We start from the raw sequence: 56,400 nt of genomic DNA, 5'->3' as shown, positions 1-56,400 counted from the left end.
AATCTGGCGTATCTGCGTGCGTCGCTGGAAGCGCCGCGGCACAGCGGCAAGGAGATCGAGCAATTGCGCCGCGCGGCCGGCCTCACCAGCAACAACGCGGAGGAAGCGATCGGCCGCGTGCGCCTCGAAAAGCTCGAAGACTCGATGGCCGATACGGTGACGATGACGGTGCTGAGTCTGCTGCGGCGCATGGCCGGCACCGCGACGCAGTTGCGCCTCACCGCCAACCGCCGCGACATGCATAGCGAACTCGACGAATGGGTCGCGGCGATGAGCGCGGCCATCGAGGCCGCGTTGAACCGGACCTTACGGCCGGTGCGGCTCGAGTTGCCCGCGCGCGAGCAGTTGACGTCGTTGGAGGCGGATGCGGTGGGCGAGCTGGCGCGCGTGCATCGGCTGCTGACCGAGAGGATGCGCGAGGCGAGGGGATAGCGCGGCTCAGCCCGGGTTATTCCCGTCCTCCGCCTCGGCATTCGCCACGACTTCCGGCAACACCGACTGCAGGGAAAGCATCCCCGCCGCCAGTGCGCGCTTGTGCGCGGGCGTGAGCCGCTTGACCCAATACTCGGCGCGCGACGCGCTCGACCGGTCCGCCAGCTCGAACGACGCCAGCACCCGCACCGGCTTGCGCGAGCGCGTATAGCGCGCGCCTGTGCCGCTCGCGTGTTTGTCGAAGCGGGCGGCGACATCGGTGGCGATGCCGGTATAGACGCTGCCGTCCGAACATTCGAGCAGATAGAGAAACCACGCCATAACCGCGCCGCTAGCCTTTGAACGGATTGTGATCGCGCAGCTCGTCCACGTACGCGTGGATGCTGTTCTTTTCGTTCTCGAGGAAATGGCCGACCGCATCGGCGAACGCCGGATGCGCAAGCCAATGCGTCGAGCGCGTGACCGTCGGCAGAAAGCCGCGCGCCATCTTGTGCTCGCCCTGCGCGCCGCCTTCGAATGCAGCGAGCTTTTCTTCGATGCAGAATTCGAGCGGCTGATAGTAAGCGGTCTCGAAGTGCAAACACGGCACGTGTTCGAGCGCACCCCAGTAGCGGCCGTACAGCGTGCCGCCGGTTTTCGCGTCGCGCTGATAGACCACGAGCGAACTCGCGATCGGTTTGCCCTCGTATTCGGCGATCACGAGCAGCAGATTCTCCGGCATCGACGCGCCGATCATGCGGAAAAAATCGAGGTTCAGATACGGACTCGAAAAATGCTCGCGATAAGTTTGCCGATAGCACTTGCTGAAGAAGCGCCAATCGGCATCCTTGATGTCTTCGCCTCGAATCCTGCGCATCGTGATGCCCGCCTCGCGTACCTTGCGACGTTCGGCGCGGATGTTCTTGCGCTTCTTCTGTTCGAGCGTCGAGAGGAAATCTTCGAAGTCGCGATAGCCGTCGTTGAGCCAGTGAAACTGCACGCCTTCGCGTTGCATCATGCCGATGTCGGTGAGCGCGTGGGCTTCACTTTGCGTCGGGAACAGCACATGCAGCGACGACACCTCGGCCTGCTCGGCGAACGCCATCAGCGTCGCCGCGAGATGGCGCAGCGCGTGGTCGCTTGCCGACAGCAGGCGGGTGCCCTGCACCGGCGTGAACGGCACCGCGCACAGCAGCTTCGGGTAGTAGGGCAGGCCATTGCGCTTGTACGCGTCGGCCCAGGCCCAGTCGAACACGTATTCGCCATACGAGTGCCCCTTCAGATACACGGGCGCCGCCGCCGCGAGCTTGCCCGTGCGCGCGTCGGTCAGCGTGACGAATTGCGGCGCCCAACCCGTGTCGGGGACCGCGCATTGCGTCGCGTTGAGCGCGCTCAGAAACTCGTGCCGCAAAAACGGCGTGGGCTGCGGCTGCGCCGCGAGAAGGGCGTTCCACTCGGCGGCGTCCACCTCGGAGGGCGATGCCAGAATGCCCGTGCGATAATCGATACGTTGCTGGTTCAATCTGCGTGACTGTTTGCAATGACCGGCGCGGCGCTGTGAAGACGAAGCGGCCGCGTCGTTGGTTAAGTTCGTTGATCCGGTGTATCCCATTCCGCCGAGCCATCGTGCCGCGGTACCCGCGAGCCGCGAAGGCTTGCCTGTCGATCCTGCCATGAAGACCCGAATCGCTCTTGCTCAAATCAATGTCACTGTCGGCGATTTCGCCGGCAACGTCGCGAAGATCGTCGCTGCCGCGCGTGCCGCGCATAGCGACGGTGCGAAGCTGCTGGTCGCGCCTGAACTCGCGCTGTCGGGTTACCCGCCCGAAGACCTGCTGCTGCGCCCCGCGTTTTATGCCGCGAGCGCGGCCGCGTTGGCCGATCTCGCTGCGCAATTGAAGCCGTTCACGGGATTGCATGTGATCGTCGGTCATCCGCTGCGCGACGTGACACACAACCTGGCGCACGGCCATGGTAATGCAAACGCGCCGATCGAGCGCGGCGCGCCGCCGGTCGATACGTTCAACGCGGCGTCGCTGATCGTCGACGGCGAAGTGCAGGGCACCTATCGCAAGCAGGATCTGCCGAACACCGAGGTGTTCGACGAGAAGCGCTACTTTGCATCTGACCCGCAGCCGTTCGTCTTCGAGCTTGACGGTGTGCGGTATGGCGTCGTGATCTGCGAGGACGTATGGCACGCCTCGGCCGCGCAGATGGCGAAGGCCGCGGGAGCCCAGGTGCTGCTGATTCCGAATGGCTCGCCGTATCACCTGAACAAGGAAGCGGTGCGCTTCGACATTCTGCGCGCGCGGATTCGCGAGACCGGCATCCCGATGGTGTACGTGAACATGGTCGGCGGCCAGGACGAACTCGTATTCGACGGCGGCTCGTTCGTGCTCGACGCTCAGGGCGAACTCGTCGCGAAGCTCGCTCAGTTCGAGGAGGCCACCGCTATCGTCGAGTTCGACAGCGGCACGCCGCTGCCGGCCGCGATCGCGCCGGAACAGTCGATCGAAGCGCAGGTGTACGCGGCGCTCGTCATGGGCGTGCGCGACTACATCGGCAAGAACGGTTTTCCTGGCGCTCTGATCGGTCTGTCGGGCGGCGTCGACTCGGCGCTCGTGCTGGCCGTTGCATGCGACGCGCTCGGCGCTGACAAGGTGCGCGCGGTGATGATGCCGTCGCGCTACACGGCCGACATCTCCACGACCGACGCCGCCGACATGGCGCGCCGTGTCGGCGTGCGCTACGACGAGATCGCGATCGCGCCGATGTTCGACGCGTTTCGCGGCTCGCTCGCCGAGGAGTTCGCGGGTTGCGCCGAAGATGCGACCGAAGAGAACATCCAGGCGCGTATTCGCGGCACGCTGCTGATGGCGCTGTCGAACAAGTTCGGCTCGATCGTGCTGACTACCGGCAACAAGAGCGAGATGGCGGTCGGCTACTGCACGCTGTACGGTGACATGGCCGGCGGCTTCGCGGTCATCAAGGACATCGCAAAGACGCTCGTATACCGCCTGTGCCGCTATCGCAACACGGCCACCACATTTGCGACCCGCGACGTGATTCCCGAGCGCATTCTGACGCGCGCGCCGTCGGCGGAGCTGCGCGAGAACCAGACCGACCAGGACAGCCTGCCCGAATACGAAGTTCTCGACGCGATCATGCGGATGTACATGGAAGAGGATCGTTCCCTCGCGGAGATCATCGCGGCGGGCTACGCGGTCGACGACGTAAAACGCGTCACGCGCCTGATCAAGATCAACGAGTACAAGCGTCGTCAGGCGCCGATCGGCATTCGCGTCACGCATCGCGCGTTCGGCCGCGACTGGCGTTATCCGATCACCTCGCGCTACACCGAACCGGTGGAGTGAAAAACGATACACGCGTGCGGATGCCGCAATGCGTCCGGCGCGGCGTAGAATAAAAATCATCCTTCTCTTTTCCACACTCCCCATCAAGAGACGAGGTTCGCCATGAAGCGCATCACTGCAGTCATCAAACCGTTCAAACTCGACGAAGTGCGCGAGGCGCTCGCGGAAGTCGGCCTCACCGGCCTGACCGTGACGGAGGTCAAGGGCTTCGGCCGCCAGAAAGGGCATACCGAGCTCTATCGTGGTGCAGAGTATGTGGTCGACTTTCTGCCGAAAGTGAAGATCGAAGTCGTGGTCGCGGACAGCCAGTGCGATCAGGTGATCGACGCGATCATCGGCGCGGCGCGGACCGGCAAGATCGGCGACGGCAAGATCTTCGTCGCCGACGTCGAACGCGTGATCCGTATCCGCACCGGCGAAGAGAACGAAGCAGCGGTGTAGATCGGCGCTTCCTCGCACCGGCCCGGTGCGTGCAATGACTCAAAATTGCGCGCCCAATAAAAAAAGGTGCAATACCCTTGCGGATATTGCACCGATACGCGCCTCTCGCAGCAGCGTGAAAAACGATTCTCTTTGAGAAACTTGCGTTACACCCCGAGGGCACGACCCTCGGGGCGCATCGTTCGATCAGAACGAGTGCTGGATACCTGCGTACACGCCGGTTTGACCCTTGCCTTGCAGCGGGTTGTCCGTAGCAGCAGAGAAGCCCGGGTCGTTCGCATTCAGACCGAAGTTAGCCGTACGGCTGTTCGACACCCCTGCAATCTGGATGTCCAGCAGCGTGCGCTTGGACAGGTTGTACGAACCGCCGATCGTGTAGATCGTCGCATTGCCCGCGCCGTTGTTGCCGTTCACATGGTAGACCGCTGCGATCAGCGCGGCTGCCGGCGTTGCTTGCCAGGTCACACCACCCCATTCGTGATCGAGCGTGGTCGGCTCGCCCGGTCTGACGCCCGTTGCACCTGCCGTACGGATCGCCTGGTAAGCGGCCTGAACCTTGAACTGACCGAGGAACACGTTCACGAGCGCCGAGTATTCACGCGACGCAGCGAATGCGCCGGCGTTCGTCGGGTTACTCAACGAATTGATACCGTTGTTGGCGACCGGACCACCCCACAACTGGCCGTTTGCCGGGTTGCGGATTTCGTCATAGATACCGCGGACCTGGAACAACGAGCTCGTGTAGGTGACCTGCGCGCCAGCCTCGCGACCTTGCGGGGTCGTGCCGTTGCCGTTCCAGTTCGTGGAATTCGACAGCGCGTATTGGCCGTAGAAGTCAAAGCCTGCGAACTTCGGCGACTGGTACGCGAAGTTGTTGCTCGATTGCGGCCAGTTGCGGCCACGCACCAGCGATGCCGACGACCAGTTCGATTGACCGAACGGGTCGAAGTCCCACACGCCGTTCGAGATGAAGAGCATACGGCCCATCGTGAACGTACCGTACTGCGGGTTCGACAAACCGATCGTTGCCCAGCGATTGAAGAGACCGCCGCCGCCAGGACCCGCGCCCGTCATCGTGTTGAACGAGCCTTCCAACTGGAACAGGACCTTGTTGCCGGCGCCGATGTCCTCGACACCCTTCATGCCCCACAGGCTGGTACCCCAGTCGCCGCTTTCCGCTCTCCAGCGACTCGTGGTATTGGTGGCGGCGCCGTTGGCGTTGGGATTGTTCGGACTCGGAACACCCGACATGTATTCGATGCCCGCATCGAGGCGGCCATACAGCGTGACGCTGCTTTGAGCGTGAGCAACAACGCCGGCCGACATCAGCGCAGCGGCGAGCAAAGCTTTCTTCATCTTCTCCTCCATACCCTGTCAAAAAAAGAAACCCAGTACTGCGAGTGGTGTTCGGACGCGATCAACGCCGAACAGAAAGCGGTACCAGGGGAGAACGGCGGCGGATAGGGCCTCCTGTCATGACGTGCAGCGTCGAGCCGTCTTTGTGTCATGCCGATCCCTCGCCGACCGGTTCTCCTCTGTTTGAAGTGAAACTACTTTTAATCAACTTTCTTTTGCTACTTTGGTTACTAATTTATCAAAAATAACTTTAACTGGGAGAAGAAATTAGTACCGGCCATAAGGGGTGTCGCCAAATTGCAATACGAATGTGGGCCGAGACCCGCAGCGACCTCCGTGTAAAGCGCGCGAAGCCTTGTCCGGTAAGGTATTCCGGGCTTGGAAGGGGGCGTACTAAGGATTGCCACTATTGACGTTTTTAAAGTGGCAGGTTAGGGCGGTCAAAGTGGTCCAAAATGGCCGCCCTGGCGGGGTTTCGGCGCTTTTTCGTCGTTCGAATAGCCGAAAGGAGGGAGATGATAACAATAAAAAAGGCGCTCGTAAGCGCCTTGTAAAACTACTCCGACTACATTTCAGATGCGATTCGCATCATAAACAGTCGAGGTTAATCTTATTATTTGAGACTACCCGACAGGAATTGCTTCAAACGTTCGCTCCTCGTGTTCCGGAACACTTCGTCAGGATGGCCTTCTTCCTCGACGCGGCCCTGATGCAGGAACATCACATGATTCGACACGTTGCGCGCGAAGCCCATTTCGTGCGTCACGACGATCATCGTGCGGCCTTCCTCGGCGAGCTTCTGCATCACCTTCAGCACTTCGCCGACGAGCTCCGGGTCGAGCGCGGAGGTCGGTTCGTCGAACAGCATCACGTCGGGATGCATCGCCAGAGCCCGCGCAATCGCGACGCGCTGCTGCTGGCCGCCCGACAGATGCGACGGGTACTGCTTCTCGAGACGCGGCGCGAGACCGACCTTCTCGAGATATTCGCGCGCGCGGTCCTCGGCCTCCTTGCGCTTCAAACCGAGCACGTGCACCGGCGCCTCGATGATGTTCTCGAGCACGTTCATGTGCGACCACAGATTGAAATGCTGGAACACCATCGAGAGCTTCGTGCGCACGCGCTGCAACTGCTTCGGGTCCGACACGCGCAACGCGCCGTCCTTGGCGGTCTGCGTGCGCACTTCCTCGCCGTCCACGACAATGCGCCCCGCGTTCGGCTGTTCGAGAAAGTTGATGCAGCGGAGCATCGTGCTCTTGCCCGAGCCGGACGAACCGATCACACTGATCACGTCGCCGGCATTGGCTTTCAGCGACACGCCCTTGAGGACTTCGTTGTCGCCGTACTTTTTGTGAAGCTCGTCGACGAAGAGCTTCTGCTTCTTGGAATTCATCAGGATCCTTAACGAGCTTGCTTGTCCAGGGACGCGCAGTTACTTGCCTTGCGGCCGCAGGTAAGCGAGCCAGCGACGCTCGGCGCGGCGGAACAGCCACACGAGCGCGAAAGAAATACACAGATACAGCAGCGCGGCGATGCCGAACGCGTTGAACGACTGATACGTCGCGGAGTTCACGTCGCGGGCGATCTTCAGGATGTCCGGCACCGTGGCCGTGAACGCGACGGTGGTCGCGTGCAGCATCAGGATCACTTCATTGCTGTAGTAGGGCAGTGCGCGGCGCAGCGCCGACGGCAGAATGACGCGCCGGTACAGCGTGAACGACGACATGCCGTACGCGCGCGCCGCTTCGATCTCCCCATAAGGCGTCGCCTTGATCGCGCCCGCGAAGATCTCGGTCGTGTAGGCGCAGGTGTTGAGCGTGAACGCGAGCAGCGTGCAATTCATGCCGTCGCGGAAAAACGCGTTGGTCAGCTCGTTGTTGCGGATGATCTCGAGACTGTAAAGACCCGTGTAGCACAGCAGCAACTGCACATAGAGCGGTGTGCCGCGGAAGATATACGTATACAGCCACACGAGGCCCGCGAGCCATTTCTTCTTCGATACGCGTGCGACCGCGAGCGGCACCGACAGGCAGAAGCCGAGGCCGATCGACACGACCAGTAGCCACAACGTGATGGCGACGCCGGTGAAGCGGTAGCCGTCGCTGAAGAGATAGTTACGCCAATATTGCTGAATGATCTCGATCATAGATCCGCCTTTCGCACGCCGGTCGAGTAACGCTTTTCGAGGTACATCAGCACGAAGTTCGACACTGTGGTGATGAGGAGATAGATCGCTCCCGCGAGCAGGGTGAAGAAGAAGAATCGCAGCGTGCCTTTGCCGGCATCCTGCGAAGCCTTGACGACGTCGGCGAGACCGATGATCGACACGAGCGCGGTTGCCTTGACCATCACCTGCCAGTTATTGCCGATGCCAGGCAGCGCGAAGCGCATCATCTGCGGGAACATCACGCGCGAGAACACCTGCCAGCTCGTCATGCCGTAGGCCGCGCCCGCTTCGAGCTGACCGCGAGGGACCGCGAGAAACGCGCCGCGGAACGTCTCGGTGAAGTACGCGCCATAGATGAAGCCGAGCACGGCGACGCCGGCCACGAACGGGTCGATGTCGATCTGGTTCCAGCCGAACGCATCCGTCAGGTTGTTGAGCCAGATCTGAATGCTATAGAACAGCAGCAGCATCAGCACGAGATCGGGCACGCCGCGCACGAGCGTGGTGTACACGGTGCCGATGCCGTTCGAGAGGCGGTTCTTCGACAATTTCGCCGCCGCGCCGAGCAGGCCGAGCACGAAAGCGAGCACGAGCGAGAACACCGCCAGCTTGACGGTTTGCCAGGTGCCGCTGAGAAGCAGCGGGCCGTAGCCTTGGAGGAGCATAGGTAGTCCTTGACGATGCGCTCTTCGCGCGCCGCGAAAGACGCGGCCCGCGTTGCGCCGCGTTTGGGGCGAGCGGTTTCGCCCGTGATTCGCGGCGCACAGCGTGCCGCTGTGCAAATCATGCTGCAGAAACGTGGGCGCTCCTGCAGCGCGCTTTTCGGGACTTGCGTCCCGGTTTGTTTTGAATCTACTGCCGGGTGCTCATACTGACACTGTGACTGCCGCCGGCCTGCGCCGGCTTGCTACTGCGTATCGTGCCTGTTTCGTTCAACGCCCAGGATAAATATCGAAGTCGAAGTAGTGTTTTTCGAGCTTTTTGAACGTGCCGTCCTGATGAACCTCGGCCAGCGCCTGGTTGAACTTCGCTTTCAGATCGGTATCGCCCTTGCGCAGACCGATCGCGGTGCCTTCACCGATCGTCTTCGGATCGTTCACTTCCGGACCGGCCCAGGCGAAGCCCTTGCCACGCGGGGTCTTCAGAAAGCCGACGTCGGCCTGCACTTCATCCTGCAGCGCGGCATCGAGGCGGCCCGACGTGAGATCCGCATACACCTGGTCCTGATTCTGGTACGACACGACGATCACGCCTTTCGGTTCCCACCAGGCCTTCGCATACTGCTCCTGCGTCGAACCCTGCTCGACGCCGACGTGCTTGCCTTTCAGCGATTCAGGGGCGGGCAGAAGCGGCGAACCGGTCTTCGCGATCATGCGCGCGGGCGCGTCGAACAGCTTGTCGGAGAAGTCGATCTGCTCGCGCCGCTGGTCGGTGACACTGAGCGAGGAAATGATCGCGTCGAACTTGCGTGCCTTCAGCGCCGGAATGATGCCGTCGAGATCCTGCGCGACCCATACGCACTTCACGTTCATCTTCGCGCACAGCGCGCGAGTCAAGTCGGCATCGAAACCGACGATGCTGCCGTCAGGCGCCTTCGATTCGAAGGGCGGATAACTGGCGTCGACCCCGATGCGCACCGTTTTCCATTCCTTCGCCATCACTCCGGTGGCCATGACTGCCAGAGCCACGCACAGTGCGAACTTCTTCATAATTCTCCTGAATCAAACTGATCGTCGCGATGATTCGACTCGACGCGCGCCGGCCCAAGGCCGACGGTCGCTATTCTAGGCGGTCAAAATTGCCGTGCCGCCGGGATGTCGCCGCGCTCTCGTCGTCCTTCGCGGGCGATTCGTTCGGCACGGCGCGGTGATCCGGCGCGTTCGGTGCTTATCGGGTGCGCCTTGCCAGGGTGCAGCGCGAGCCGAAGCCCCGCCGCGCGGTGCTTGCCGCCATCCCGGCGAGGGCTGCCGGAGTGTCCCGAAGGTCCCGCGGGACGTCCACGCGTCTTAAAAAGCGCGGTATTTTACCCGAAGAGCGGCAAGGTGCCAGTGCTGGACGGCAGCGAGCGACAAGTCGCCGCGTACGGCGTGCCGCGTGAGCGACGCCGGTGCGGTTTTCCCGGCGCCGGACTCGACAGTCGCGCCGCGCCCGATTGCTTGCATCGATGGAACGCTCCGGTGCGGCCGCGCACGATTGTTAAGTGGCCGCGCAGCCTCTACATTGCCGGCATCGCTCTGATTGAACAGTTACCGGGAGACTCCCCATGATCGAGATTCGCCGCTCCGAAGAACGCGGCCACGCCAACCACGGCTGGCTCGACTCTTACCACAGCTTCTCGTTTGCCGATTACCGTGACCCGCAGCACGTGCATTTCGGGCCGCTGCGGGTGATCAACGAGGACCGTATCGCCGGCGGCGAGGGTTTCGGCACCCACGGTCATCGCGACATGGAGATCGTCACATATGTGCTCCAAGGCGCGCTCGCGCACCGTGACAGTATGGGCAACGGCTCGACGATCCGTCCCGGCGACGTGCAGCGCATGAGCGCCGGCACTGGCGTGCAGCATAGCGAGTTCAACGCGTCGCGCGACGAACTCGTGCACCTGCTGCAGATCTGGATCATTCCGCGCCGCGCGGGCGACCAACCCGGCTACGAGGAAAAGCGGTTCGACGCCGACAGCAAGCGCGGCCGCCTGCGCGTGATCGCCTCGCCCGATGGCCGCGACGGCTCGGTGACGATCCACGCGGACGCGTCGATCTACGCGGGCCTGTTCGACGGGGCCGAACACGCATCGTTCGCGCTGCCCGCGGGACGGCTCGCCTATCTGCACGTTGCGCGCGGCACGCTAAACGTGAACGGTACGGTGCTCGGGGCGGGCGATGCCGCGAAGCTCAGCGACGTCGACGCGGTCACGCTCGAAAAAGGAGAGAACGCCGAAGTGTTGCTGTTCGACCTCGGTCTGTTGAACGGCTGATTCGCATGGCCCGCGCGTAAAGCTGCGAACAGCGCCCAACGAAAACGCCACGGAAAACCTCTTCCGTGGCGTTTTTCCACTTGCGGGGCATCCTCCCTGTCCCGCCTCGCGGATGCGCTGCGCCGCTTACTGAGTGGCGGCCGGAGCCGAGGCCGCACCGTTCTGATGCTCCCAGCGCTCGCGCATCTTCTCGTGACGCTGCTCCATTCGCGCGAAGCGCTTCTTGAGGGCGGTGCTGACGGTGGTCTTCTGCTGGTCGTTCAGGCCGTTATAGAACTTGAGCCAGGCGTCGGTGGTTTGCTGACGCAGTTGCGCGTCCTTCTGCTCGATCTGCTGATGCGTTGCAGCCATTGCGTTCAAATCGAGGATCGGCTGCTGCTGCGCGGCCTTGAACTGGTCGCGAGCCTGCTCGTGGTTGGCGCGCATCGCTTCGCGGTTCTGCTTCATCGTGTCGAGCGCGTTTTGCCATAGCTTTTCCTGATCCGCGTTCAGCTTCAACTGGTCGTGGAGTTGGGTCAGTTCCTGCATGAAGTGGCCGTGCCAGCCGCCGGGGCCGCCGTGGGTGGGTTGAGCGGCATAAGCGGCGCCTGCCCCGATGGCGAGAGCGGTTACGGCAACGGCGAGAACGCGCGACGTCTTTTTGGTGGACATATGAGGCTCCTTGTAATGGAATAGCCGACGATGCAACCGGTCGTGGGATCGCCTGCACTCGGTAAGCCACAGCGTAGAGAACCGCACTGGCCGCTGTGTTACGCGTCGCGTCGTGGCGATTACCAGCAATTACGTGTGCCTTTCACGGTAACACCCAGTAACCCTTGAGGCGGTTCGGAAAACCAAAACCCTTTCTACCGCGCGTTAAACTTCATTCCATGGCTACTCAAATCCTGGTCGTCGACGACGACGTCGAACTTCGCGATCTGTTGCGCGACTATCTCGCCCGTCAGGGCATCGAAGTATCGGTGCTGCACGACGCGGGCTCGCTCGAACGGCGCCTCGAACGCGAGCGCCCCGACCTCATCGTGCTGGACCTGATGATGCCGGGCGTGGACGGTCTCACCGCGCTGCGCAAGCTGCGCGCGTCGGGCGACGATATCCCAGTCATCATGCTGACCGCGCGCGCGGACGACGTCGACCGTATCGTCGGTCTTGAACTCGGCGCGGACGACTACCTCGGCAAGCCGTTCAATCCGCGCGAATTGCTCGCGCGCGTGCAGGCGGTGCTGCGCCGCCGCCGCACGCTGCCGTCGGCGGCGGCGCCAGAGCAGCGCGAGCCGTTCAGCTTCGGCCGCTTCACGCTGGATTTCCACTCACGCACGCTGCATCTCGAAGACAAGCCGCTCACGCTGTCGGGCAGCGAGTTCGCGCTACTGAAGATTTTCGTCAATCACCCCATGCGCACGCTCACGCGCGAGCGCCTGCTGGAACTGCTGCACGGTCCCGAGTACGACGGCACCGACCGCGGCATCGACGTGCAGGTGTGGCGCCTGCGCCGCATCCTCGAGACCGACCCGTCCACGCCGCGCTTCATCCATACGGTGCGCGGCCGCGGTTACGTGTTCGTGCCGGACGGCGAGCAGCATGCGTCGGCCCATTGATTCGCTGTTCGGGCGGCTCGCGCTGCTCGTCGTCGCGGTGCTGATGCTGTCGCATTTCGCGTGGTATGGGCTAATGCGCCTCGAACGCACGCAACTGCAAACGCGCTACGCGGTCGAGGAAGCGACCTTTCTCGTCGACGCGGTGCGTCAGCACGTCGCCCGCACACCGGATCAACCGTTGCCGTCTCGCGTGAAACTCGTCGACCCGGCGAGCCCGGACGTGCCGGCGGTCAACCCGAACATGCCGGCATCGCTCGAGCATTTCGTCGAGGACGTGCGCGACCGCATGCCGGCCGGCACCCAGGTGCGCGTCGGCTCGCCGGGCGGTCCGCCCATGCTGTGGGTGCGCGCCACGACCGACCAGAACTGGATCGTGGTGCCGGCGCAGCCGTTGCGCATGCCGCGCTCGCTCGACCGCACGGTGCTATGGCTCGCCATCATCTTCTCTTTCGCGGTAATGGCGGCACTGTTCGCCGCGTGGGCGTTGCAGCAGCCGCTGCGCTCGCTCGCGCAGGCGGTCACACGCTTCGGTCGCGGGCTGCCGGTGCCGCCGGTGCCCGAGCGCGGCCCGCGCGAACTGCGGCAACTCACGCACGGTTTCAATCAGATGGTGCAGGAAGTCGGGCGCACCGAGCACGATCGCGCCGTGATGCTGGCCGGTGTGGCGCACGATCTGAAGACGCCGCTCGCGCGGCTGCGGCTGCGCGCCGAAATGATGGACGACGCGAAGACGCGCGACGGCGTCGTGCGCGACGTCGATTCGATGACGCATATCGTCGAGCAGTTCCTGGTGTTCGCGCACGACGGCGCGGACCGCAGCGAACCCGTGGAAGTGGATGCGCAGTGCGAGCGTGTCGTGCGCAGCTACAGGGCGGTCGCGGCCGGCGCGCCGACCGTGCAGACGGAACTGAACGCGGGGCCGTCGTTTGTGTTGCCCGCCGCCACGCTCGACCGGATCCTGTCGAACCTGCTCGACAACGCGCATGCGTATGGCGCGCCGCCGGTGGTCGTCGCGACCGCGCGCACGCCCCAGGGTTTTACGCTATCCATTAGCGACAACGGTCACGGCATCGCCGCGCAGGATCTGATCAACGCGAGCCGGCCGTTCGTGCGGCTCGATCCGGCTCGCGGCGGCAACGGCCATAGCGGACTGGGTCTGGCAATCGTCGAGCGGCTCGTGCGGCGCGCAGGCGGTGAATGGGAGATCGGCAATTACGGCGGCCGCGGCTTGCGGGTATTGATGAGTTTTCCGTTCGAAGTGCTGCCGAGGGTTGCGGCGGCTTCGGAAAGCGCCTGGTAGTACGGGGTATTCGAGTCGCGATGCGGGCACGGGGCGTCGGCATCGCGAGCGGGGAGAGATCAGTCCGAAAACAGCGTATTCAACGCATTCGCCGTTTCGCTATCCACGGTATTCCACGTCACCGATTCCGCCTCGAAAATGTAGTGCGTCGTATATTTGCCGAGACGCGCGAGTATTTCCTCCTGAATCAGTTCCGGCGCGACCTCCAGTTTCAGATACCACGCGGTCGACGACAGACGCGTCTGGAACGCGCCGTATTCAGCGAGCAGATTGTCGAATGCATCTGCGTCCTGATCGCGACAGACGATCACCAGATTTCCCTTCATGCGAATCTCCCGTTAGAGCGATAGTGGCAATCCAATCCTGGATCGATGATACCTGCTTCGTTGCGGGAGGCTCGGCGTCGTTTCGGCGCGGGCCGGATGCCGGCATGAGTTGGCTGAACGGCAGAGTATTAGCAACGCGTCGCGTACCGTGGCGAGCGTCGGGGCCTCACAAGGCATTGAGCGCCGTGCGCGTGGGCGGCGCGGTATCGTCGGGCGGCAGTGCCTCGGTGCGATCGCGCCCGCCGGTCTTCGCCGCGTACAGCGCGGTATCGGCGCGGCTCATGATGCGCTCGGGCAGATCGTCGGGCGACAGTTCGGTGATGCCGATGCTCACGCTCAGTTCCACCGATGGCGGCAGCCTCGGCGAGGGCACCGCCTTCAACCGCAGCCGCAGACGCTCGACCACCTCGCGCCCCGCCGTGAGATTGGTGGCCGGCAGCAGCAGGCCGAACTCCTCGCCGCCGAGCCGGCCGATCGCGTCGGAGACGCGCAGCTCCGCGCGGCAAGTATCGACGAAATGTTCGAGCGCGCGGTCGCCGGCGGCATGGCCGAAGCGGTCGTTGATCTGCTTGAAGTGATCGAGATCGGCGATCGCCATGCACAGCGGCTCGCGGCCCGCATGCGCGCGATCGATCTCGTGGCGCAGCAGATCGAGGAAATAGCGCCGCGACAGCGCGCCAGTCAGCGAATCTTGCCGCGCTTCCGCCGAAAGCAGGGTATTGGCCGACTGCAACTGCTCAGCGAGGTCGCGTGTCGCGCGGTGGTGACGCCGCTCGCGCACGTAGGATACGGTGATCACCCACGCGAGCGCGACGGTGCCGGCCAGCGTCAGAAACACGAGCAGATGGTCGCGCTTGTGGTTGCGCAGCAGCTCCGGCCACGCCGCGAGCGGATCGACCAGGTGCGCGGAGAGCCCCGAGTTCAGGCCGCCGCGGTTCTGATAGAGCGCAGGGACCGGCTGTTCGATCATCCCGAACAACTGCGCGGCGGCCGCCGCCGGCACCCACGGCGCCTGCTCGCGCATCTGCGTGTCTTCGAGGATCAGCATGTCGGGAAACGTCTCGCGGCGGTACATGATGCGCCGCTCGGCGGGGCTCATCTGCGTGACGCGCGAGTGCGGCAGCACATGGCCTTCGAGCGCGCTGTTGTGCGCCATGATGATGACGCCGTTGTCGTCGGAGACGAAGGTGCCCGCGTGCGCGACCCAGTGGCGCAAGCGCGCGATGCCGACCTTCGCGACCACCGCGCCGACGAGGAGCCCCTTCGAATAGACCGGTGCGGCAATGAAGATGCCCGGCTCGCCGGTCGTGTGACCGACGCCGTAGGCCTCGGAGAACGCGCCGAGTAGCGCGTTGGTCAGATAGCCGCGAGCCCGCATGTCCACCCCGACGAACGATTGCTGCGCGCCGTCCGGGCCCGACATCGAACTGCTCGACGCGACGCAGATGCCGTTCGCGTTGACGATCCAGACCTGATCGAGCCCGGAGAAGCCCTGCGCTTCGTGCAGGAACCTGCTGACCGCGGCCATCTTCGGGTCCTTCAGCAAGGCTGCACGCAGTGCGGGTTCCGCCGCCTCGCTGTTCGCGGCATAATTCTGCGATTGCGCCAGGGCGCGCTGGACCAGGTCCATTTCGGCCATGGTTGCGGGGATGGCGCGGGACATCGCGAGGTCGCTGGCAATCACTTCCGCCATGTTGTCGACGATCGACGTGGACATTTGCCGCTGGGTGCGCAACGCCGCGTCCAGCTCTTGCTGTACCATCCGGTCCGCGACCATGCCAGCCACGAACCAGCACACCAGTACGATCAGCACGAAGCTGACCGGCCCGGCTACCTGGCGCAAGGTTGTCCTGTTCATCGACCCTCTGATCCGTCTGGCAGTTACATGCAACTTGCTCGTTTGTGGCAGCGCACTTGCGCTGTGCCGGTGCCCGCGTCGGCCGCGGTTTCGTCCCGTCAAAAGCGACATGAGTTGCGCCGCCGCCGCGGCCCGGGATGAACCGCTGATAAACAGGTACGCGGACTTCCGATTTTAACCGTCGTGGAGCCCGACGCCACCGTTATTGCTGGGATGCCCCCTGCATATGCCGCGCCGATCAGGTTATTAACGGCAGCCGCGCCGCATTCTTGATATCTTTCCGGCCTTCCTGGCGATGGAATGCTGGAGCAACGATGGCCGATGCGGCGGCTGATGTGGCTTGCGCGCCACGCCGTGAGACGGCCACGCGACGTGTCACGCTGAAGTACGCAGGAGCAAGGTACAGTGCGGCGCGGCGACTTGAACCGTGGCTTGCTGAAGGTTTACGCCACGGCCTCGCGGTGCTGGATGGCGATTCGCGCCTGAAGGTTGTGCCTGAAACATAGGATGGTGTAGTGTCGTGCCGTCCAAAACGAGGAAAGCCCGCCAGCCCTCGGGCGGCGCCCGCGGCGACAGGAGTTCGGCGTAATGGTTATGGTCATGGGTGACGCGTCCACGAACATGCCGTTGCCGGCCCACGAGTCTCCAACGCTAACGATTTAACACGCACGCGCGTTTTGCCATGCCTGATTTCCGCTTTCCGGACCGACCCACAGCCCGCCGTGCGGTAGCCGCGGCCTCCTTCGAGCGTTCGAACGCCTGTCTCAAGGGGGAGGGCATCTGATGGATTTCAGTTTCGACCTGAAGCGCACCGCCAATGCCTCGGCGTGGCGCGTACTGCCCAATCGCTGGGACTTCGTCGCGTTTCCGCTGATCATCTGTCTGATCGCGATGGCGTCGATCGGTTTTCACGAGACGCTCGCGCCGATGTCGACGTTGAAGACGCAGGCGATCTCGCTCGATCCGGCCAACCTGCCCGAGTACGCGATGCGCACCACGCTGCGCATGCTCGCGGCGATGGTCGCGTCGCTGATCTTCACGCTCGTGTACGGCACGCTCGCCGCCAAGAGCCGCCGCGCCGGGCTGGTGCTGGTGCCGATTCTCGACATCCTGCAGTCGGTGCCGGTGCTCGGCTACATCTCGTTTACGGTCACGTTCTTCCTCGCGCTGTTCCCGGGCCGCGTGCTCGGCGCCGAGCTCGCCGCGATCTTCGCGATCTTCACGAGCCAGGCGTGGAACATGACGTTCAGCTTCTATCAGTCGCTGCGCACGGTGCCGCGCGATCTCGACGAGGTGTCGCGCGGCTTTCATCTGACCTCATGGCAGCGCTTCTGGAAGCTCGAAGTGCCGTTCTCGATGCCGGGCCTGATCTGGAACATGATGATGTCGATGTCGGGCGGCTGGTTCTTCGTCGTGGCCTCCGAAGCGATTACGGTCGGCAACAACACGATTACGCTGCCGGGCATCGGCGCCTATCTGGCGCAAGCGATCAGCGACCAGAACCTGCACGCGATCGGCTGGGTGATCCTCGCGATGACGGTCGTGATTCTGGCCTACGACCAGTTGCTGTTCCGTCCGCTCGTCGCGTGGGCCGACAAGTTCCGCATGGAGTTCACGAGTTCGGGCAACGCCCCGGAATCGTGGCTGCTCGACCTGATCCGCCGCACGCGGCTGATTCACCGGCTGCTCGTGCCGCTCGGCTGGATGTTCGCGCGTGCGGCTCGCGTGCGCTTCCAGCTGCCGGCGTTTAGCGCGCCGCGCTTTCACATTCCGCAGAGCGAGAAGAGCTCGAAGCTCGGCGACATCATCTGGGCGGCAATCGTGCTGCTCGCCACGCTGTACGTGGTGTACCGCGTGTTCCTGTATGTGCGCACCGGCGTGACGCTCGACGAGGTCGGTCACGTGTTCGTGCTCGGGCTGATCACGCTGCTGCGCGTGGTGGTGCTGATCGCGCTCGCTTCCGTGATCTGGGTGCCGATCGGCGTGCTGATCGGCCTGCGGCCGGCGCTCGCGGAAAAGGTCCAGCCGCTCGCGCAGTTCCTCGCCGCGTTCCCGGCGAACCTGCTGTTCCCGGTGTTCGTGATCGTGATCGTGCGCTTTCACCTGAACCCGGACATCTGGCTGTCGCCGCTGATCGTGCTCGGTACGCAGTGGTATATCCTGTTCAACGTGATCGCGGGTGCAAGCTCGTATCCGAACGACTACCGCGAGGCGGCCACCAATTTCCACATCCGCGGCTGGCAGTGGTGGCGTCAGGTCATGTTGCCGGGCATCTTCCCGTACTACGTCACCGGCGCGATCACGGCGTCGGGCGGTGCCTGGAACGCGAGCATCGTGTCCGAGTTCGTGCAGTGGGGCGATACCAGGGTCGCCGCGCATGGTCTCGGCGCCTATATCGCGCAGACCACCGCCGCGGGGGATTTTCCGAAGATCATCGTGGGCATTGCCGTGATGTCCCTGTTCGTGACCCTGTTCAACCGTCTGCTGTGGCGTCCGATGTACGCCTACGCCGAAGGCAAGCTCCGCCTAGATTGAGAAATGAAGGCTTAACGCGATGCAAAATCCTAAAGCTGCTATGACCGCCGCGCCGATCCAGACGCCGCCGAAGCCCCCGCGCCTCGGCGAGGAAATCCTGCGCGTCAAGGACGTGTGCCGCGGCTTCAACAAGACGCAGGGCGAGCTGCTCGTCCTCGACGACGCGAACCTGTCGCTGCGCGAAGGCGAGATCGTCGGATTGCTCGGCCGCTCGGGCTCGGGCAAGTCCACGCTGTTGCGCATCATCGCCGGCCTGATCGAGCCGACCGACGGTGAAGTCACGTATATGGGCAAGCCGCTCACTGGTCCGGCGAAGGGTGTCGCGATGGTGTTCCAGACCTTCGCGCTGTTTCCGTGGCTGACCGTGCTGCAGAACGTGGAGGCGGGTCTCGAGGCGCAAGGCGTCGGCGCGAGCGAGCGGCGCACGCGCGCGCTCGCGGCGATCGACCTGATCGGTCTGGACGGCTTCGAAAACGCCTATCCGCGCGAACTGTCGGGCGGCATGCGCCAGCGCGTCGGCTTTGCGCGCGCGCTCGTCGTCGATCCGACGCTGCTGCTGATGGACGAGCCGTTCTCCGCGCTCGACGTGCTGACCGCCGAAACGCTGCGTACCGACCTGCTCGATCTGTGGACGCAGGGCCGCATGCCGATCAAGGCGGTGCTGATCGTCACCCACAACATCGAGGAAGCGGTGTTCATGTGCGACCGCATTCTGGTGCTGTCGTCGAACCCGGGCCGCGTGATCGCCGAGATCAAGGTGCCGTTCAAGCATCCGCGCAACCGTCTGGACCCGGCGTTCCGCCGCCTCGTCGACGAGATCTACGCGAAGATGACCGCGCGTCAGACCGACGAAAAGACGCGGAAGGGGCTCGAGCTGGGCAGCTGGCTGCCGCACGTGTCGACCAACCTGATGGCCGGTCTGATCGAGACGCTTGCCGCCGCGCCATATCACGGCCGCGCGGACATGCCGGAAATCGCGCGCTCGTTGCATCTGGAAGTGGACGATCTGTTCCCGATCGCCGAAGTGCTGCAGCACCTTGGTTTCGCCGACGTGCGCGAGGGCGATATTTTCCTGACGCCGCCGGCGCGCGTGTTCTCCGAGTTCGGCACGCAGGAACGGAAGATGATGTTCGCCGAGCATCTGCTGCGGCACGTGCCGCTCGCGGCGCGGATCAAGAAGGTGCTGAACGAGCGGCCCGGACATCGCGCGCCGCGTGTGCGCTTCGAGCAGGAACTCGAAGACTTCCTGTCGGACAGCGCAGCGGAAGAAACGCTCGACGCGGTCATCAACTGGGGCCGTTACGGCGAAATCTTTTCGTATAACGACCAGACCGAGATCTTCAGTCTCGAAGACGTCGAGGCCTGAGCCTCGTCCAGCGTTCGCAATAGCGTCGGGCGCTTCACACAAGGGAGCGGCGGGTCCGGATCGGACCCGCCGCTTTTTCATTGCCGAGGGTCATTGCAGATTGCCCCAGCGGGCGACCGCCGGTTCGGCCGTCGCCCATTTCCAGCCTTTGTCCTGCTGGCACGCGCTCGCGAAGAACCACATGGCGGGCGCGTTCGGGCCGTCGCCGTCCTGTACCGAAAACACGAATTCCTTGCACAGCGCGAGCGCCGAGCCGAACGCGCGAGTCACCCGCACCTGGCCGTGGCCGTTCTCGATCGGCAACGTATGCTTGACCGACCACGGTTTCGTTTCGCCGACCGGCATCGTGCCGACCAGCGTCGCCATCAGATCCTGCTGGTCCTGGTGCATGCTGCGCATGTAGCGCGCGACTGCTTCGTCGGTCGCGGCCTGTACAGCGACGCCGACGCCGAGCGCGACGGCCGGGTTACTGGTCACGATGCCCGACGCGACACCCGCTGCCGCGCCGCTTGCCGCGCCGATCGACGAGCAGCCGCTCCCGAGCAGGACCGCGCCGACGCATAACGCGCCGGCCGCGAAGAGCCGCAGCCGGTCAGGCAGCGGAACGCCGGATGAGCATGCCCTCATTGCAGTGCGCCCCAACGCTCGGTGGCGGGTTCCGCTGATGCCCAACGCCAGTTCTGACCATCACGGCACACTGATGCGATGAAGAACGCGCTGCTCGCGGGTTTGTCGCGCGTGGCGTTCTGATCGACGGAAAAGACGATCTCCTTGCAGTCGAGCGCGCCGGTGCTGATCAGACGGCTGACGGTCACGCGGCCGTGCTCGTCGTCTTCGATGGGGAATGAATGGGTGATGCTCCACGGGGCGACCGCGCCGATTTCGAGGGGACCGGCTGCCTGCGCGATGCTGTTCTGGGTATTCGTGTGGACCACGCGCTCCGAGTACTGCACCCCGGCGCGCGCCGCGGCGACCGCGCCAAGACCGATACCGGTCGCGACCGCCGCATTGCTGGTGACCTTGTTGGCGACCGCGGCACCCGCGACACCGGCGCCCGCGACCGCACCTTCCGAGTACAACGAACTACAGCCGCTCAACGTCGACGAAACCGCCAGCGCCAGCGCCAGCGCGATCAGCGCGATTGCGTGAGGGCGTTTGTTTTCGGCAACGGACTTCCCGTTGCCGGCCCACCCCGTGTTCTTTTGCATTTCTCCCGTCCCTGCCCGTACAGGTGCCTTCGATCACACGTCGGGCGTGTAAGCGATGAGCACCTCGTTTAATACGCTGCCGCATTGTGCAGGATGCGTTTTGTAATTGGCAGCGGAAAAATGCAAAAAATTGCAAAACATCGTGCGCACTGCGATGTTTTGTGTGGCGACAAGGAATTGCCTGGCTATGCCAAACAATCAGGACACGGGGCAGATTTGCCGTTGGAGCCATTCCAAAGGGAGACGAACACAGTGCCGCATTGCGCTGCCTATTGTTCGTCTTCGCCTTCTTCTCGCTCGTCGCCGTATGCGCTCAAGCGGTTGTACAACGTTTTGAGGCTCACGCCGAGCGCTTTGGCCGCGCGCCGCTTGTCGCCGCCGCAGTACTTGAGCGTGCCGAGAATGATCTGCTTCTGCGCGTCGGCGAGCGGCGTACCGATCCACACGCTCATCGCATCGCCTTGCGTGACCGCTTTCTTGACCCGCGACGTGAGATGCGGATGCGGCAATTCAACGGTCTTCTCCGCGAGGATGAACGCCCGATAGACGGCGTTTTTCAGCTCGCGCACGTTGCCCGGCCATGACCATGAACGCAGTGTTTCGATCGAGCGTTTGCTGAAGCTCTTGTTCGTGGCTTCCTGCTGATTCAATTGCGCGAGGAAGTGTTGCGCGAGCAGTTCGCGATCGTTTTCGCGTTCGCGCAGCGGCGGCGCGCGCAGCGGAAACACTGCGAGCCGGTACATCAAATCCTCGCGCAAGCCGTTTTCCTTGACGGCCACCGCGGGATCGCGGTTAGTGGCGGCAATCACGCGCACGTTACCGCTGATCAGCTCGTTGCCGCCGACGCGATAGAACGTGCCAGTTTCGAGCGCGCGCAGCAGCTTGACCTGGCGCACGGGCGCCATTTCGGTGATTTCGTCGAGAAACAGCGTGCCGCCGTTGGCGTGTTCGAAATAGCCGACCCGGCCCTGGACCGCGCCGGTGAAGCTGCCTTTTTCGTGGCCGAACAGTTCGGCTTCGATCAGCTCGTCGGGAATCGCACCGCAGTTCACTGGGACGAACGCGCCGCCCTTGCGACTGCTGCGCTCGTGGATGGTGCGGGCGATCAGCTCCTTGCCGGTGCCCGATTCGCCGATGATCAGCGCGGTCGCGTCGGTATCGGCGACGCGTTCGATCTGCTCGTAAAGATCGAGCATCACCGGCGAGGAGCCGTACAGCAACCCATACGATTTCAGTCCCGCGACGCCGTCCGCGACGCACTGCTTCACTCGTGGCGACGCACTGCCACCGGCGGACACGGCGGGCGAGTCCAGATCGGTTGACGTCATAAAAAGGGAGTCCTGTGCAATTGAAGTCCGTGTTGGGGCGCGCAGGCCTTGAATGCGATAGACCGGACAGCCACTATCTCACAAAAGACGATTTAACCACTTCGGCACGGATTCCCGCAATCGAACTGGCCGCCGCCGAAATATCGCTGCTCGCCGTCGGTCGAAAGTGCCTGAAGCTGGCTTTTCCGGCGCGCTAAAGCGGTAAATATGCCGGGCACATGTTTTGCCCAATTGACCGCGTAATCGAGTCGTGCGAGCTTTGGACCGCTACGTCGCGTGCTCAACGATCGACTCGCGCATCCCGTGACATCGCGCGAATGCCGGATCAGACGAGGAGTGAACGATGACTGACACCACGCAACAACTTGCACTCGGCGGACAGAAGATCGTCGAGGATCTCCGGGTGCTGCTGAGGGACTCGGAGGAAATGCTGCGGCTCGCCGCCAACGTGCCGGGCGAAGGCGTCGATGCCTTGCGCTCCCGGCTCGGTAACCACGTGGAAACGCTGCAGTCGGCGCTCGGCGACGCGCAGCGCAACGTGCATCGCCGGTATCGCGAGGCGACGCTCGGCACCGAGCGCTACGTGCGGCATAACCCGTGGCGTTCGCTCGCGATCGCGGCGGCGAGCGGTTTTCTGCTCGGCGTGCTGGTCGCGCGTTAAATGCGGCGCTTGCTTTGGAAAGCCTGTATTCATCCGCATAACGATCCAAGGAGTTCATGATGGCACGACCCACGATTGGCATTTTCGGCGCTTTGATGGCGCTCGGCGGCTTGCTGGCGGTTCGCTACGTGCAGCACAAACGCACGGGCCAGGTGTATCCAGCTCGCGATCTGAGCCGCTGGGAAAACGAGGGCGGCGCGGTGGCGGCGCCGACGGCCTCATCGACGCAGACCGCACCCGCCACGCAGAGCACCGACGGCTCGGGGCAGGTCAACGGCGAAAGCGGTGCATGGCCGTTTCCGCGTGGCTGACGCGGTGTATTCGAATACCAAGCGGCCGGCAGCAGCGGTACCGGAGAGTCAAATGAATCTTATAAAGCCGTATAATGGGTAAGTCGGCAACAATAGCGCGGAAATAAGCGGGTGCTAAGCCGTTATTGTTGCAATTTTCAATCAAATAAGCCGATCTGACTCGCGGCATGCCCCGTTGGCATGTTCCGGCCGGCAGTCTGATCCGCGCTTGCAGGCTTTCGAAACGCGATGCCACATGTACTGATTGTCGATGACGACGCAGGTACCCGTGAGGCGCTTTCCGCCATCATCGGGCAAGACGGACTGACCACCGCCACTGCGGGCGATCTGCGCGAAGCGCGCATTCAACTGGTCCGGCAGGTGCCGGATGTCGTATTCACCGACCTGAAGCTGCCCGACGGCAGCGGGGTCGATCTGTTCGAGGATCTCGATCCGCGCTCCGGCGTGGAAGTGATCGTCATCACCGGTCACGCGACGGTCGAGTCGGCGGTCAGCGCGCTGAAAATGGGCGCGGCCGACTACCTCGTGAAACCGATCAACATGCAGCGCGTGAAGGCGATTCTCTCGCGCCTGCCGCGCGCTGGCGACCTGAAGGCCGAGATCGGCACGCTGCGCGGCGAATTGCGCCGGATGGGGCGTTTCGGTCTGATGCTCGGCAATTCGCCGGCGATGCAGGAGGTCTACGACCAGATTAGCCGCGTCGCGCCGACGGCTGCCTCGGTGATGCTCGTCGGCGAATCGGGCACCGGCAAGGAAGTCGCCGCGCAGACGCTGCACCAGCTGAGCCTGCGCCGCAAGCATGCGTTTCTCGCGGTCAATTGCGGCGCGATTTCGCCGAATCTGATCGAATCGGAAATGTTCGGGCACGAGCGCGGTTCGTTCACCGGCGCGGACCGGCAGCACAAGGGCTATTTCGAGCGCGCGAACGGCGGAACGCTGTTTCTCGACGAAATCACCGAGATGCCGATCGAATTGCAGGTGAAGCTGCTGCGGGTCCTCGAGACCGGCATGTTCATGCGGGTCGGCACGACCAAGGAGATCGAGACCGACGTGCGTCTGATCGCGGCGACCAATCGCGATCCGGAGCAGGCCGTACTCGAAGGCAAGCTGCGGCTCGACCTTTATCACCGCTTGAACGTGTTTCCGATCAGCCTGCCGCCATTGCGCGAGCGCGGCAAGGACGTCGAGCTGCTCGCGCAATCGTTCCTCGATGAGCTCAACGAGCGCCACGCGACGAAGAAGCATTTCCCGGCCGCGGTGAAAGACATGCTGCTGTCTTATCCGTGGCCGGGCAACGTGCGCGAGCTGAAGAACTATGTGCAGCGTGCGCACATCATGTCGAGTGCGGATTCGGATAGCACGGCTACGGTGCCGTTGCAGATCACGCTGTCGAAGCCAGCGGCGGGGACCGCCATCACGATCCCGTTCGGCACTTCGCTCGCGGAAGCCGACCGGCAACTGATCCTTGCAACGCTCGAGCAATGCGGCGGAGTGAAAACGCGCGCCGCGGAAATTCTCGGCATCAGCCTCAAGACGCTGTACAACCGGCTCGTCGAATACGGCAACGATGCGCGCGAAGACGGCGATCCCGCCGACGAATCGCGTGCGCTCGGCGGCGCGGACGCCTGATCCGCGCTCGTTCGCACGTCGTTTGCATCATCGGCTCTCACCCGCCCGGTTCTCCGGGCGGGCGCTCTGACGGCACAGGCATTGCTCCGCTCCGGTGGAACGCAAAACGAGATCCCCGACATGCCGTATTACGCCGCCGTTCCCGCATCCTCTCTGCCGCTGCGGGCTCACCGGCCCGAGCCGGTCGAGCCGCCCACTGCGCCTCCCGTTGCGCCGCCCGACCCCGGCGAACCCGACACGGTTCCCGGCCCGACACCCGAGCCGATCGAACCCGACGAACCGGTCGCGCCCCCGATCGGCGACCCTCCCCCGCAGCCTGCACAAACACCTCAAGCCGACCCGCGTCCGCCGCGCGCACCGTAATGTCGACACGGCCATCCATGCCGGCGGGCGCGCCGTCCCAGATCGGATGCAGCCGGCGCACCGCACGAGGCCGGTCGCCCCAAACCGGTGCAGGGCATTGCTGTATTTGTTACAAAGCCGACGCATGTTTTACCGGCAATTTACGGTTTCGCCCCCTAGACTGTATGGGTGCCGCGACAAGCGGCAGGCTTCCCCGGAGGCACGATCATGAGACATCCCGCATTGCGACGTTCCGCGCGGCATTCCAGGCGCGGGCCCCGTCCGGCCGACGTCAAGACGGAGCCGGTGGAGTCGCCGGACCCGGCCGCGCAGAATCGGATCGCTCCGCATACGCCGCCGGACGGCGAGCACAACCAGGGCGGGGTGCGTCAGGAAGGCCTTGAATACCAGCGCGATCTGGGCTCGGAGCAAGACGCCTGAAGCTGCGCAGCATCCGCAAAGGATGCCGCGACGGGCTCGACGCTGGTAAGAAACACCTCTGCCTCTGATATAAGACAGAAGAATTTTCTTCGCGATCCGCGATGATCGCAGTGGTTTGGCTCGCCCGTCACATTTTCATACAAATTTATTCCCGGAATCTCATATATCGGCACAGTGCTTGCATGCACCGTTTTGGCACATTTCCGCATACAACGAAACAATGGAGCACTAATGAGCAGATTGATCGTGGTATCGAATCGTGTCGCACCGATTCAGGAAGCGCGTCCGGCCGCAGGCGGGCTCGCAATCGGCGTACTGGACGCGCTGAAAGAGACTGGCGGCGTCTGGTTCGGCTGGAGCGGTGAAACGGTCAGCGAACCATCCGCGCCCGTGATCGAGAAGCAGGGCAACTTCACCTACGCCACGGTGGGCCTCACCAAGCGCGACTACGACGAGTACTACCGCGGCTTTTCCAACACGACGTTGTGGCCGACCTTCCACTATCGCAATGACCTGTCCCGCTACGACCGCGACGACTACGCCGGCTACCTGCGCGTCAACGCGACGCTGGCGAAGCAGCTCAAGGAACTGCTCAAGCCGAGCGACATCATCTGGGTGCACGACTACCACCTGCTGCCGTTCGCGCGTTGCCTGCGCGATCTGGGCGTGATGAATCCCATCGGCTTTTTCCTGCACATTCCGTTTCCAGTGCCCGAAGTATTGCGCACGATTCCGCCGCACGAGGAACTGGTCAAGGCGATGTGCAGCTACGACGTGATCGGCTTTCAAACCGAGGCGGATCGTCAGTCGTTCGTCGACTATGTCGGGCGCGGTCATCACGGCACATCGAGCGAAGACGGCATGGTGCACGCGTACAACCGCTTCCTGAAGGTCGGCGCATACCCGATCGGCATCTATCCGGATGCAATCGCGAAAACCGCCGAGCAGTACATCGACCGCAAGGCGGTACGCAGCCTGCGCGACGGCATGCGCGGGCGCAAGCTGATCATGAGCGTCGACCGGCTCGACTATTCGAAGGGGTTGGTCGAGCGCTTCCAGGCGTTCGAGCGGCTGTTGCAGAACGCGCCCGGCTGGCATGGCCGCGTCTCGCTCGTGCAGATCGCCCCGCCGACGCGCGCCGACGTGCAGACCTATCAGCGCATCCGCCAAACGCTGGAGGGCGAAGCGGGCCGGATCAACGGCCGTTTTGCGCAGCTCGACTGGACGCCGATCCAGTATTTGAATCGCAAATACGAACGCAATCTGCTGATGGCGCTATTCCGCCAATCGCAGGTCGGCTACGTGACGCCGCTGCGCGACGGGATGAACCTCGTGGCCAAGGAATACGTCGCGTCGCAGGATCCGGCCGATCCGGGCGTGCTCGTGCTCTCGCAATTCGCGGGCGCGGCCGAGCAGTTACCTGGGGCGCTCGTCGTCAATCCGTTCGATCTGTCGCAGATGGCCGAAGCGCTCGAACGCGCGCTCTCGATGCCGCTCGCCGAGCGTCAGGCGCGTCACGCCGACATGATGGAGCCGATGCGCGAGAACAATCTGTCGGTATGGCGGGACACGTTCCTTGACGATCTGCGCCACGTCGCGACTGCGTCTTCGGTGACGGCCAAAGCGGTAAAGCTCGCTGACGTGACGGCATCGCCCTGAGCCCTCAGGTGCGGCGCGCCTCGCCGGGTGGCGCGTTGCCGGTCACGTCGGCTGTGCCGTCTTATGCATGACCCGCATCGTGCTGACCACTGCCGCAACCGCTGAGAACCCGGCGGCCACATACAGCGCCACGACCGTCCCATTTTCCGGTGCGACACCGAAGATCAGCGCGACCAGCGCCGCGCCGAGCGTCTGCCCGGTCAGACGCGCGGTGCCGAGCATGCCGCTCGCGCCGCCGCTGCGCTCGCGCGGCGCCGATGACAGCATGGTGCGATTGTTCGGCGACTGGAAGATGCCGAAGCCCGCGCCGCATAGCGCCATGCGCCACACGATCTGCAGCGCGTCGGGGTGAGGTCCGAGCGTCGCGAGCAGCAGCAGTCCGGCTGTCATCGCCGCGAGCCCGACGCCGCCGAGCCAGCCGGCCGACACCTTGTCGGACAGCACGCCCGAAATCGGCGCGGCGATGATGATGATCGCGGGCCACGGCGTCATCAGAAGACCTGTTTCGACTTGCGACATGCCGAGCGTTTCCTGCAGCAGGAATGGCAGCGACACGAATGCGAGCATCTGCGCGCAGAACGAGCAGACCGAGGTTCCGACCGACAGCCCGAACACCGGAATGCGCAGCAGATCGATCGGCAGCAGCGGCGCGGGCTGCGTCAGTTGCCGCCGCACGAAGAAGTAGCCGATCACGAGGGCGCCGAGCGCCTCGAGCGTCACGTAGCCGACGCGCTGGCCGTGGCCGAGACCGTCGACCGCGAAAATCAGCAGGCCGAACACGAACGCGTTCATGACTGCGCTCAGATAGTCGTACGGCGATTCGTGGCCGGGGTTCAGCGGCAACGCCTTGAAGCCGCCGCCGATCGCCGCGATGCCGATCGGCACGTTGATCGCGAACAGCCACGGCCACGTCGCGATTGCGAGCACGCCGGAGGCGACCGTCGGCCCGACCGCCGACGACACCGCTACCACCATCGCGTTGATCGCGACGCCGCGCCCGAGTTGCGACGGCGGATAGATCATGCGCACGAGCGCTGTATTGACGCTCATGATGCCGGCCGCGCCGAAGCCTTGGACCACGCGGGCGAGCGCGAGCGTCGCTAGCGAGCTGGACAGCGCGCAGCCGAACGACGCGACCGTGAACAAAATCAGCCCCGACAGGTAGACGCGCCGGTAGCCGATGCGGTCGCCGAGCGAGGCGAGCGGCAGCAGCGTGATCGTAATCGCGAGCTGATACGCGTTGACGACCCAGATCGATGCGGCGGCGCTCGCATTGAGGTTGCGCGCGATGGTCGGCAGCGCGACGTTGGCGATCGCGCTGTCGAGCACCGCTAGCGTGAGCCCGAGCCCGATCACGAGCATCGCCCAGTAACGTTGTGGAATCGGCAGGCCCAGTTCCTTGCCTTCGAAGCGGGAAGCGGAGGGTGTCGGGGCGTCCGTGCGCGGGGAGGGTGCTTGCATCAACTGTTTGACTTGTCGGAGATGTTGGCGCGCCGGTGCGCGGCTTACGCGCTGGCCGCTGTGGGCATGTCGGTTAGCGCGGCGCCGGCGTTACCAGGGCAACGGCGCCGCGCATGCGTGCGAGTTATGTGAGTTCGTAAAGGCCCGTGTGGGTCGTCGAGTCGATCTCGTTCAGGTGCGTCATGAAGCGCGCGACCGCGTTGGTCGTCTCTGCTGTGACCGGCAGATGCGGCACCTTCAGCGCGTGCAGCCGGAAAATGTAGCGATGCGTGCGGTCGCCGCGCGGCGGCGCCGCGCCGCCAAAGCCGACCGTCCCGTAGTCGTTGCGCACCTGAATGGCGCCTTGCGGCAGCAGCGAGCCGTCGGCCTCGCCGGCGTTGCGCGGCAGTGAGCGCACCTCGGCCGGAATGTTCACGACGACCCAGTGCCAGAATCCGCTGCCGGTCGGTGCGTCGGGATCGTGAACGGTCAGCGCGAAGCTTTGCGTGTCCGCGGGCGGCGCCTCCCACTGCAGCGACGGCGAGAGGTTTTCGCCGTCGACGCCGAATGCCTTGTCGTTGTATTCCTGCGCTTTCGGCATGAAGCCGTTGGTGGGAAAGTCGTCGGACCAGAGACGGAAGTCAGCCATGATGTGCCTCCCTTGTTGATTGGTTCTGGGATCGTCGGAGTGCGCGTGTGTCGCGGCGGGCGAGGTGCATCTCGTGCATGCCGAAGGGCTTGAAAACATGCCTTGAAAGCGCCTGGAAAGCGCCCCGAGCGAGCTTGTCGAGTGTATCACCAGCGGCTGCGAGACTCGCGCGAGCCGGGCAGGCCGCTGGAGGTTTTCAGCCGCGCTCGTCGAACTGCGGCGCGTCGCTTCTGATCCACGCGACGAGCCGATCGATCACGCCCGCGATATCGCGATTCGCGCCGCGCAATGCGCATTCCCATACGACCGCGACGCGCCAGCCGCTCGCGAGCAGCGCGGCACGAACCTGGGCGTCGTTGCTGCGATTGCGGCCAATCTTGTCGCGCCAGAAATCGGGCCGCGTCTGCGGCCATTTGAACAGATGGCAGTCGTGGCCGTGCCAGAAGCAGCCATGCACGAGCACGACGGCGCGATAACGCGGCAGCACGATGTCGGGGCGGCCGGGCAGATCGCGCGCGTCGAGTCTGAAGCGCAGGCCCTGGCGATGCAGCAGGCTGCGGACCAGGATCTCGGGCTTGGTGTTGCGGCCGCGAATGCCGGACATCATCCGGCTGCGCGTCGCGCTATCGACGATATCGACCATCGTCAGCGGGCCGCGCCGCCGCGCGCGTGGCGAGAGCGCTCATGCATAGAGCGGCAGTGAGCGTTTCGAAGCATCGCGTGTCGGGTGGGCGAGCAGGGTTTGCACATGCGGCAGCATGATACGCGCCACTTCGCGCATCACCGGCATCACCACGCTGTTGCCGAATTGCCGGTAGGCCTGCGTATCGCTGACGGGAATCCTGAAGGTGTCGGGGAAGCCCATCAGGCGCGCGCATTCGCGCGGCGTCAGGCGGCGCGGCCGCAGCGCCTCGCCCTGATAGACGAGAATCTCGGAGCCGTCCTTGTGGTAGCGCGCCGACAGCGTGCGCGTGACGCTATCCGGATACGCCATGCCGAAACCGAAGCCGTTGCCGGCCGCGCGATGCTTCGCCGCATAGTCCTGCAGATACGCCCACAGCTTCGGTGTGAGCGTGTACTTCGGCTGCACGCGGCGCGCGGTGTGATCGAAGAAGCGGTCGTGGTCCCACGGCAGCACGGGTTCGCTGCCGTCCGTGCGATGCAGAATCGCGCCGAGCCGCGGAGCCTCGTCGGGCAGACGCAGGTCGTCCCACGTGAACGTGGTCTTGCCGCGAAAGCCGACGATGATGATGCGTTCGCGATGCTGCGGCGTGAAATGCCGGGCGTCGATCACGCGGTAGTGCACCTCGTAGCCGAGCTCGTCGCGCAGCGTTTGCAGGATCACGTCGAAGGTGCGGCCCTTGTCGTGAGACAGCAGGTTCTTCACGTTTTCGAGCAGGAATGCGGCGGGGCGCTTCGCGGCGATGATGCGCGCGACGTCGAAAAAGAGTGTGCCCTGGGTCGTGCATTCGAAGCCGTGCGGCCGGCCGAGCGCGTTCTTCTTGCTGACGCCGGCGATCGAAAACGGCTGGCACGGAAAGCCGCCGAGCAGCACGTCGTGGCTTGGCACATCCTCGGCCGGAAACGCGACGATATCGCCGATCAGCGCATGCGCGCTGCCGCTTGCGGAGTTGTCACCGTAGTTTTCGCGGTACGTCCGCGTCGAGAACTCGTTCCACTCGCTGGTGAACACGCATTCGCCGCCGTGGGCCTCGAAGCCCATGCGAATGCCGCCGATGCCCGCGAACAGATCGATGAAGCGAAACCGTGCCGCGTCTGCCGCGGGTTGCGCCGCGTGGGCGCCTTGCCGCAGCAGATCGCGCAATGCGGGCTCCAGCATCGCGGGACAAGGCGTTTCACCTTTTTCCCAGCGACGCACCGTCTTGATGTCCTTGCCGACATGCGCGGCGATTTCGCGTTGGGTGAAACGGGCGCGCGCCTGCTTGAGCAGGTCGAACGGGGCGACTAGGGTCACGTGGCGTCCTTGCTGGGAATTTTTGCGGACATTATGACCTAAGGTCGTCCCCTTTCCCCATTTTTACTGCCGATCCGCAGGAATTTTTCGCGATAAGCCGTGCCGCTACGTTTGTCCGTAGCGAAACATGGAAGTCACGAATGCTCGTGTACGCTTCTCACGTGACGCTCGTTCCCTGCGTTGCGATGTGTGTTCGCGGCCGCGACTTCGTGCGCGGCCGCTTTTTTTTTGGGCGCGCGACGAGCGGCGTGCCGGTGCCGCGGCATGCCTGCAGGTTCAGCGGGTGTAAAGAAGGGGAAGCGGGCTGGCGAATCAGGCCGACCGCAGCTTCTTGGCCGCGTCGGCCGGCGCGGCGGCGGGCGCGAAGCGTTCCCATTCGGGTGGCGGCGTCGAGGCGAGCTGATCGAGTTGCAGCAGCAGGCTTTCGACTTTACGCAATTGCGCGGGACCGAGCCGGCCGCTTTCGAGCAGCTTGGTCAGCCGTTTGCGCCAGTACGCGGCTGGCAGAATCGGGCCGCCCAAATCGCCACGCAGCGATACGGGCATGACGCGCGCGATATGCGCAATGTCGTGATCGATCAGCGCGGCCTGCGATGATCCAGAAAACGTAGTCCCCGTATCGTCCATGGCTCCTCCCTGAACGCGTATACGGCAGTGCGCGGCAAGACTTTAGGCCGTTCGACAAGAAATTTCCTCGAACGCGCCGGGCGCGCATCGATGGCGCGGCGCCGCCTGGGAGTAACCCGAGATCGCGATCATGGGCGTTCCGCGCGCGATGTGAGGCCCTTAGACTTGGCACAATCCCACAAGGAGATCGCGCCAATGACACCCGAAAAGATACTTTCGATGTTCGAACGGCAGTACCTGGAAGGCAAGGCGCCGCCGGATCTGGAAGTGACCTGCGCGAACTTCGCGACATGGCTGGCGGCGGCGTGGGAACTGCTCGACGGTAACGAGAAGTCGCTGCTGCTCACGGTCGGCGCGGCGCTGTGGCGCGAAGGCTTCAACATGCGCGCGGGCACGGCGACGAAGGACTTGTGGTGAAGCGCCGATTTCGAACGCCGGCGGTGCGGCAGGGTTTGTAAGCTGTTCGCGCGGCGGCGCGCGCGTTGTACGGAGTCGGTTTATATTGGGCGGTCCCGCAATTTACTTCACCTAGGGCGACCCCAACCCATGACCGATTTATCCGCTTTCGCGATCACGAAGAAATGGCCGGCCGAGCATCCGGACCGGATTCAGCTCTATTCGCTACCGACGCCCAATGGCGTCAAAATCTCGATCATGCTCGAAGAAACCGGCTTGCCGTACGAGCCGCATTTGGTGCGCTTCGATACCAACGATCAGATGACGCCGGCGTTTCTGTCGCTGAACCCGAACAACAAGATTCCGGCGATCCTCGATCCGAACGGTCCCGACGGCAAACCGCTGCCGCTGTTCGAATCGGGCGCGATCCTGATCTACCTCGCCGACAAGAGCGGCCAGTTGATCCCGCAGGACGCCGCCGGCCGTTACGAGACGATTCAGTGGGTGATGTTCCAGATGGGCGGCATCGGCCCGATGTTCGGCCAGGTCGGTTTCTTCCACAAATTCGCGGGCAAGGAGTACGAGGACAAGCGTCCGCGCGATCGCTACATCGCCGAATCGAAGCGGCTGCTCGGCGTGCTGGAGCAGCGGCTCGAAGGACGCGCATGGGTGATGGGCGACCGGTATTCGATCGCCGATATCGCGATCTTCCCGTGGGTGCGCAATCTGGTCGGTTTCTACGAGGCGGGCGAGCTGGTCGGCATTCAGGACTTCCCGAACGTGAGGCGTGTGCTGGCTGCGTTCGTCGAGCGTCCGGCAGTGGTGCGCGGGCTGAATATTCCGCAGCGGCCGGCTTGATGGCCTGAGCGTTTCGCCGGTTGGTCTACCGGCTTATCGGGCGACGCGTCGCGCGGCAGCGCGGTGACGCGACCGGATAAAAGGGTGAAGCAATGAGCGCCGTTACATTGTTCGCATGGTCCGTTCCGGCGTATTTCCAAGGTTCGGCGGTTGATCATACCTGGGTGACGATCTACGACAGCCGGCTGAAGATCTATCCGACGCTCGCCGACGTCCTGAGCGCCGGAGAGCACTATTGGTACAGCTGGGGCGGCTTCCATGCGCGAGGCGGCACGCCGGTCAACGCGGACGGGTTTCTGGCTTCAGGCGGTGCAAATCTGCTTTATGCTAGTTGTCTGTGCCTGCCCGATGTGGACTCGAACATCAGTACGGCGGCTCGTGGAACGATTTTCAGCTATGGCCGCGATGGCGTATGCCATCAACTGTCAAACCAGATCCTTTGGGCGACCGGCCGCAGCGGAGTGCCCCCTGCTACGGTCCGCCTGTCCAGGGGTTACTGGTTGAGTAACGCGGTTTTCGGAACCTACGGCAAGCAGCATGCTGCGTGGGCGAGCAAAAAGATTCAGTGCTCGACCGCCAGCGGGAGTGACGCGATGAAATCAGGACATGCGGATTCCGATGTCGATGATTTTCAGGAGCATCTTCGGACAACCCTGAAAGGTCCTGGCGCGGACGTGAAGATCAAGACGCTGATGGACCATCGACGCGCCTTTATGGTCCGGGTCGAGCGTTTGCAATACGCCCCGCCGGGCAGCGATACTCCGCCGGCCTCGGAACTGAACAAGGCCTATTCGTCTTTTCTCCACGATGCTGCCGACATTCTGGGCCCCGAAGACTTTGAGCGAGTTTTCGGCGAACGCCCGAGGGATGAAATGAACATCGTCGATCCGTCGATATACGAGCAAAGCGTGCGCCGGCCGTTGCAAAAATAACGGAGCCGTTGGACTTGCGTGTGCTTCGGAGAGGAAGTTTGCTCCTCCGGTGAGGACGTTTCAGCTTCTGTCATGACGGCCAGCCTCGGGCGGTGATGGCAGCAAAAAGCCCCGCAGCGCAACGCATACGGGGCTTTTACGAGCAAACTTGGGAGCCGCCAGGGCTCTATGTGGTCCCCCTGACAGGAATCGAACCTGTATCTAGCGCTTAGGAGGCACTTGTTCTATCCATTGAACTACAGGGAGAGGACCGGGCTGGACAGATCGGCGAGGACTCGTCGGGTCCAGACTGACCAGCGAGCGCAGAGTATATCAAACCGGCGCGGGCAAAAGGAGAGCCAGGCCAGAGCCGCGCGCGTCTCCCATATCCGGCAACAACAAAACGGCCCCGCAGGCATTGCCTGCCGGGCCGCACAAACCACCATGACCATCCGGCGAAGCGCGCCCAACCGCGCTCATCGCCCAGCTCATCTCACCATCAAAACTCCACCACCGCAAACTCCGCCTTGCCCACATCGCACAGCGGGCAGCGCCAGTCTTCCGGGATGTCGGCGAAGCGCGTTCCTGGCGCGATGCCTTCTTCGGGCAGGCCGTCTTCCTCGTTGTAGATCCAGCCGCAAATCAGGCAGACCCAGCTCTTGTATTCCGTCACTTCGATTACTGCGCTCACGACACACTCTCTCGTTCAAATGCAATGGCCGGCTTGCTCTGCCCCTTTTCGGGGCGGCGCGGCGACCCGCAATGTTACAGGAATTGGTCAAATCAACCCCGGAGCCCCGATGCGGCGCGGCCGCAACGCATCCGCGGCGTGTCCGGACCCGAGCGGCTAGCCTCGTCATACAGCGCGTGTATGCTTCGATTCGCAACTGTTTGATTAGATTGACGCGGCGCGCGCCCCGCACGAATCGCGACGTTCGGTCTCAGGCGAAGGCGCGGGGCGGTGTCGAGTGGCCGGATCTCGTTCCCAAAGGAGAAAACGATGTTTAAAAGCAGATGGCTGGTTGGCGTCGCGGCGGCTGGGCTGCTCGCCATGTCGGGCGTGGCGCAGGCGGCGGGTGTGACTTTCGTGCAGCCGGCGGATGGGGCGACCGTCGCCAATCCGGTGCACGTCGTGTTCGGCCTCGACGGCATGAAGATCGCGCCCGCTGGCACGATGACGGAGGGCACCGGACATCACCATCTACTGATCGACGGCAAGCCGCTGCCGAAGGGCGAGGTCATTCCCGCGACCGACAAATCGCTGCACTTCGGCAAAGGCCAGACCGAAACCGATCTGACGCTGCCGCCGGGCGACCATACGCTGACCCTGCAATTCGGCGACGGTGCGCATCGCTCGTATGGGCCGGAGATGAGCAAGACCATCACGGTGCACGTCAAGTAAGCAGCGGTTGGAAACGGCCGGCCCGGCGCGTGCATGGCCTGCCCGCGCCGATCGCGTTGCTCGCCGCATTAAGCGGATTCCCCCGCCCGGCGTGCAGGCGACCGGCCCCGCGCCCGGTACAATGAGCGGTTCCGGCTCATCGCTGTCTCCTTTCATTCCCATGTCGCTTTACACCATCACCGGCGCCCAGCTGGCATTCGGTCACGTCGCGCTGCTCGACCACGCGGATTTCTCGCTCGAAGCGGGCGAGCGCGTCGGGCTGATCGGGCGCAACGGCGCAGGCAAGTCGTCGCTGTTGAAGATCGTCGCCGATCTTGCCAAACCCGACGACGGCCTCGTCACGCGTCAGCAGCATCTGAGCACGGTCTACGTGCCGCAGGAGCCCGAGTTCAACGCCGACGACACCGTGTTCGACGCGGTCGCCGCCGGTCTGACCGAGGCCCGCGCGCTGCTCGACGAATACGACGCGGTTGCGCATCAGCTCGCCGACACGCCCGAGGGCGCGGAACACGACGCGCTGCTCGCGCGCATGAACACGCTGCAATCGTCGCTGGACGCCGCGGACGCATGGAACTGGAGCACCCGCGTCGCGACTACGCTGCAGCAGATCGGCCTGAACGGCGAAGCGCGCGTCGGCTCGCTGTCGGGCGGCATGCAGAAGCGCGCCGCGCTCGCGCGCGCGCTGGTCGTGCAACCCGACGTGCTGCTGCTCGACGAGCCGACCAACCATCTCGACTTCGACGGCATCCGCTGGCTCGAAGAGCTGCTGGTCTCGCTGCGCGCGGGGCTGCTGTTCATCACCCACGATCGCGCGTTTCTCGACCGGGTCGCGACGCGCATCGTCGAGCTCGATCGCGGGCGCCTGCTGTCGTATCCGGGCAATTTCTCCGCGTACCAGACGCGCAAGGCCCAGCAGCTCGAAGTCGAGCGCATCGAGAACGAGAAGTTCGACAAGCTGCTCGCGCAGGAAGAGGTGTGGATTCGCAAGGGCGTCGAGGCGCGCCGCACGCGCAGCGTCGGGCGCATCGCGCGGCTCGTGCAAATGCGCAACGAGCGCGCCGAGCGACGCAACGTACAGGGCAACGTGAAGCTCGACGTCGGTCAGGGCGAGAAGTCCGGCAAGATCGTCGCGGAACTGACGGACATCACGAAGCGCTATGCCGAGCGCACGGTGGTCGATCACTTCACGGCCACGGTGATGCGCGGCGACAAGATCGGCTTCGTCGGTCCGAACGGCGCGGGCAAGACCACGCTGCTCAAGCTGATCCTCGGCGAACTCGCGCCGGACGAAGGCAACGTGCGCGTCGGCACGAATCTGCAGGTCGCCTATTTCGATCAGATGCGCGCGGCGCTCGATCTGGAGAAGAGTCTCGCGGACACGATCAGTCCCGGCAGCGAGTGGGTCGAAATCAACGGCCAGAAGAAGCACGTGATGAGCTATCTCGGCGACTTCCTGTTCGCGCCGGAGCGCGCCCGTTCGCCGGTCAAGTCGCTGTCCGGCGGCGAACGCAACCGTCTTCTGCTCGCGCGTCTGTTCGCGCGGCCGGCCAACGTGCTGGTGCTCGACGAACCGACCAACGACCTCGATATCCCCACGCTCGAACTGCTCGAGGAACTGCTGATCGACTACGACGGCACGGTGCTGCTCGTCAGCCACGACCGCGCGTTTCTCGATAACGTCGTGACGTCGGTGATCGCATCGGAAGGCGGCGGCAAGTGGCGCGAATACGTCGGCGGCTTCACGGACTGGCAGACGCAACGCGATCGCTCGGAGCAACTCGCGCTCGAAGCGCAGAAAGAGGCGAGCAAGGAAGCGCCGAAAGAAGCGGCACCGAAGGAAAGCGCCGGAGGCCGCAATGCGCAGCGCACCGTGAAGCTGTCGTTCAAGGAGCAGCGCGAACTGGAGGCGCTACCGCAAAAGATTGCCGAGCTCGAAGCCGAACAGAAGTCGATCGGCGCGCAGCTCGAAGATGGCTCGGTGTTCGCGAAGGATGCGCGTGAGGGCGCGCGTCTGACCGAGCGCTATGCCGAGATCGACGCAGAGTTGATGCTCGCGCTCGAACGTTGGGACGAGCTGGAAAACCGCGTCAAGTAACGCAACGTGGCGCGAGCGCCGAGCGGGGCGCTCCACACGCATGATCCTCGATTCCCACTGCGGCGCACGTCCCCCGGCGCCCGCCGCGCCTTATCCAGTCGGCCAGTTCAGCGCGTCGTCAATTGCCGCCGTGATTGAAATCAGTACAATACCCCGCGAACAGGCTTCCCCGGCGGGCTCCACGGCCTCGTCCGGCTTTCCCGCGCGCCAGCGGAAGCCGCGCAACAAAACAGCTTGCCCGCACCGCGGGCACCCCGCCTAACCCCGTTGTTTCGTTTCGCTTTTTTTGAAAACTCAACGCATTGTCCACGGCCCTGTCCACAGGACCTGTGGACAACGATGAACCGACGCACCGAGTCAATCATGTCTACGAAAAAGCCAAACGCCGCGTATAGCGAAGCGTCGATCAAGGTGTTGAAGGGTTTGGAGCCGGTCAAGCAACGACCCGGCATGTACACCCGCACCGAGAATCCGCTGCACATCATTCAGGAAGTCATCGACAACGCGTCGGACGAAGCCCTCGGCGGCTTCGGCCGGCAAATCACGGTCACGCTGCACGCGGACCATTCGGTCTCGGTCGAGGACGACGGCCGCGGCATTCCGTTCGGCCTGCACCCCGACGAGGGCGTGCCGGTCGTCGAAATCGTTTTCACGCGCCTGCATGCGGGCGGCAAGTTCGACAAGGCCGCCGGCGGCGCCTATACGTTCTCCGGCGGCCTGCACGGCGTCGGCGTTTCGGTCACGAACGCTCTGTCCACGCGGCTCGACGTCACCGTGTGGCGCGACGGCAAAGTGGCCGATTTGAGCTTCGCGCACGGTAACGTCGCGAAGCCGCTCGAAGTGCGCGCCGCCACGAAGGGCGAGAAGAAATCCGGCACGCGCGTGACCGCCTGGGCCGATCCGAGGTACTTCGATTCGCCGAACCTGCCGCTCGGCGAACTGCAGCGTCTGCTGCGCTCGAAAGCGGTGCTGCTGCCGGGCGTCGAGGTCACGCTCGTCAACGAGAAAACCGGCGAGCAGCAGAGCTGGAAATACGAAGACGGCCTGCGCGGCTATCTGCTCGAAGGCATGAACGGCAGCGATCTGCTGATCCCGCTGTTCGAAGGCGAGCGCTACGCGGAAAGCTCGCGTTCGAGCGAAGAGACGTTTGCCGAGGGCGAGGGCGCGGCATGGGTCGTCGCGTGGAGCGAGGAAGGTCCGCTCACGCGCGAGTCGTACGTGAACCTGATTCCGACGCCCGCGGGCGGCACGCATGAGTCGGGTTTGCGCGACGGTCTTTATCAGGCGGTCAAGAGCTTCGTCGAGTTGCACAACCTGCAGCCGAAGGGCGTGAAGCTGCTCGCCGAAGACGTATTTGCGCGGGTGTCGTTCGTGCTGTCGGCGAAGGTCCTGGACCCGCAGTTCCAAGGGCAGATCAAGGAGCGTCTGAATAGCCGCGATGCAGTGAAGCTCGTGTCGTCGTTCGCGCGGCCGGCGCTCGAACTGTGGCTGAACCAGCACGTCGAGCACGGCAAGAAACTCGCGGAGCTCGTCATCAAGCAGGCGCAGGCGCGCACGCGCGCCGGGCAGAAGGTCGAGAAGCGCAAGAGCTCGGGTGTCGCGGTGCTGCCGGGCAAGCTGACCGATTGCGAATCGACGGAAATCGGCCGCAACGAGCTGTTTCTGGTCGAGGGCGACTCGGCGGGCGGCTCCGCGAAGATGGGGCGCGACAAGGAGTACCAGGCAATTTTGCCGCTGCGCGGCAAGGTGCTGAACACGTGGGAAACCGAGCGCGATCGCCTGTTCGCGAACAACGAGGTGCACGACATTTCGGTGGCGATCGGCGTCGATCCGCACAATCCTGACGACAAGATCGATCTGTCGAATCTGCGCTACGGCAAGATCTGCATTCTGTCCGATGCGGACGTCGATGGCTCGCACATCCAGGTGCTGCTGCTCACGCTGTTCTTCAAGCATTTCCCGCAGCTGATCGAGCGTGGCCATGTGTGCGTCGCGCGTCCGCCGCTGTTTCGCGTCGATGCGCCCGCACGCGGCAAGAAGCCCGCGCAGAAGCTCTACGCCCTCGACGAAGGCGAGCTCGAGGCGATTCTCGACAAGCTGCGCAAGGACGGCGTGCGTGACAACCAGTGGTCGATCAGCCGCTTCAAGGGTCTCGGCGAAATGAGCGCCGAACAGTTGTGGGACACCACGATGAATCCCGACACGCGCCGCCTGCAGCCGGTCGCGCTCGGCGATCTGGACTACGACGCGACCGTCGCGCGCATGACCATGCTGATGGGCAAGGGCGAAGCGGCGTCGCGCCGCAGCTGGCTCGAAGAGAAGGGCAACGAAGTGGAAGCGGACATCTGAGCGCCAGGCTTTCACGCCGCGTACGACACTTCAAGCCAAACACGAACACGGAATCCAGATGGACGACGATAACACTCTCGACCTTTTCAACGAGCCGCCGTCGGATAGCGACGTGCTGACGCTCGGCAACTACGCGGAGCGCGCGTACCTCGAGTATGCGGTCAGCGTGGTCAAGGGCCGCGCACTGCCAGACGTTTGCGACGGCCAGAAGCCGGTGCAGCGCCGCATCCTGTTCGCGATGAACGAGATGGGCCTCGGCGACAACGCGAAGCCGGTCAAGTCGGCGCGCGTGGTCGGCGACGTGCTCGGTAAGTATCACCCGCATGGTGACCAGTCCGCGTACGACGCGCTCGTGCGTCTCGCGCAGGACTTCTCGATGCGCTATCCGCTGATCGACGGCCAGGGCAATTTCGGCTCGCGCGACGGCGACGGCGCGGCGGCGATGCGTTACACCGAAGCGCGTCTGACGCCGATCGCAAAGCTGCTGCTCGGCGAAATCGATCAGGGCACGGTCGACTTCATGCCGAACTACGACGGCTCGTTCGAAGAGCCGAAGACGCTGCCCGCACGCTTGCCGTTCGTGTTGCTGAACGGCGCGTCAGGCATCGCGGTGGGTCTCGCGACGGAAATCCCGTCGCACAACCTGCGCGAAGTGGCCGCGGCCGCGGTTGCGCTGATCCGCCATCCGAAGCTCTCGCATGCGGAACTGATGCAGCATGTGCCGGGGCCGGACTTCCCGGGCGGCGGCCAGATCATTTCGAGCGAGGCGGAGATCGCCGCCGCGTACGAAACCGGCCGCGGCAGCCTGAAGGTGCGCGCGCGCTGGAAGATCGAAGATCTCGCGCGCGGCCAGTGGCAACTCGTGATCACCGAACTGCCGCCGAACACCGCCGCCCAGAAGGTGCTCGAAGAAATCGAAGAACAGACCAACCCGAAGATCAAGCTCGGCAAGAAGGCGCTGACGCCCGAGCAGTTGCAGACGAAGCAGACACTGCTCGCGCTCGTCGACGCGGTGCGCGACGAATCGGGCAAGGACGCGCCGGTGCGCCTCGTGTTCGAGCCGAAGTCGAGCCGCATCGATCAGACCGAGTTCGTCAACACGCTGCTCGCGCATACGAGCCTCGAATCGAACGCGCCGCTGAACATGGTGATGGTCGGCGGCGACGGCCGGCCGCGTCAGAAGGGCTTGAGCGAAATCCTGCACGAGTGGATCGCGTTCCGTTTCGCGACGGTGACGCGGCGCACGCGGCATCGTCTGTCGAAGGTCGACGACCGGATTCATATTCTCGAAGGCCGGATGATCGTCTTCCTGAATATCGACGAAGTCATCCGCATCATCCGCGAATCGGACGAGCCGAAGGTCGCGCTGATGGCCGCGTTCGGCCTCACCGACCGGCAGGCCGAAGACATCCTCGAAATCCGGCTGCGTCAGTTGGCGCGCCTCGAGAAGATCAAGATCGAGAAGGAACTGGCCGAGCTGCGCGAAGAGAAGGCGAAGCTCGAAGAACTGCTCGGCAGCGAATCGGCGATGAAGCGTCAGCTGATCAAGGAAATCGAAGCCGACGCGAAGCAGTACGGCGACGAGCGCCGCACGCTGATCCAGCAGGAAAAGCGCGCGACGTTCGAAGCGCGCGTGGTCGACGAGCCGGTCACGGTCGTGGTCTCGCAGAAGGGCTGGGTGCGCGCGCTGAAGGGCCACGGGCTCGATACCGCGGGCTTCAGCTTCAAGGCCGGCGACGGCCTCTACGCGGCGTTCCAGTGCCGCACGCCCGACACGCTGATCGCATGGGGCAGCAACGGGCGTGTCTATTCGGTCGCGGTGGCTCAACTGCCCGGCGGGCGCGGCGATGGCGTGCCGGTCACGTCGCTGATCGAGCTCGAATCGGGCAGCCATCTGATGCACTACTACGCGGCGTCGGCGGAGCAGGCGCTGCTGCTCGCGTCGAGCAATGGTTTCGGCTTTATCGCCAAGGTCGGCGACATGGTGAGCCGCGTGAAGGCCGGCAAGTCGTTCATGACCATCGACGCGGGCGCCGCGCCGCTCGCGCCGATGCCGATGCTGCCGGATGCGGTGCAGGTCGCGTGCCTGTCGTCGGGCGGGCGTCTGCTCGTGTTCGGCCTCGACGAGATGAAGACGCTGTCGGGCGGCGGGCGCGGCGTCACGCTGATGGCTCTCGACGACAACGAAACGCTCGTGCAGGCGCTGGCGATCAACGAGGCCGGCGTGATGCTGATCGGCACGCGCCGCGGTGGCCGCCTCGACGAGGAGAAGCTCGCCGGCGGCGAGCTGGCTGCGCATGTCGGCAAACGCGCGCGCAAGGGACGTGCGCCCGACAGCAAGCTGAAGCTCGATGGCATGCGTCCGGTGCTGCCGGCTTAGTGGAATCGAGCTAACGAAGTTTGACGCGGTAAAGCTGCGGGCGCCTGCTAGCATGCGGGGCGCTCGCGGTTTGTCTCAGAAAGTCCGTCGCGCGAAAGATGTGGATAACAAACGGGGAGCGGCGGCGTCGCGGCCAGATGAGGGTGCCGCAATCACAACGACAAAATACGACGCAATGGCCGCCGATACCCGGAACTGCCTGCATCACGCATGGGTCGAACGCGCTCAGTTGCTGCTGAGTAGGGATCAAGTGTCCTGAACGGTGTGGCGTCGTCGGGAGAGGAAAGCTACATGAACAAGGCAATCGAAGTCGCGCTTTTTCTGCATCTGCTCGGGGTGGCGGTGTGGGTCGGCGGTATGGTGTTCGCGCATTTCTGCTTGCGCCCGGCGCTCGGCGATCTGTCGCCGCAACTGCGCCTGCCGCTGTGGGAGTCGGTGTTCGGCCGCTTCTTCAATTGGGTCGGCGTGTCGGTGCTCGTGATCCTGATCACTGGCGGCTTCATGCTGACGCAATTCGGCGGCGCTCACGCGTTCTGGCCGCTGCACGCGATGGCCGGCCTCGGCATCGTGATGATGCTGATCTTCGGGCATATCCGCTTCGCGGTGTATCCACGCATTCGCCGCGCGGTGCAGGCGCAGAAGTGGCCCGATGGCGCGCAGGCGGTCGGTACGGTCCGCCGTCTCGTGCTGATCAATCTGGTGCTGGGCGTCGTGACGATCGGCGTCGCGGTGCTCTCGCGAGGGTTCTGATCGCGAGGCCGTCAACGGTGCGGCAGGCTCGGCGCGGCCCGCACCGCGTCACGCCGCCGCGCCGTAGGCGAGCCACAAACCGCACGCCACCGCCACCGTTCCATACACGGCATACACCGGCACCTTCAGCTTGGCGAAGCACATCGCCGAGAACGTCGCGGTCAGCAGATAGATCGGCTCCAGCGGCACATGCACGGCAATGCGCAGTACCGCGACCGCAAGGAACGCGGTCGTGACCGCGCGCAGAATCCTCATGCCGTGCTCGAAACGCGGGTTCGCCTTCAACTGATGCAGATTGCGCTGCGCAAGCACGACGAGACATCCCGACGGCACGAACAATGCGAGCGTCGCTATCAGCGCGCCCAGCCAGCCACCGACCAGATAACCGAAGAACGGCACCACGTTCAGCAAGGGTCCCGGAGACAACGGCGACAGTGAAAACGCGAGCGTGAAGTCGTTATCCGATATGCCGACCGCCGGCGTGACGAACAGCGTCCGGAGCACCGGCAACGCCGAGAAGCCGCCGCCGAACAGCGTCATGCCGGCGCCCGCAAGGCGTGGCCACAGCAGCGCGAGTTCATAGCGATGCGGCAGCGGCAGCGCGAATAGCACGATCAGCACGCTGAGCCCCGCCAGCAGCCGGTAGTCACCGCGCTCCAGCGACACGGCAAGCCGCGAGTCGCGCTCCGGACTCGCGAGCCAGCCGGTGCCGAAGGCCATGCCGAGCATCACCACATAGGCTGCGGCGCTGTGCGCATAGAACAGCGCGACGCTGCCGAGCAACGCCGCCGACCATTCGAGCTTGCCACGCACGAGCGCGCGCGTCTGCTTGTACCAGGTGATCGCGATCAGCGTCGCGAGCACGACGCTGAAGTGATGCAGCAGCGTTTGCGACGCGATCGTGTGCACCATGGACGCGCGGTAGAAGATCGCGAACAGCGTCATCAAGGTAAAGAAGGGCAGCACGCTCGCCACACCGGCGACCCATGCGCCGGCCCGTCCGCGCAACGCGTGCCCGAGCTGCACGGCGACATTGCAGCCGACCGGTCCCGGCACCATCCACGCGAGCGCGATCAGATCCGAGAACGCCACGCGCGACAGCCGCCGCTGGCGTTCGACGTAGTGATGCTCGAGCTGCGCCATCAACGCGAGCCCGCCCCACGATAGCGCCGACAGGCCGAATACAACCCTGAACAGCGTCCATAGCGGCTCCCGTTGCCCGCGGCGGGCGGCCTCCTCGCTCGTGATGGTCTGCATCGGCGCTGCGGCCGCCCGCCGTGCGGGCACCCGTCCTTTAATTGTTGGTGCTCGATACGCTGTTCATGTTGTCGGTTTCGTGCTCGGCGCGGCGGCCGCCCGCGTTGTTGACGCCGCATACACCGAAGCGCTCGAGCAGCGCCGGAATCGCCTCCACCGGCACCGGACGCGAGAACAGGAAACCCTGTGCCTCGATATGGCCGAGCGCGGCCAGCCACGCAATCTGCTCTTCGGTCTCCGTGCCTTCGACCACCACCTTGAGCCCGAGCGAGCGCGCGAGGTTGACGATCGCGGTGACCATCACGCAGACGCTGCGGTCGCCCGGGATCGCCTGGACGAACGAGCGGTCCACCTTCAGCGTATCGACGGCGAAGCGGTTCAGATAGGACAGCGACGAATAGCCGGTGCCGAAATCGTCGAGCGCGATGCGCACGCCGAGACGCTTTAGCGCGAAGATTTTTTCGGCGACGACTTCCGGAAATTCCATCATCGTCGTCTCGGTGATTTCGAGCTCGAGGCGGCGCGCGGAGATGCCGCTTTCCTCGATTGCGCGCGAGATCGTTTCGAACAGATCGCCGCGCCAGAACTGCACCGCCGAAATATTCACCGCGAGCGAGAGCGTGTCGTAGCCCTGCTGCTGCCATTGCGCGAGCTGGCGGCACGCCGTCTCGATCACGAAGTCGCCGATCGGCACGATCAGGCCGGTCGATTCGGCCACGGGGATGAATTCGTTGGCCGGGATCAGTCCGTGCTGCGGATGATTCCAGCGCAGCAGTGCTTCGAAGCCGGTGATGCAGCGGCGCGTCAAATCGATCTTCGGCTGATACGCGAGGAACAGTTGTCCCTCGTCGAGCGCGACGCGCAACTGCTGTTCCCACTTCATCAGATGGTCCGCGCGATGTGACAGATCCGGCGAATAGAACTGATAGCAGTTCTTGCCGGCGTCCTTCGCGCTGTACATCGCGAGGTCGGCTTTCTTCAGCAAGTCGATCTCGGTCTCGTTCGCGACCGAGTACAGCGCGATGCCGATGCTCGCATGCAGCACGAACGAGCTGCCGCGCACCTCGAACGGCTTCGAGAACACTCTGCTGGCGGCTTCGGCGAGCGTGACGGCGCGCTTCTCGACGTCGTCACCCTTGATCACGACGACGAACTCGTCGCCGCCGATGCGGGAGAGCGCGCCGCCGTCGCCGACCGCGGCGGACAGGCGCGAGGCGGTCATCTGCAGCACGATGTCACCGGCGTTGTGGCCGAGCGTGTCGTTGACGGTCTTGAAGTTGTCGAGATCGATAAAAAGAATGGCAAGACGGCCGAGGTTCGACGGCTGCGCGACGTCCTGGCGCAGCGCCTGCAGCGTCGCATAACGATTGCGCAGGCCGGTCAGCAGATCGTATTCGACGAGATGCGTCATCTCGCGCTCGCGGCCGAGCAGCTTGCCGATCAGGCCGGTCGCCACCGCGAAGAAGCTGAGCATGGCGAGCGAGACGAAGCCCGCCATCAGCAGATAGACGTTGCGCGTGTGGTTGTAGTCGGCGAATTCCTCGCCCTGCGAGAGACCGACGAGCACGCCGAGCGGATAGCCGTCGATGTGCCGGTACGACACGATGCGCGTGACGTTGTCGATCGAATCGACGTAGGTGCCCGACACGTGCTCCGAAGTCGGATACGTGCCGCTCGCGGTGAACGTGCCGCTCGCCTTGTCCGCGTTGCCGGTGCGGCGCGCGAGCACGGTGCCGCTGTCCGAGATCACCGCGATCACGCCTTCGCGGCCGATCGCCGCGTTGTTGTAGAAGTCCGACGTGAAATAGCTGGGGTCTTCGGAGACGACGACGACGCCCGCGAACGAGCCGTCCGGGTGATTCAGACGCCGCGTCATCTGCAGCGTCCAGTGACCCGACACGCGGCCGAGCACCGGCTTGCTGATGTAAAGCTGGTCGTCGTTCTCGTGCTCGTGGACCTTGAAGTGCTCGCGATCGGACAGGTCGATGTGAGCGGGATTGGGCTCGGCCGTGTTGGCGATCAGTCTGCCGTGCTCGTCGATCAGCGACACCTGCACGAGCGTTTCGCTTTGCACGACGCTTTTCTCGACGGTGCTCGCAAGATCGAAACGACCGGGCGTCTTTTCGTACTCGTATTTGACGAAGCGCGTGATCTGATCGACCTGGTGAATCGCCTTGATAGTGTGCTGCTCGAGCGCCGCGGAAAGAATGGCGGACGACGCCATCGCCTCGCGGTACGTCGCATCCTTTTCAACCGACAGCCGCGCGAAGATCACGGTCCAAAGCAGGACCAGTACCAGTACGCCGAGAGCCGGAATGACGAGCAACGCGCGACGGCGTGTGGCAACTGGATCGCGGGGTGGCCTGGTTTCGCGCGGGTCGGAGAAGCGGTCCTGAGTCATCGCCCGGCCCTTGACTGGGTGCGGGCCGCTTGCAAACGCACGGGCATCGATTGCGCGAAATAGATGGATAGCTGCATGGTGACCAAGGTGCGAAAGCTGCTGCCCAGGAGGAGAGGGCGTGGCGCCGCGCCTGACCGTCCACAGGTCGTCGGATACGGTTCGATATTTACGTCTCGATATTACTGAATGCCACTGGATTAAGGAAGCGTCCGGGCATCGGGTATACGCTGGCGCGTCGGCCGCGAGGAATTCGGAGAATCGGGGATGGCAATGCCATCGCCCTGGGGCTTTTCGTGGCCTGATGCGTCGACATGCGGTGCTTCGCCATAGTGTGCGCGCGAGGCCGCCAGCCGCTTACGCAAGCCGGCACGTACCGTCGACGATCGTCACCGAAGGACCACCGATCCAGATCTTGCCGCGCGCATCGTCGTAGTGGACCGACACCTCGCCCGCGCGCCCGAGCACGGTGCCCTGACGCGCCGTGTAGCGCGTGCCGGGACGGCGTTGCTGGAGATTTAGAAGACCCGCGAGCGCGGCGTTGGCGCTGCCCGTCACCGGGTCTTCACCGACGCCGAAACCGCCGCCCGCCATCAGGCATCGGACCTCGAACGTTGCCGGGCCGTCGGCGTCGTGCGGGCCGTACACGGCGACGCCGTGCGTGTCGAGCGAATGCGCGAGTTCGGCGAGCGCGGCCGCATCGGGTTCGAGCGCGAGGCAGGTGCGTGCCGAGTCGACGCGCACGACGAGCCATGGGGCACCGTTATCGACCGCGCACGGGGGCGCGCTGAAGTCGATCGACTGACTTCGTAATGCCGTAGACAGCGTTTGGTAACGATGCTCGGGGAGCGGTGTCACGCGTGCGGGCGGCGCGGCGAACGCCCATGCGCCGTGCGCGCTGTGGGCGCCGTCGAGTGCTTCGAGTTCGACGAGACCCACGCCGCATTGCTGGATCAGCTTGCCGAGCAGCTTCGGCTGGTAGCCGCTTTCGCGCAGAGCATGCGCGGTGCCGAGCGTCGGGTGACCCGCGAACGGCAACTCGCCGCCCGGCGTGAAGATGCGCACGCGGTAGTCGGCGGCGGCATCGGTCGGCTGCAGCAGAAACGTGGTTTCGGACAGGTTGGTCCAGCGCGCGATGGCCTGCATCTGCGCGGTATCGAGCGCGTCGGCGTCGAACACGACGGCAAGCGGATTGCCCTTGAACGGTGCCGACGTAAACACGTCGACCTGTTTGAAACGAACAGTGTGAGCGGACATCGACAGCCCCGGGCGCAATGGACGTGGAAGGAGTTCGCGGATTCTATCCGCGTCTGCACCGGCGATCCACCGTTGCAGTCAAACAAAACGCGCCGCCGGTGCGTGACACCAGACGGCGCGTTCGATTTTCAATGCGGCGTGAATCATGGACCAACTTCACGCGATGCCGCATGCATTGTTACATCGCTTCGAGGCTTATTCGACCTCGGCGATCAGCTCGATTTCGACGCACGCGCCGAGCGGGATCTGCGCGACTCCGAACGCCGAGCGCGCGTGCTTGCCGCGCTCGCCGAACACATCGGCGATCAGCTCGGACGCGCCGTTCGTGACCAGATGCTGCTCGGTGAACTCGAGCGTCGAGTTCACGAGGCTCATCAGCTTGACGATGCGCGTGACGCGGTTCAGGTCGCCGACGTGCGCGTGCAAGGTGGCGAGCAGATCGATCGCGATCGAGCGCGCCGCGGCCTTGCCTTCGTCGGTGCCCATCGTTGCGCCGAGCTTGCCGGCCCACACCTTGCCCTCCTTCTTCGCGATGTGGCCCGACAGGTACACCGTGTTGCCGCTTTGCGCGCTCATCACATAGGCCGCTGCCGGCGCACCCGCCGCCGGCAGTTCGATGCCGAGTTCCTTGAGCTTGTCGTACACATTCGATTGAGCCATGTCGTGTCCTCGTTTCGTTGAGATTGCATGAATGCAGGCGGGGCGAAGTCCGCACGCAACGCGCGTGCAAACTTCGCCCCGATGTCAGTGTGGCTTATGCCGATCAGATTTTCGCGCGCACGAGTGCCGCGAGACGCGCCACGCCTTCGTCGATTCTAGCCGGTGGCACCGTGACAAACGACAGACGCAGCGTGTTGTGCTGCGCTTCGTTCGCGAAGAACGGGCCGCCCGGCACGAACGCAACGTTCTGCGCGACCGCTTCCTCGAGCAGCTTCATGCTGTCGATCTGCGCCGGCAGATTGACCCAGATGAACATGCCGCCTTCCGGACGGTTCCAGCTGACGCCCTCGGGCATATAGCGCTCGAGCGCGGCGAGCATCGCGCCGCACTGGTTGCGATACAGCTCGCGGATCGTCGGCACGTGCGTGTCGAGAAAGCCGTCCTTGACCACTTCGTGCACGATGCGCTGCGTAAAGCTCGGTGTGTGCAGGTCGGTGGCCTGCTTGGCCTGCACGAGTTTGAAGATCAGCTCCTCGGGCGCGATGATGAAGCCGACGCGCAGACCCGGCGCGAGCACCTTCGAGAACGAACCGAGATGGACGATGTGATCGGGCGCCATCGACAGCATCGTCGGCAGCGGTTCGCCCGCGTAGTCGAGTGCGCCGTACGGGTCGTCTTCGATCACCGGGAACGGCGCGGTCTTCGCGAACTCGGCGAGCGCGCGGCGGCGTTCGACCGGCAGACGGCGGCCCGTCGGATTCTGGAAGTTCGGCTGCGCGTACAGCAAACGTGCGCCTTTGGTCAGTTCCGGCTCGAGGCCTTCGGGGATCAGGCCCTGCTCGTCGGTCGGCACCTGCACGTAGTGCGGCTCGTACATCGAGAACGATTGCAGCGCGCCGAGGTAGGTCGGCGTTTCGACCAGCACCGGGCTATCGACGCAGACGAGCACCTTGCCGAGCAGGTCGAGCGCCTGTTGTGAGCCGGTCGTGATCAGCACCTGCGACGCACGGATCTGCGCGCCGTGGGTCGAGTAGCGTTGCGCGATCCATTCGCGCAGCGGCAGATAGCCTTCGGTCGCGCTGTACTGCAGCGCCGCGGCAGGCGTGTCGCGCAGGATGCGCTCGGCCGCCTCGCGCATGCGCTCGGCCGGAAATGTGGCCGGCGAGGGCAGGCCGCCGGCGAAGGAGATGACTTCGGGCCGTTCCGTGACCTTCAGGATCTCGCGGATCGCGGAGCTCGTGAGCTTGCGTGCGCGTTCGGACAATTGCCACGTCGGGGCTTTCAGGTCGCTTTGGTCCATGATCTCCTCTGCTGGTGTTTCTGGAACCGGTCAAAACTTCGATTATCGCGCGACTCGGCAACTGGTACCGCCGGGGCCAACGGGTTGCCAACTCGCGCGCTGCTTATCTGAGGGTTCGCGGACCCTCGGGTGTTTCAAATTCAGCGACGAGCGCCGGGGCGCCGTCGGTCGGCTGCAAGTCGAGCAGGTGCGCGGCGCCGAGCCAGCGCAGATGCTCGCCGATCAGTTCCGCCCGCGGATGCACGGCTTTCAGCGCCTTCAGCGCGAGGTTCGTCGGTGCGAGCGACTGCGACGGATGACGCGGCGAGTCCCACTGGATCAGCGACGGCAGCACGCCATCGCCGGCACCTTGCCAGGCGGGGAACGACCCGTCGTCGGGCACCGTCAGGCCCCATGTGAAATCGCCGCGCGTCATCGGCACGACCGGGGCGATACGCAGCGGATACTGCGCCTGCCACGTCGCGAGATGCTTCGGCCGCTCGACGCGCGCGACCCAGTGCGACAGATACGGCCCGTTTTCCAGGCGCGCCTGCGTCGCCGGGTCGTCGAGCGAGAACAGGCGCGGACGCGGCCCGGCGCCACTGGCTGCGGCGTCGGCCACGGCCTGCGGATCGATCGCGATCACTTCCAGATAGACGCCGCCCCACAGTCCCAGCAGCCGGTTGTGGGTGCGCATCAGCGGATGCGCGCCGCCGCCGGCCGGTGCGACGCCGAGCGTGTCCGCAACGTACCGCGCGCCTTCGTCCAACGCGCGCGCGGAGACTACCAGGTGATCGAGATGGAGCGAATGAGCGGTCGGGGCTGTCAGGGCTGTCATGGCGGATCGACGGAAAACGCTGTTCTGCGCAAAGGCCCGGTGCGCGCCACCCGTGAAGGCCGCACTACCGGGGCCGTAAGCATAACCGTTTGCCGGGTCGGCGGGCCATGCGGATGGTTTTGCATTGCGTCACCAGCGTTCGCTGAGTTCCAATGTAACGATCGCGACCTGCACAGTAACGGTACAATCGGCGCGATACTGCTCGGTACAGTTGGAGCCCGTCATGTCCGTCCCGCTTGCCCAGATTCCTGCCCCGCATGACACCGCGTCGCTGACGCTGGTCGAACAGCTCGTCCAATGGGCGCGCCGCCGCATCGAGGAGCGCGTGTTCCGCCCCGGCATGCGCATGCCGTCGATTCGCAAGCTCGCGCTCGATAAGGGCGTGTCGCGCTTCACGGTCGTCGAAGCGTACGAGCGCCTCGTCGCGCAGGGTTTTCTGGAGTCGCGACGCGGCTCGGGTTTCTACGTGCGCGAGCGCCAGGGCGGCGCGGCGACGGTCGCCGCGCTGCGGCCGCGCGCCGAACCCTTGCCCGCGCCGGCCAAAATCGACGTCGTCTGGCTGCTGCGCAACATGCTGCATACCGGCGCGCGGCCCGAGCGCAGCCCCGGGCTCGGCTATCTGCCGGCCGGTTGGCTCGACGGCGACCTGATCACCAACGCATTGCGCACGCTGGGCCGGCAAAGCGGCATGCAGATGCTCGGCGTCGGCACCGCGCAAGGTTTCCTGCCGCTGCGTCAGCAGCTCCAGACGCGGCTCGAGGAGCTGGAGATCGGGGCGTCGCCCGAGCAGATCGTGATGGTGTCCGGCGTCACGCAGGCGATCGACCTCCTTTCGCGCATCTACGTGAAGCCGGGCGATGCGGTGATCGTCGGCGATCCTGCGTGGTTTCAGATGTTCGGCTGCTTCGCCTCGCAGGGCGCGCGGCTCGTCGGCATGCCGTACACGCCGGACGGCCCGGACCTCGACGCGCTCGAAGCGCTGGTGCAGGAATGGCGCCCCAGGATGCTGGTGATCAACTCGGTGCTGCAGAACCCGACAGGCACGTCGTTGAGCGCCGCGCAGGCGTTTCGCATCCTGCGGTTTGCCGAAGCGTACGACTTCATCGTCGTCGAGGACGACATCTACGGCGACCTGTGCCCGCCCGGTTACGCGGGTACGCGGCTCGCGAGCCTCGATCAGCTCAAGCGCGTGATCTATCTCGGCAGCTTCTCGAAGACGCTGGCGCCGAATCTGCGCGTCGGTTTCATCGCATGCGCGCCGGAGGTCGCGATGGTCGTGGCCAATCAGAAGATGCTGGTCGGCATGACGAGCCCTGAACTCAACGAGCGCGTGATCTACAAAATCTTGACCGAAGGCCATTACCGGCGGCATGTCGAGCGCATTCGCGCGCGGCTCGACGGCGTGCGCGAGAAGGCGGTGCGGATGATCGAGAAGACTGGCATGAAGCTGTTCCTGACGCCGGCGGCCGGCATGTTTCTTTGGGCCGACACCGGCGTCGACTCGGGCGCACTCGCCGCGGCCGGCCACGAAGCCGGCTTTCTGCTGACGCCGGGCGGGCTGTTTTCCCCGCAGCAGTCGCCGAGCACCTGGATGCGCTTCAACATTGCCAATTGCGGCGATCCCGAGTTGCCGGCGTTCCTGAGCCGGTATCTGGACGGCGTCGCGCGTCGCGCCTCTTGAAACCTCGCCGGAGCGTCCCCATTTGCGCGGACGATCCGGCGGCCCGGCGTTCCGGCGGCTCGGCGCTCCGGCGCGGCAGGCCCGATCCGCGCTTCGCCGCTGTCCATCCCCTATTCGCAACAGAGAGGAAGTCCGACCATGGCACAAGAAACCATGAGCTTTCAGGCAGAAGTGAAGCAACTTCTGCAACTGATGATCCATTCGCTCTACAGCAATAAAGAAATCTTTCTGCGCGAGCTGATCTCGAACGCGTCCGACGCGGCCGACAAGCTGCGCTTCGAGGCGATCGAGAACAGCGCGCTGTACGAGAACGATCCGAACCTGCGGATTCGCGTGTCGTTCGACAAGGCCGCGCGCACCGTGACGATCGACGACAACGGCATCGGCATGAGCCGCGAAGAAACGATCGCGCACCTCGGCACGATCGCGCGCTCGGGCACGAAAGAGTTCTTTGGCAAGCTGTCGGGCGACCAGCAGAAGGATGCCGCACTGATCGGCCAGTTCGGCGTGGGCTTCTACTCCGGCTTCATCGTCGCGGACAAGATCACCGTCGAGACGCGCCGTGCCGGCTTGCCGGCTGCGGAAGGCGTGCGCTGGGTAAGCGCGGGCGAGGGCGACTTCGCGGTCGAGACGATCGAGCGCGCCGCGCGCGGCACGACCATCACGCTGCATCTGCGCGCCGATGAGGACGAGCTGCTGTCGTCGTACCGTCTGAAGTCGATCATCCAGAAGTACTCGGACCACGTCGCGCTGCCAATCCTGATGAAGAAGGAAGAGTGGGACGCGGAAAAGAGCGAGATGGTCACGAAGGACGAGGACGAGACCGTCAACCAGGCGAGCGCGCTGTGGACCCGTTCGAAGAACGACATCACCGACGATCAATACAAGCAGTTCTACCAGCACATCTCGCACGATCATCAGGACCCGCTCACGTGGACGCATAACCGCGTCGAAGGCCGCAGCGAATACACGCAGCTGCTGTACGTGCCGTCGCACGCGCCGTTCGATCTGTGGAATCGCGAGCAGCGCGGCGGCCTGAAGCTGTACGTGAAGCGCGTGTTCATCATGGACGACGCCGAGCAACTGCTGCCCACGTATCTGCGCTTCGTGAAGGGTGTGGTCGATTCGGCCGATCTGCCGCTGAACGTGTCGCGCGAAATCCTGCAGGAAAGCCGCGACGTGAAGGCCATTCGTGAAGGCGTGACCAAGCGCGCGCTGTCGATGCTCGAAGAACTCGCGAACTCGGAGAACGACGCCGATAAGGAAAAGTACGCAGGCTTCTGGAAAGAGTTCGGCCAGGTGCTGAAAGAAGGTGTTGGCGAGGATTTCGCCAATCGCGAGCGCATCGCGAAGCTGCTGCGTTTTGCGACGACCCAGACGGGCACGGCCGAGCAGACCGTGTCGCTGGCCGACTACGTCGCTCGCATGAAGCCCGAGCAGACCAAGATCTACTACGTGACCGCCGACACATGGCAGGCCGCGTCGAACAGCCCGCATCTCGAAGTGTTCCGCAAGAAGGGCGTCGAAGTGCTGCTGCTGACCGATCGCGTCGATGAATGGATGCTGTCGTTCCTGCACGAATTCGACGGCAAGCCGCTGCAAAGCGTCGCGCGCGGCGACCTCGATCTCGGCGCGTTGAACGACGAGGAAAAACAGGCGCAGGAGAAGATCGGCGAAGAACTCAAGCCGCTCGTCGAGAAGATGAAGGAAGCGCTGAAGGACAAGGCGAAGGACGTGCGTCTGACGTTCCGGCTGACCGACTCGCCATCGTGCCTCGTCGCCGACGACGGCGAAATGAGCGGCTACCTGCAACGCATGTTGAAGGCAGCGGGCCAGCAGGCGCCGGAGTTCCATCCGATTCTCGAAGTGAATCCGGAGCACGCGCTCGTGAAGGGCCTGCATGCCGATAGCGCGAATTTCGAGGATTGGTGCCATCTGCTGTTCGATCAGGCCTTGCTCGCCGAAGGCGGCGCGCTGGAAGATCCGGCTAGCTTCGTGAAGCGCACCAATGCGTTGTTGCTCTCGCGTGCGGGTTGAACGTGAGCCGGGAGCGCTGATGTCGTTGCTGAACTGATGACGCTCGGTGGATGAAAAATGCGCTGCTTCGGCAGCGCATTTTTTTTCGCCCTTCGCTTTACGTCGGGTTCTCGCCCGGAGGAGCGCGCGCGATGAGCGCAAGCGTTGCCGTAGAAAAATGCCGTCAGACCGCGCCGCTATAATCCGACACCATGTCTATCCGTTTCGATCCCGCTGACGCTCATTGGCGCGTCGCGCCGTTGGCCGCTTTCAGCGCCGCCCAGAAAGACTGGCTGACGCGCGGCGGTTCACTGACCGCGCATCTGCGCGCGCTCGGCGCGGTCGCGGTACGCGTGACGCGCGAAGCCGTCGCGCTGCCGTGGCGCGACGAAGTCGCCGCGCTCGGACTCGCGCCGCGCGCGCCGGTGTGGGTGCGCGAAGTGGTGCTGTCGGTCGATGACGTGCCGTTCGTCGCCGCGCATAGCGTGACGCCGCGCGCGGCGAGCGTCGGCATCTGGCAGGCAACGCGGCGGTTGCGCACGCGGCCGCTCGCGGAATTGCTGTATAGCGATGGCAGTGTCGCGCGTTCGTCGCTGGTGAGCCGCAGGGTGGGGAAGCGGCATCCGTTGTATCGGTTGGCCGCGTGTGAAATCGACCGCGGCGATCGACAAGCGCCGCATGTGCTGGTGGCGCGTCGCTCGGTGTTCGAGCGTCGTGGCGCGCCGTTGATGGTGACCGAATGCATGTTGCCGGCGTTGTGGGAGTATTTGCATGCGTTGGACTTGGCCGCTCGCGCGCACGCTGCGGCCTCAGGCGCCGGCGCGGCGCATATCGCGCATGCGCGGGTGCGCGAACACGGGCGGCCACTCGATCACACCGCGTCGCGCGCGCACGGCGGGCCGCGCAGCGCCGACCAGCGGAGCCGCTGATGTCGTTCAAGCGTTGCTTTGCGCCTGTCGTCGACGCCGATACGCGGACCTTGATCCTCGGTAGCTTGCCGGGCGAGGTGTCGTTGGCTCACGGCCAATACTACGCACACCCGCAGAACAAATTCTGGGTGCTGGTCGGTGAGGTGATAGAACGGGATCTGGTTGGTATGGACTATTCGACGCGTCTCGATGCGTTGCTCGAACACCATATCGGCCTATGGGATGTCGTTGCCGAGGCTCGTCGAGCAGGAAGCCTGGATAGCCGGATTCGCGACCATGCCAGCAACGATCTGATTGCTCTTGTCGATACGCTGCCGAAGCTGGTCACCATCGCCTTCAATGGCGGGACCGCAGCGAGGATCGGGATGAAAGCGCTTGGTGAGCGCGCGGAACGCTATCGGCTTCTGCGGTTGCCGTCGAGCAGTCCCGCTCACGCTTCGGTCCCCTACGCGGACAAACTGGTACTTTGGCGGCAGATACGGCAATTCAATTGACGTGTCGTTCGTGCTGGGAGGAAGTTCGGTCCTGACAACGCCCGTTGGACGGCAACGCAACGATGCTCGAGGCCCGTGGGGCCGATTGTCGGTTCCGTGGTTAGTGGTAGTCACTTTCCTGCTGATGGCGCACCGCGAGGATCGTCACCGTCCGAGCGTTGTCGATCTCGAACAGCGCAACATATCCCGAAGCGCCGAACGGAGTGATCAGCTGGACGGAAACGTGGCAGATTTCATGACGTCTCACAAAGCATCGCAGTTGCGATGCTTTGTCCGCCGGTGGCTATGCCGGCGCAAGTCAGCCGGTCGCCAGATTCGCCGTCATAGCTCAAGCGCAAGAAACCGGGTGCCATCCACCGGATTCTCATAGTAGGGCGCAGTTTCGACGAACCCTAACCGCTCGTAAATGCCCTGCGCAAAACGGGTTTGCGGAACCGAGTCGAGAACGAGCGTCGAGAATCCCAAGGTCTTCGCTTT

General features: G+C 64.2%; 53 protein-coding genes, 1 tRNA gene and 1 pseudogene (2 of these 55 running past the window's edge). 27 read left to right on the top strand and 28 right to left on the bottom strand.

Features of this window, described 5'->3' with window-relative positions; genetic code table 11:
• Positions 1-432 carry the final stretch of an FUSC family protein gene (locus LJ655_RS04010; RefSeq protein ID WP_230559970.1) on the top strand. 1,665 nt of this gene lie to the left of the window's left edge, so the window shows 432 of its 2,097 coding nt (coding positions 1,666-2,097); its start codon lies beyond the left edge, outside the window; the stop codon is at positions 430-432.
• A 6-nt stretch (positions 433-438) separates the two neighbouring features.
• On the opposite strand, the gene LJ655_RS04005 is transcribed toward LJ655_RS04010, so the two are convergent.
• Entirely contained in the window at positions 439-753 is a 315-nt protein-coding gene (locus LJ655_RS04005) for a GIY-YIG nuclease family protein (RefSeq protein ID WP_230559969.1), read from the bottom strand.
• 10 nt (positions 754-763) lie between these two features.
• The gene (locus LJ655_RS04000) at positions 764-1,933 is read right to left on the bottom strand and encodes a GNAT family N-acetyltransferase (RefSeq protein WP_230559968.1); all 1,170 of its coding nucleotides are present in this window, start codon (positions 1,931-1,933) and stop codon (positions 764-766) included.
• A 151-nt stretch (positions 1,934-2,084) separates the two neighbouring features.
• Between LJ655_RS04000 and LJ655_RS03995 the strand changes: the two genes are divergently transcribed.
• Together LJ655_RS03995 and glnK are read left to right on the top strand one after the other, a co-directional pair.
• On the top strand, positions 2,085-3,785 hold the full coding sequence (locus tag LJ655_RS03995; protein WP_230559967.1) for an NAD+ synthase: 1,701 nt from the start codon (positions 2,085-2,087) through the stop codon (positions 3,783-3,785).
• Positions 3,786-3,887: 102 nt separating this feature from the next.
• Positions 3,888-4,226 carry a P-II family nitrogen regulator gene (gene glnK, locus LJ655_RS03990; RefSeq protein WP_013088783.1) on the top strand — a complete coding sequence of 113 codons (339 nt, stop codon included), beginning with the start codon at positions 3,888-3,890 and terminating at the stop codon, positions 4,224-4,226.
• A gap of 186 nt (positions 4,227-4,412) precedes the next feature.
• On the opposite strand, the gene LJ655_RS03985 is transcribed toward glnK, so the two are convergent.
• The 5 genes from LJ655_RS03985 to LJ655_RS03965 form a co-directional block, all read right to left on the bottom strand.
• The gene (locus LJ655_RS03985) at positions 4,413-5,582 is read right to left on the bottom strand and encodes a porin (protein WP_230559966.1); all 1,170 of its coding nucleotides are present in this window, start codon (positions 5,580-5,582) and stop codon (positions 4,413-4,415) included.
• Between the two features lie 613 nt (positions 5,583-6,195).
• A complete protein-coding gene (locus tag LJ655_RS03980; RefSeq protein WP_230559965.1) occupies positions 6,196-6,975 on the bottom strand; it encodes an ABC transporter ATP-binding protein in 780 nt (259 codons plus the stop codon).
• A gap of 39 nt (positions 6,976-7,014) precedes the next feature.
• Entirely contained in the window at positions 7,015-7,728 is a 714-nt protein-coding gene (locus LJ655_RS03975) for an ABC transporter permease (protein WP_230559964.1), read from the bottom strand.
• On the bottom strand, positions 7,725-8,414 hold the full coding sequence (locus LJ655_RS03970; protein WP_230559963.1) for an ABC transporter permease: 690 nt from the start codon (positions 8,412-8,414) through the stop codon (positions 7,725-7,727). The genes LJ655_RS03975 and LJ655_RS03970 overlap by 4 nt, the downstream gene beginning before the upstream one ends.
• Before the next feature lie 267 nt (positions 8,415-8,681).
• The gene (locus tag LJ655_RS03965; protein ID WP_230559962.1) at positions 8,682-9,458 is read right to left on the bottom strand and encodes an ABC transporter substrate-binding protein; all 777 of its coding nucleotides are present in this window, start codon (positions 9,456-9,458) and stop codon (positions 8,682-8,684) included.
• 554 nt (positions 9,459-10,012) lie between these two features.
• On the opposite strand from LJ655_RS03965, the gene LJ655_RS03960 reads away from it, so the two are divergent.
• On the top strand, positions 10,013-10,723 hold the full coding sequence (locus LJ655_RS03960) for a pirin family protein (RefSeq protein WP_230559961.1): 711 nt from the start codon (positions 10,013-10,015) through the stop codon (positions 10,721-10,723).
• A gap of 126 nt (positions 10,724-10,849) precedes the next feature.
• Here the strand turns inward: LJ655_RS03960 and LJ655_RS03955 are convergent, their stop codons facing one another.
• Complete coding sequence (locus LJ655_RS03955) at positions 10,850-11,374, bottom strand: periplasmic heavy metal sensor (protein ID WP_230559960.1); 525 nt, start codon at positions 11,372-11,374, stop codon at positions 10,850-10,852.
• A 218-nt stretch (positions 11,375-11,592) separates the two neighbouring features.
• On the opposite strand from LJ655_RS03955, the gene LJ655_RS03950 reads away from it, so the two are divergent.
• Together LJ655_RS03950 and LJ655_RS03945 are read left to right on the top strand one after the other, a co-directional pair.
• Complete coding sequence (locus LJ655_RS03950) at positions 11,593-12,318, top strand: response regulator (protein ID WP_230559959.1); 726 nt, start codon at positions 11,593-11,595, stop codon at positions 12,316-12,318.
• Entirely contained in the window at positions 12,302-13,618 is a 1,317-nt protein-coding gene (locus LJ655_RS03945; RefSeq protein ID WP_230559958.1) for an ATP-binding protein, read from the top strand. The genes LJ655_RS03950 and LJ655_RS03945 overlap by 17 nt, the downstream gene beginning before the upstream one ends.
• 59 nt (positions 13,619-13,677) lie before the next feature.
• Here LJ655_RS03945 and LJ655_RS03940 read toward each other — a convergent pair whose 3' ends face one another.
• Together LJ655_RS03940 and LJ655_RS03935 are read right to left on the bottom strand one after the other, a co-directional pair.
• A complete protein-coding gene (locus LJ655_RS03940; RefSeq protein WP_230559957.1) occupies positions 13,678-13,944 on the bottom strand; it encodes a double-stranded DNA-specific endonuclease in 267 nt (88 codons plus the stop codon).
• Between the two features lie 166 nt (positions 13,945-14,110).
• A complete protein-coding gene (locus LJ655_RS03935; RefSeq protein WP_230559956.1) occupies positions 14,111-15,802 on the bottom strand; it encodes a sensor domain-containing diguanylate cyclase in 1,692 nt (563 codons plus the stop codon).
• A gap of 783 nt (positions 15,803-16,585) precedes the next feature.
• On the opposite strand from LJ655_RS03935, the gene LJ655_RS03930 reads away from it, so the two are divergent.
• Positions 16,586-18,337, top strand: a complete 1,752-nt coding sequence (locus tag LJ655_RS03930) for an ABC transporter permease (protein WP_230559955.1) — start codon at positions 16,586-16,588, stop codon at positions 18,335-18,337.
• Between the two features lie 19 nt (positions 18,338-18,356).
• The gene (locus LJ655_RS03925; RefSeq protein ID WP_230559954.1) at positions 18,357-19,703 is read left to right on the top strand and encodes an ABC transporter ATP-binding protein; all 1,347 of its coding nucleotides are present in this window, start codon (positions 18,357-18,359) and stop codon (positions 19,701-19,703) included.
• A gap of 90 nt (positions 19,704-19,793) precedes the next feature.
• On the opposite strand, the gene LJ655_RS03920 is transcribed toward LJ655_RS03925, so the two are convergent.
• The 3 genes from LJ655_RS03920 to LJ655_RS03910 all read right to left on the bottom strand — a co-directional run bounded on the left by LJ655_RS03920 (position 19,794) and on the right by LJ655_RS03910 (position 22,239).
• Positions 19,794-20,330, bottom strand: a complete 537-nt coding sequence (locus LJ655_RS03920) for a hypothetical protein (protein WP_230559953.1) — start codon at positions 20,328-20,330, stop codon at positions 19,794-19,796.
• Complete coding sequence (locus LJ655_RS03915) at positions 20,327-20,911, bottom strand: hypothetical protein (RefSeq protein WP_230559952.1); 585 nt, start codon at positions 20,909-20,911, stop codon at positions 20,327-20,329. The genes LJ655_RS03920 and LJ655_RS03915 overlap by 4 nt, the downstream gene beginning before the upstream one ends.
• 269 nt (positions 20,912-21,180) lie before the next feature.
• On the bottom strand, positions 21,181-22,239 hold the full coding sequence (locus LJ655_RS03910) for a sigma-54 interaction domain-containing protein (protein ID WP_230559951.1): 1,059 nt from the start codon (positions 22,237-22,239) through the stop codon (positions 21,181-21,183).
• Positions 22,240-22,253: 14 nt separating this feature from the next.
• Here LJ655_RS03910 and LJ655_RS03905 point away from each other — a divergent pair, with 14 nt between their 5' ends.
• The 7 genes from LJ655_RS03905 to otsA all read left to right on the top strand — a co-directional run bounded on the left by LJ655_RS03905 (position 22,254) and on the right by otsA (position 27,282).
• Positions 22,254-22,436: a hypothetical protein gene (locus LJ655_RS03905; RefSeq protein ID WP_230559950.1), complete on the top strand. Its 183-nt coding sequence runs from the start codon at positions 22,254-22,256 to the stop codon at positions 22,434-22,436.
• Positions 22,437-22,582: 146 nt separating this feature from the next.
• Positions 22,583-22,900, top strand: coding sequence for an ElaB/YgaM/YqjD family protein (locus tag LJ655_RS03900; protein WP_230559949.1), 318 nt, complete (start codon positions 22,583-22,585; stop codon positions 22,898-22,900).
• Positions 22,901-22,959: 59 nt separating this feature from the next.
• Entirely contained in the window at positions 22,960-23,211 is a 252-nt protein-coding gene (locus tag LJ655_RS03895) for a hypothetical protein (RefSeq protein ID WP_230560261.1), read from the top strand.
• Between the two features lie 228 nt (positions 23,212-23,439).
• Positions 23,440-24,840 carry a sigma-54-dependent transcriptional regulator gene (locus LJ655_RS03890; protein ID WP_230559948.1) on the top strand — a complete coding sequence of 467 codons (1,401 nt, stop codon included), beginning with the start codon at positions 23,440-23,442 and terminating at the stop codon, positions 24,838-24,840.
• A 120-nt stretch (positions 24,841-24,960) separates the two neighbouring features.
• Complete coding sequence (locus LJ655_RS03885) at positions 24,961-25,203, top strand: hypothetical protein (RefSeq protein WP_230559947.1); 243 nt, start codon at positions 24,961-24,963, stop codon at positions 25,201-25,203.
• A 207-nt stretch (positions 25,204-25,410) separates the two neighbouring features.
• Complete coding sequence (locus tag LJ655_RS03880) at positions 25,411-25,623, top strand: hypothetical protein (protein WP_230559946.1); 213 nt, start codon at positions 25,411-25,413, stop codon at positions 25,621-25,623.
• 231 nt (positions 25,624-25,854) lie between these two features.
• Positions 25,855-27,282: an alpha,alpha-trehalose-phosphate synthase (UDP-forming) gene (gene otsA, locus LJ655_RS03875; protein ID WP_230559945.1), complete on the top strand. Its 1,428-nt coding sequence runs from the start codon at positions 25,855-25,857 to the stop codon at positions 27,280-27,282.
• A 42-nt stretch (positions 27,283-27,324) separates the two neighbouring features.
• Here otsA and LJ655_RS03870 read toward each other — a convergent pair whose 3' ends face one another.
• The 5 genes from LJ655_RS03870 to LJ655_RS03850 all read right to left on the bottom strand — a co-directional run bounded on the left by LJ655_RS03870 (position 27,325) and on the right by LJ655_RS03850 (position 31,973).
• Positions 27,325-28,743 carry an MFS transporter gene (locus tag LJ655_RS03870; RefSeq protein WP_230559944.1) on the bottom strand — a complete coding sequence of 473 codons (1,419 nt, stop codon included), beginning with the start codon at positions 28,741-28,743 and terminating at the stop codon, positions 27,325-27,327.
• 124 nt (positions 28,744-28,867) lie between these two features.
• Complete coding sequence (locus LJ655_RS03865; protein WP_230559943.1) at positions 28,868-29,371, bottom strand: YbhB/YbcL family Raf kinase inhibitor-like protein; 504 nt, start codon at positions 29,369-29,371, stop codon at positions 28,868-28,870.
• A gap of 196 nt (positions 29,372-29,567) precedes the next feature.
• Entirely contained in the window at positions 29,568-30,014 is a 447-nt protein-coding gene (locus LJ655_RS03860; RefSeq protein ID WP_230559942.1) for a very short patch repair endonuclease, read from the bottom strand.
• Positions 30,015-30,053: 39 nt separating this feature from the next.
• Positions 30,054-31,346 carry a DNA (cytosine-5-)-methyltransferase gene (dcm, locus tag LJ655_RS03855; protein ID WP_230559941.1) on the bottom strand — a complete coding sequence of 431 codons (1,293 nt, stop codon included), beginning with the start codon at positions 31,344-31,346 and terminating at the stop codon, positions 30,054-30,056.
• Between the two features lie 312 nt (positions 31,347-31,658).
• A complete protein-coding gene (locus LJ655_RS03850; RefSeq protein WP_230559940.1) occupies positions 31,659-31,973 on the bottom strand; it encodes a hypothetical protein in 315 nt (104 codons plus the stop codon).
• Positions 31,974-32,168: 195 nt separating this feature from the next.
• On the opposite strand from LJ655_RS03850, the gene LJ655_RS03845 reads away from it, so the two are divergent.
• From LJ655_RS03845 to LJ655_RS03835, 3 genes are all read left to right on the top strand, one after another.
• The gene (locus LJ655_RS03845) at positions 32,169-32,390 is read left to right on the top strand and encodes a hypothetical protein (protein ID WP_230559939.1); all 222 of its coding nucleotides are present in this window, start codon (positions 32,169-32,171) and stop codon (positions 32,388-32,390) included.
• A 129-nt stretch (positions 32,391-32,519) separates the two neighbouring features.
• On the top strand, positions 32,520-33,227 hold the full coding sequence (locus LJ655_RS03840) for a glutathione binding-like protein (RefSeq protein ID WP_230559938.1): 708 nt from the start codon (positions 32,520-32,522) through the stop codon (positions 33,225-33,227).
• A gap of 92 nt (positions 33,228-33,319) precedes the next feature.
• Positions 33,320-34,159: a hypothetical protein gene (locus LJ655_RS03835; protein ID WP_230559937.1), complete on the top strand. Its 840-nt coding sequence runs from the start codon at positions 33,320-33,322 to the stop codon at positions 34,157-34,159.
• A 171-nt stretch (positions 34,160-34,330) separates the two neighbouring features.
• On the opposite strand, the gene LJ655_RS03830 is transcribed toward LJ655_RS03835, so the two are convergent.
• Both LJ655_RS03830 and LJ655_RS03825 read right to left on the bottom strand, forming a co-directional pair.
• Positions 34,331-34,405 (bottom strand) — tRNA-Arg (locus LJ655_RS03830).
• Between the two features lie 232 nt (positions 34,406-34,637).
• Complete coding sequence (locus LJ655_RS03825) at positions 34,638-34,829, bottom strand: rubredoxin (RefSeq protein ID WP_230559936.1); 192 nt, start codon at positions 34,827-34,829, stop codon at positions 34,638-34,640.
• A gap of 309 nt (positions 34,830-35,138) precedes the next feature.
• Between LJ655_RS03825 and LJ655_RS03820 the strand changes: the two genes are divergently transcribed.
• From LJ655_RS03820 to LJ655_RS03800, 5 genes are all read left to right on the top strand, one after another.
• Entirely contained in the window at positions 35,139-35,540 is a 402-nt protein-coding gene (locus LJ655_RS03820) for a DUF4399 domain-containing protein (RefSeq protein ID WP_230559935.1), read from the top strand.
• A 160-nt stretch (positions 35,541-35,700) separates the two neighbouring features.
• Positions 35,701-37,635, top strand: a complete 1,935-nt coding sequence (locus LJ655_RS03815) for an ATP-binding cassette domain-containing protein (RefSeq protein ID WP_230559934.1) — start codon at positions 35,701-35,703, stop codon at positions 37,633-37,635.
• Between the two features lie 363 nt (positions 37,636-37,998).
• Positions 37,999-39,984 carry a DNA topoisomerase IV subunit B gene (locus tag LJ655_RS03810; RefSeq protein WP_230559933.1) on the top strand — a complete coding sequence of 662 codons (1,986 nt, stop codon included), beginning with the start codon at positions 37,999-38,001 and terminating at the stop codon, positions 39,982-39,984.
• Positions 39,985-40,042: 58 nt separating this feature from the next.
• Positions 40,043-42,364, top strand: coding sequence for a DNA topoisomerase IV subunit A (parC, locus tag LJ655_RS03805; RefSeq protein ID WP_230559932.1), 2,322 nt, complete (start codon positions 40,043-40,045; stop codon positions 42,362-42,364).
• Between the two features lie 291 nt (positions 42,365-42,655).
• A complete protein-coding gene (locus LJ655_RS03800) occupies positions 42,656-43,114 on the top strand; it encodes a CopD family protein (protein WP_230559931.1) in 459 nt (152 codons plus the stop codon).
• Positions 43,115-43,162: 48 nt separating this feature from the next.
• On the opposite strand, the gene LJ655_RS03795 is transcribed toward LJ655_RS03800, so the two are convergent.
• From LJ655_RS03795 to LJ655_RS03770, 6 genes are all read right to left on the bottom strand, one after another.
• A complete protein-coding gene (locus LJ655_RS03795) occupies positions 43,163-44,371 on the bottom strand; it encodes a chromate transporter (RefSeq protein ID WP_230559930.1) in 1,209 nt (402 codons plus the stop codon).
• Positions 44,372-44,408: 37 nt separating this feature from the next.
• The gene (locus LJ655_RS03790; RefSeq protein ID WP_230559929.1) at positions 44,409-46,772 is read right to left on the bottom strand and encodes a bifunctional diguanylate cyclase/phosphodiesterase; all 2,364 of its coding nucleotides are present in this window, start codon (positions 46,770-46,772) and stop codon (positions 44,409-44,411) included.
• 354 nt (positions 46,773-47,126) lie between these two features.
• The gene (locus LJ655_RS03785; protein WP_230559928.1) at positions 47,127-48,026 is read right to left on the bottom strand and encodes a PhzF family phenazine biosynthesis protein; all 900 of its coding nucleotides are present in this window, start codon (positions 48,024-48,026) and stop codon (positions 47,127-47,129) included.
• A 195-nt stretch (positions 48,027-48,221) separates the two neighbouring features.
• Positions 48,222-48,686, bottom strand: a complete 465-nt coding sequence (locus tag LJ655_RS03780; RefSeq protein WP_230559927.1) for a RidA family protein — start codon at positions 48,684-48,686, stop codon at positions 48,222-48,224.
• A 103-nt stretch (positions 48,687-48,789) separates the two neighbouring features.
• Positions 48,790-49,986 (bottom strand): aminotransferase-like domain-containing protein, encoded by a 1,197-nt coding sequence (locus tag LJ655_RS03775; RefSeq protein ID WP_230559926.1) that lies wholly within the window; start codon positions 49,984-49,986, stop codon positions 48,790-48,792.
• Between the two features lie 103 nt (positions 49,987-50,089).
• The gene (locus tag LJ655_RS03770; protein WP_230559925.1) at positions 50,090-50,803 is read right to left on the bottom strand and encodes a VOC family protein; all 714 of its coding nucleotides are present in this window, start codon (positions 50,801-50,803) and stop codon (positions 50,090-50,092) included.
• A 223-nt stretch (positions 50,804-51,026) separates the two neighbouring features.
• Here LJ655_RS03770 and LJ655_RS03765 point away from each other — a divergent pair, with 223 nt between their 5' ends.
• The 4 genes from LJ655_RS03765 to LJ655_RS03750 all read left to right on the top strand — a co-directional run bounded on the left by LJ655_RS03765 (position 51,027) and on the right by LJ655_RS03750 (position 55,923).
• Positions 51,027-52,484: an aminotransferase-like domain-containing protein gene (locus LJ655_RS03765; RefSeq protein WP_230559924.1), complete on the top strand. Its 1,458-nt coding sequence runs from the start codon at positions 51,027-51,029 to the stop codon at positions 52,482-52,484.
• A gap of 138 nt (positions 52,485-52,622) precedes the next feature.
• A complete protein-coding gene (gene htpG, locus LJ655_RS03760; protein WP_230559923.1) occupies positions 52,623-54,521 on the top strand; it encodes a molecular chaperone HtpG in 1,899 nt (632 codons plus the stop codon).
• 191 nt (positions 54,522-54,712) lie between these two features.
• The gene (locus LJ655_RS03755; RefSeq protein ID WP_230559922.1) at positions 54,713-55,429 is read left to right on the top strand and encodes a chorismate--pyruvate lyase family protein; all 717 of its coding nucleotides are present in this window, start codon (positions 54,713-54,715) and stop codon (positions 55,427-55,429) included.
• Positions 55,429-55,923 carry a DNA-deoxyinosine glycosylase gene (locus LJ655_RS03750; RefSeq protein ID WP_230559921.1) on the top strand — a complete coding sequence of 165 codons (495 nt, stop codon included), beginning with the start codon at positions 55,429-55,431 and terminating at the stop codon, positions 55,921-55,923. The genes LJ655_RS03755 and LJ655_RS03750 overlap by 1 nt, the downstream gene beginning before the upstream one ends.
• Before the next feature lie 100 nt (positions 55,924-56,023).
• Here LJ655_RS03750 and LJ655_RS03745 read toward each other — a convergent pair.
• Positions 56,024-56,137: pseudogene (locus LJ655_RS03745) on the bottom strand (type II toxin-antitoxin system RelE/ParE family toxin); the annotation flags it as partial.
• 107 nt (positions 56,138-56,244) lie between these two features.
• Positions 56,245-56,400, bottom strand: partial view of a GNAT family N-acetyltransferase gene (locus LJ655_RS03740; RefSeq protein WP_230559920.1) — the 3' portion only. 339 nt of this gene lie beyond the right edge of the window; 156 of the gene's 495 nt are visible here — the last part of the coding sequence; its start codon lies off the right edge, out of view — the gene reads right to left on this strand; it ends in the stop codon at positions 56,245-56,247.

It is taken from the genome of Paraburkholderia translucens (assembly GCF_020881035.1).
GTDB classification, from domain to species: Bacteria; Pseudomonadota; Gammaproteobacteria; order Burkholderiales; family Burkholderiaceae; genus Paraburkholderia; species Paraburkholderia translucens.
This window is presented reverse-complemented; position numbering and strand designations above follow the sequence as displayed.

Bases quoted from the DNA above. Each gene is read 5' to 3' on its own strand.
- LJ655_RS04005 (WP_230559969.1), bottom strand. From the start codon at position 753: ATGGCGTGGTTTCTCTATCTGCTCGAATGTTCGGACGGCAGCGTCTAT.
- LJ655_RS03995 (WP_230559967.1), top strand. From the start codon at position 2,085: ATGAAGACCCGAATCGCTCTTGCTCAAATCAATGTCACTGTCGGCGAT.
- glnK (WP_013088783.1), top strand. From the start codon at position 3,888: ATGAAGCGCATCACTGCAGTCATCAAACCGTTCAAACTCGACGAAGTG.
- LJ655_RS03985 (WP_230559966.1), bottom strand. From the start codon at position 5,582: ATGAAGAAAGCTTTGCTCGCCGCTGCGCTGATGTCGGCCGGCGTTGTT.
- LJ655_RS03980 (WP_230559965.1), bottom strand. From the start codon at position 6,975: ATGAATTCCAAGAAGCAGAAGCTCTTCGTCGACGAGCTTCACAAAAAG.
- LJ655_RS03975 (WP_230559964.1), bottom strand. From the start codon at position 7,728: ATGATCGAGATCATTCAGCAATATTGGCGTAACTATCTCTTCAGCGAC.
- LJ655_RS03970 (WP_230559963.1), bottom strand. From the start codon at position 8,414: ATGCTCCTCCAAGGCTACGGCCCGCTGCTTCTCAGCGGCACCTGGCAA.
- LJ655_RS03965 (WP_230559962.1), bottom strand. From the start codon at position 9,458: ATGAAGAAGTTCGCACTGTGCGTGGCTCTGGCAGTCATGGCCACCGGA.
- LJ655_RS03960 (WP_230559961.1), top strand. From the start codon at position 10,013: ATGATCGAGATTCGCCGCTCCGAAGAACGCGGCCACGCCAACCACGGC.
- LJ655_RS03955 (WP_230559960.1), bottom strand. From the start codon at position 11,374: ATGTCCACCAAAAAGACGTCGCGCGTTCTCGCCGTTGCCGTAACCGCT.
- LJ655_RS03950 (WP_230559959.1), top strand. From the start codon at position 11,593: ATGGCTACTCAAATCCTGGTCGTCGACGACGACGTCGAACTTCGCGAT.
- LJ655_RS03945 (WP_230559958.1), top strand. From the start codon at position 12,302: ATGCGTCGGCCCATTGATTCGCTGTTCGGGCGGCTCGCGCTGCTCGTC.
- LJ655_RS03940 (WP_230559957.1), bottom strand. From the start codon at position 13,944: ATGAAGGGAAATCTGGTGATCGTCTGTCGCGATCAGGACGCAGATGCA.
- LJ655_RS03935 (WP_230559956.1), bottom strand. From the start codon at position 15,802: ATGAACAGGACAACCTTGCGCCAGGTAGCCGGGCCGGTCAGCTTCGTG.
- LJ655_RS03930 (WP_230559955.1), top strand. From the start codon at position 16,586: ATGGATTTCAGTTTCGACCTGAAGCGCACCGCCAATGCCTCGGCGTGG.
- LJ655_RS03925 (WP_230559954.1), top strand. From the start codon at position 18,357: ATGCAAAATCCTAAAGCTGCTATGACCGCCGCGCCGATCCAGACGCCG.
- LJ655_RS03920 (WP_230559953.1), bottom strand. From the start codon at position 20,330: ATGAGGGCATGCTCATCCGGCGTTCCGCTGCCTGACCGGCTGCGGCTC.
- LJ655_RS03915 (WP_230559952.1), bottom strand. From the start codon at position 20,911: ATGCAAAAGAACACGGGGTGGGCCGGCAACGGGAAGTCCGTTGCCGAA.
- LJ655_RS03910 (WP_230559951.1), bottom strand. From the start codon at position 22,239: ATGACGTCAACCGATCTGGACTCGCCCGCCGTGTCCGCCGGTGGCAGT.
- LJ655_RS03900 (WP_230559949.1), top strand. From the start codon at position 22,583: ATGACTGACACCACGCAACAACTTGCACTCGGCGGACAGAAGATCGTC.
- LJ655_RS03895 (WP_230560261.1), top strand. From the start codon at position 22,960: ATGGCACGACCCACGATTGGCATTTTCGGCGCTTTGATGGCGCTCGGC.
- LJ655_RS03890 (WP_230559948.1), top strand. From the start codon at position 23,440: ATGCCACATGTACTGATTGTCGATGACGACGCAGGTACCCGTGAGGCG.
- LJ655_RS03885 (WP_230559947.1), top strand. From the start codon at position 24,961: ATGCCGTATTACGCCGCCGTTCCCGCATCCTCTCTGCCGCTGCGGGCT.
- LJ655_RS03880 (WP_230559946.1), top strand. From the start codon at position 25,411: ATGAGACATCCCGCATTGCGACGTTCCGCGCGGCATTCCAGGCGCGGG.
- otsA (WP_230559945.1), top strand. From the start codon at position 25,855: ATGAGCAGATTGATCGTGGTATCGAATCGTGTCGCACCGATTCAGGAA.
- LJ655_RS03870 (WP_230559944.1), bottom strand. From the start codon at position 28,743: ATGCAAGCACCCTCCCCGCGCACGGACGCCCCGACACCCTCCGCTTCC.
- LJ655_RS03865 (WP_230559943.1), bottom strand. From the start codon at position 29,371: ATGGCTGACTTCCGTCTCTGGTCCGACGACTTTCCCACCAACGGCTTC.
- LJ655_RS03860 (WP_230559942.1), bottom strand. From the start codon at position 30,014: ATGGTCGATATCGTCGATAGCGCGACGCGCAGCCGGATGATGTCCGGC.
- LJ655_RS03850 (WP_230559940.1), bottom strand. From the start codon at position 31,973: ATGGACGATACGGGGACTACGTTTTCTGGATCATCGCAGGCCGCGCTG.
- LJ655_RS03845 (WP_230559939.1), top strand. From the start codon at position 32,169: ATGACACCCGAAAAGATACTTTCGATGTTCGAACGGCAGTACCTGGAA.
- LJ655_RS03840 (WP_230559938.1), top strand. From the start codon at position 32,520: ATGACCGATTTATCCGCTTTCGCGATCACGAAGAAATGGCCGGCCGAG.
- LJ655_RS03835 (WP_230559937.1), top strand. From the start codon at position 33,320: ATGAGCGCCGTTACATTGTTCGCATGGTCCGTTCCGGCGTATTTCCAA.
- LJ655_RS03820 (WP_230559935.1), top strand. From the start codon at position 35,139: ATGTTTAAAAGCAGATGGCTGGTTGGCGTCGCGGCGGCTGGGCTGCTC.
- LJ655_RS03815 (WP_230559934.1), top strand. From the start codon at position 35,701: ATGTCGCTTTACACCATCACCGGCGCCCAGCTGGCATTCGGTCACGTC.
- LJ655_RS03810 (WP_230559933.1), top strand. From the start codon at position 37,999: ATGTCTACGAAAAAGCCAAACGCCGCGTATAGCGAAGCGTCGATCAAG.
- parC (WP_230559932.1), top strand. From the start codon at position 40,043: ATGGACGACGATAACACTCTCGACCTTTTCAACGAGCCGCCGTCGGAT.
- LJ655_RS03800 (WP_230559931.1), top strand. From the start codon at position 42,656: ATGAACAAGGCAATCGAAGTCGCGCTTTTTCTGCATCTGCTCGGGGTG.
- LJ655_RS03795 (WP_230559930.1), bottom strand. From the start codon at position 44,371: ATGCAGACCATCACGAGCGAGGAGGCCGCCCGCCGCGGGCAACGGGAG.
- LJ655_RS03790 (WP_230559929.1), bottom strand. From the start codon at position 46,772: ATGACTCAGGACCGCTTCTCCGACCCGCGCGAAACCAGGCCACCCCGC.
- LJ655_RS03785 (WP_230559928.1), bottom strand. From the start codon at position 48,026: ATGTCCGCTCACACTGTTCGTTTCAAACAGGTCGACGTGTTTACGTCG.
- LJ655_RS03780 (WP_230559927.1), bottom strand. From the start codon at position 48,686: ATGGCTCAATCGAATGTGTACGACAAGCTCAAGGAACTCGGCATCGAA.
- LJ655_RS03775 (WP_230559926.1), bottom strand. From the start codon at position 49,986: ATGGACCAAAGCGACCTGAAAGCCCCGACGTGGCAATTGTCCGAACGC.
- LJ655_RS03770 (WP_230559925.1), bottom strand. From the start codon at position 50,803: ATGACAGCCCTGACAGCCCCGACCGCTCATTCGCTCCATCTCGATCAC.
- LJ655_RS03765 (WP_230559924.1), top strand. From the start codon at position 51,027: ATGTCCGTCCCGCTTGCCCAGATTCCTGCCCCGCATGACACCGCGTCG.
- htpG (WP_230559923.1), top strand. From the start codon at position 52,623: ATGGCACAAGAAACCATGAGCTTTCAGGCAGAAGTGAAGCAACTTCTG.
- LJ655_RS03755 (WP_230559922.1), top strand. From the start codon at position 54,713: ATGTCTATCCGTTTCGATCCCGCTGACGCTCATTGGCGCGTCGCGCCG.
- LJ655_RS03750 (WP_230559921.1), top strand. From the start codon at position 55,429: ATGTCGTTCAAGCGTTGCTTTGCGCCTGTCGTCGACGCCGATACGCGG.